Annotated in this window: 57 protein-coding genes, 1 pseudogene and 1 riboswitch (1 of these 59 only partly in view); of the genes and pseudogenes, 25 read left to right on the plus strand and 33 right to left on the minus strand. The window is 72.6% G+C overall.

Annotated features, from left to right (window positions below):
• Positions 1–261: hypothetical protein (locus tag D5H75_RS42435; RefSeq protein ID WP_202638940.1), on the plus strand; the 261-nt coding region annotated here is incomplete at its 5' end.
• A gap of 141 nt (positions 262–402) precedes the next feature.
• Positions 403–1,023, plus strand: a complete 621-nt coding sequence (locus D5H75_RS38635; protein ID WP_119931594.1) for a DUF4291 domain-containing protein — start codon at positions 403–405, stop codon at positions 1,021–1,023.
• 173 nt (positions 1,024–1,196) lie between these two features.
• Here D5H75_RS38635 and D5H75_RS42440 read toward each other — a convergent pair whose 3' ends face one another.
• Positions 1,197–1,712, minus strand: coding sequence for a zinc-binding dehydrogenase (locus tag D5H75_RS42440; RefSeq protein ID WP_202638941.1), 516 nt, complete (start codon positions 1,710–1,712; stop codon positions 1,197–1,199).
• A gap of 173 nt (positions 1,713–1,885) precedes the next feature.
• Positions 1,886–2,083 (minus strand): annotated as a pseudogene (locus tag D5H75_RS44725) (hypothetical protein); the annotation flags it as partial.
• Between D5H75_RS44725 and D5H75_RS38645 the strand changes: the two are divergent.
• A complete protein-coding gene (locus D5H75_RS38645) occupies positions 2,025–2,669 on the plus strand; it encodes a TetR/AcrR family transcriptional regulator (RefSeq protein ID WP_119931656.1) in 645 nt (214 codons plus the stop codon). The pseudogene D5H75_RS44725 and the gene D5H75_RS38645 overlap by 59 nt on opposite strands.
• Before the next feature lie 126 nt (positions 2,670–2,795).
• Here D5H75_RS38645 and D5H75_RS38650 read toward each other — a convergent pair whose 3' ends face one another.
• The 4 genes from D5H75_RS38650 to D5H75_RS38665 form a co-directional block, all read right to left on the minus strand.
• Positions 2,796–2,996: a hypothetical protein gene (locus D5H75_RS38650; RefSeq protein WP_119931595.1), complete on the minus strand. Its 201-nt coding sequence runs from the start codon at positions 2,994–2,996 to the stop codon at positions 2,796–2,798.
• A gap of 341 nt (positions 2,997–3,337) precedes the next feature.
• Positions 3,338–4,576 carry a cytochrome P450 gene (locus D5H75_RS38655; protein WP_119931596.1) on the minus strand — a complete coding sequence of 413 codons (1,239 nt, stop codon included), beginning with the start codon at positions 4,574–4,576 and terminating at the stop codon, positions 3,338–3,340.
• A gap of 48 nt (positions 4,577–4,624) precedes the next feature.
• On the minus strand, positions 4,625–6,028 hold the full coding sequence (locus tag D5H75_RS38660) for an aldehyde dehydrogenase family protein (RefSeq protein WP_242454761.1): 1,404 nt from the start codon (positions 6,026–6,028) through the stop codon (positions 4,625–4,627).
• A 243-nt stretch (positions 6,029–6,271) separates the two neighbouring features.
• Positions 6,272–7,366: an NAD(P)-dependent alcohol dehydrogenase gene (locus tag D5H75_RS38665; RefSeq protein ID WP_242454768.1), complete on the minus strand. Its 1,095-nt coding sequence runs from the start codon at positions 7,364–7,366 to the stop codon at positions 6,272–6,274.
• A 532-nt stretch (positions 7,367–7,898) separates the two neighbouring features.
• On the opposite strand from D5H75_RS38665, the gene D5H75_RS38670 reads away from it, so the two are divergent.
• Positions 7,899–8,108: a hypothetical protein gene (locus tag D5H75_RS38670; RefSeq protein ID WP_147425441.1), complete on the plus strand. Its 210-nt coding sequence runs from the start codon at positions 7,899–7,901 to the stop codon at positions 8,106–8,108.
• Between the two features lie 9 nt (positions 8,109–8,117).
• On the opposite strand, the gene D5H75_RS38675 is transcribed toward D5H75_RS38670, so the two are convergent.
• Together D5H75_RS38675 and D5H75_RS38680 are read right to left on the minus strand one after the other, a co-directional pair.
• Positions 8,118–8,321: a DUF397 domain-containing protein gene (locus D5H75_RS38675; RefSeq protein WP_119931599.1), complete on the minus strand. Its 204-nt coding sequence runs from the start codon at positions 8,319–8,321 to the stop codon at positions 8,118–8,120.
• 7 nt (positions 8,322–8,328) lie between these two features.
• Positions 8,329–9,177, minus strand: a complete 849-nt coding sequence (locus D5H75_RS38680; protein ID WP_119931600.1) for a helix-turn-helix domain-containing protein — start codon at positions 9,175–9,177, stop codon at positions 8,329–8,331.
• Between the two features lie 198 nt (positions 9,178–9,375).
• Between D5H75_RS38680 and D5H75_RS38685 the strand changes: the two genes are divergently transcribed.
• From D5H75_RS38685 to D5H75_RS38695, 3 genes are all read left to right on the plus strand, one after another.
• A complete protein-coding gene (locus tag D5H75_RS38685; RefSeq protein ID WP_119931601.1) occupies positions 9,376–9,837 on the plus strand; it encodes an ATP-binding protein in 462 nt (153 codons plus the stop codon).
• Positions 9,838–9,867: 30 nt separating this feature from the next.
• On the plus strand, positions 9,868–10,113 hold the full coding sequence (locus D5H75_RS38690) for a hypothetical protein (RefSeq protein ID WP_119931602.1): 246 nt from the start codon (positions 9,868–9,870) through the stop codon (positions 10,111–10,113).
• Between the two features lie 92 nt (positions 10,114–10,205).
• Entirely contained in the window at positions 10,206–13,103 is a 2,898-nt protein-coding gene (locus tag D5H75_RS38695; RefSeq protein ID WP_119931603.1) for a DEAD/DEAH box helicase, read from the plus strand.
• 114 nt (positions 13,104–13,217) lie between these two features.
• On the opposite strand, the gene D5H75_RS38700 is transcribed toward D5H75_RS38695, so the two are convergent.
• From D5H75_RS38700 to D5H75_RS38715, 4 genes are all read right to left on the minus strand, one after another.
• Complete coding sequence (locus tag D5H75_RS38700; protein ID WP_119931604.1) at positions 13,218–13,457, minus strand: hypothetical protein; 240 nt, start codon at positions 13,455–13,457, stop codon at positions 13,218–13,220.
• Between the two features lie 280 nt (positions 13,458–13,737).
• The gene (locus D5H75_RS38705) at positions 13,738–14,547 is read right to left on the minus strand and encodes a DUF6551 family protein (protein WP_119931605.1); all 810 of its coding nucleotides are present in this window, start codon (positions 14,545–14,547) and stop codon (positions 13,738–13,740) included.
• Positions 14,548–15,260: 713 nt separating this feature from the next.
• A complete protein-coding gene (locus tag D5H75_RS38710) occupies positions 15,261–15,635 on the minus strand; it encodes a GNAT family N-acetyltransferase (RefSeq protein WP_119931606.1) in 375 nt (124 codons plus the stop codon).
• A 104-nt stretch (positions 15,636–15,739) separates the two neighbouring features.
• Positions 15,740–16,609, minus strand: a complete 870-nt coding sequence (locus D5H75_RS38715; RefSeq protein ID WP_119931607.1) for a Gfo/Idh/MocA family protein — start codon at positions 16,607–16,609, stop codon at positions 15,740–15,742.
• Between the two features lie 246 nt (positions 16,610–16,855).
• Between D5H75_RS38715 and D5H75_RS38720 the strand changes: the two genes are divergently transcribed.
• A complete protein-coding gene (locus D5H75_RS38720) occupies positions 16,856–17,296 on the plus strand; it encodes a GNAT family N-acetyltransferase (RefSeq protein WP_119931608.1) in 441 nt (146 codons plus the stop codon).
• A gap of 15 nt (positions 17,297–17,311) precedes the next feature.
• Here D5H75_RS38720 and D5H75_RS38725 read toward each other — a convergent pair whose 3' ends face one another.
• Both D5H75_RS38725 and D5H75_RS38730 read right to left on the minus strand, forming a co-directional pair.
• Positions 17,312–17,632: a DMT family transporter gene (locus tag D5H75_RS38725; protein WP_119931609.1), complete on the minus strand. Its 321-nt coding sequence runs from the start codon at positions 17,630–17,632 to the stop codon at positions 17,312–17,314.
• A complete protein-coding gene (locus tag D5H75_RS38730; protein WP_242454762.1) occupies positions 17,629–18,474 on the minus strand; it encodes an FMN-dependent NADH-azoreductase in 846 nt (281 codons plus the stop codon). Before D5H75_RS38730 ends, D5H75_RS38725 begins: the two co-directional genes overlap by 4 nt.
• A gap of 68 nt (positions 18,475–18,542) precedes the next feature.
• Here D5H75_RS38730 and D5H75_RS38735 point away from each other — a divergent pair, with 68 nt between their 5' ends.
• Complete coding sequence (locus D5H75_RS38735) at positions 18,543–19,094, plus strand: TetR/AcrR family transcriptional regulator (protein WP_202638942.1); 552 nt, start codon at positions 18,543–18,545, stop codon at positions 19,092–19,094.
• Positions 19,095–19,325: 231 nt separating this feature from the next.
• On the opposite strand, the gene D5H75_RS38740 is transcribed toward D5H75_RS38735, so the two are convergent.
• On the minus strand, positions 19,326–20,204 hold the full coding sequence (locus D5H75_RS38740; RefSeq protein ID WP_119931610.1) for a VOC family protein: 879 nt from the start codon (positions 20,202–20,204) through the stop codon (positions 19,326–19,328).
• Positions 20,197–20,724, minus strand: a complete 528-nt coding sequence (locus D5H75_RS38745) for an RNA polymerase sigma factor (protein WP_202638943.1) — start codon at positions 20,722–20,724, stop codon at positions 20,197–20,199. The genes D5H75_RS38740 and D5H75_RS38745 overlap by 8 nt, the downstream gene beginning before the upstream one ends.
• Positions 20,725–20,831: 107 nt before the next feature.
• Here D5H75_RS38745 and D5H75_RS38750 point away from each other — a divergent pair, with 107 nt between their 5' ends.
• Positions 20,832–21,224, plus strand: a complete 393-nt coding sequence (locus D5H75_RS38750; RefSeq protein WP_119931612.1) for a hypothetical protein — start codon at positions 20,832–20,834, stop codon at positions 21,222–21,224.
• Positions 21,225–21,611: 387 nt separating this feature from the next.
• Positions 21,612–22,232 carry a TetR family transcriptional regulator gene (locus tag D5H75_RS38755; RefSeq protein WP_119931613.1) on the plus strand — a complete coding sequence of 207 codons (621 nt, stop codon included), beginning with the start codon at positions 21,612–21,614 and terminating at the stop codon, positions 22,230–22,232.
• 9 nt (positions 22,233–22,241) lie between these two features.
• Here D5H75_RS38755 and D5H75_RS38760 read toward each other — a convergent pair whose 3' ends face one another.
• Positions 22,242–23,159 (minus strand): phosphotransferase family protein, encoded by a 918-nt coding sequence (locus tag D5H75_RS38760; protein WP_119931614.1) that lies wholly within the window; start codon positions 23,157–23,159, stop codon positions 22,242–22,244.
• On the minus strand, positions 23,156–24,349 hold the full coding sequence (locus D5H75_RS38765) for an acyl-CoA dehydrogenase family protein (protein ID WP_119931615.1): 1,194 nt from the start codon (positions 24,347–24,349) through the stop codon (positions 23,156–23,158). The genes D5H75_RS38760 and D5H75_RS38765 overlap by 4 nt, the downstream gene beginning before the upstream one ends.
• 49 nt (positions 24,350–24,398) lie before the next feature.
• Here D5H75_RS38765 and D5H75_RS38770 point away from each other — a divergent pair, with 49 nt between their 5' ends.
• Positions 24,399–24,770, plus strand: coding sequence for a DUF6285 domain-containing protein (locus D5H75_RS38770; protein ID WP_119931616.1), 372 nt, complete (start codon positions 24,399–24,401; stop codon positions 24,768–24,770).
• 41 nt (positions 24,771–24,811) lie between these two features.
• Here the strand turns inward: D5H75_RS38770 and mctP are convergent, their stop codons facing one another.
• From mctP to D5H75_RS38795, 5 genes are all read right to left on the minus strand, one after another.
• Positions 24,812–26,422 (minus strand): monocarboxylate uptake permease MctP, encoded by a 1,611-nt coding sequence (gene mctP / locus D5H75_RS38775; RefSeq protein ID WP_119931617.1) that lies wholly within the window; start codon positions 26,420–26,422, stop codon positions 24,812–24,814.
• The gene (locus tag D5H75_RS38780) at positions 26,419–26,646 is read right to left on the minus strand and encodes a DUF3311 domain-containing protein (protein WP_119931618.1); all 228 of its coding nucleotides are present in this window, start codon (positions 26,644–26,646) and stop codon (positions 26,419–26,421) included. Before D5H75_RS38780 ends, mctP begins: the two co-directional genes overlap by 4 nt.
• Before the next feature lie 313 nt (positions 26,647–26,959).
• Positions 26,960–28,114, minus strand: a complete 1,155-nt coding sequence (locus tag D5H75_RS44545) for a C40 family peptidase (protein ID WP_119931619.1) — start codon at positions 28,112–28,114, stop codon at positions 26,960–26,962.
• Between the two features lie 8 nt (positions 28,115–28,122).
• A riboswitch (cyclic di-AMP (ydaO/yuaA leader) is annotated at positions 28,123–28,253 on the minus strand.
• Positions 28,254–28,386: 133 nt separating this feature from the next.
• Entirely contained in the window at positions 28,387–29,034 is a 648-nt protein-coding gene (locus tag D5H75_RS38790) for a carboxymuconolactone decarboxylase family protein (protein ID WP_119931620.1), read from the minus strand.
• A gap of 146 nt (positions 29,035–29,180) precedes the next feature.
• Positions 29,181–29,738 carry a VOC family protein gene (locus D5H75_RS38795; protein WP_119931621.1) on the minus strand — a complete coding sequence of 186 codons (558 nt, stop codon included), beginning with the start codon at positions 29,736–29,738 and terminating at the stop codon, positions 29,181–29,183.
• A 259-nt stretch (positions 29,739–29,997) separates the two neighbouring features.
• Between D5H75_RS38795 and D5H75_RS38800 the strand changes: the two genes are divergently transcribed.
• The 4 genes from D5H75_RS38800 to D5H75_RS38815 all read left to right on the plus strand — a co-directional run bounded on the left by D5H75_RS38800 (position 29,998) and on the right by D5H75_RS38815 (position 35,055).
• Positions 29,998–32,175, plus strand: coding sequence for an anthranilate synthase component I (locus tag D5H75_RS38800; protein WP_119931660.1), 2,178 nt, complete (start codon positions 29,998–30,000; stop codon positions 32,173–32,175).
• An 82-nt stretch (positions 32,176–32,257) separates the two neighbouring features.
• Complete coding sequence (locus tag D5H75_RS43835) at positions 32,258–32,401, plus strand: GPGG-motif small membrane protein (RefSeq protein ID WP_242454763.1); 144 nt, start codon at positions 32,258–32,260, stop codon at positions 32,399–32,401.
• 276 nt (positions 32,402–32,677) lie between these two features.
• The gene (locus D5H75_RS38810) at positions 32,678–33,919 is read left to right on the plus strand and encodes an amidohydrolase family protein (RefSeq protein WP_119931623.1); all 1,242 of its coding nucleotides are present in this window, start codon (positions 32,678–32,680) and stop codon (positions 33,917–33,919) included.
• Positions 33,920–34,020: 101 nt separating this feature from the next.
• Positions 34,021–35,055 carry a cation diffusion facilitator family transporter gene (locus tag D5H75_RS38815; protein ID WP_119931624.1) on the plus strand — a complete coding sequence of 345 codons (1,035 nt, stop codon included), beginning with the start codon at positions 34,021–34,023 and terminating at the stop codon, positions 35,053–35,055.
• A 180-nt stretch (positions 35,056–35,235) separates the two neighbouring features.
• Here D5H75_RS38815 and D5H75_RS38820 read toward each other — a convergent pair whose 3' ends face one another.
• Complete coding sequence (locus D5H75_RS38820) at positions 35,236–36,315, minus strand: WD40/YVTN/BNR-like repeat-containing protein (protein WP_119931625.1); 1,080 nt, start codon at positions 36,313–36,315, stop codon at positions 35,236–35,238.
• A 222-nt stretch (positions 36,316–36,537) separates the two neighbouring features.
• On the opposite strand from D5H75_RS38820, the gene D5H75_RS38830 reads away from it, so the two are divergent.
• Positions 36,538–37,605: an esterase/lipase family protein gene (locus D5H75_RS38830; protein ID WP_202638945.1), complete on the plus strand. Its 1,068-nt coding sequence runs from the start codon at positions 36,538–36,540 to the stop codon at positions 37,603–37,605.
• Between the two features lie 105 nt (positions 37,606–37,710).
• Here the strand turns inward: D5H75_RS38830 and D5H75_RS38835 are convergent, their stop codons facing one another.
• Complete coding sequence (locus D5H75_RS38835; RefSeq protein ID WP_242454764.1) at positions 37,711–38,856, minus strand: globin domain-containing protein; 1,146 nt, start codon at positions 38,854–38,856, stop codon at positions 37,711–37,713.
• Between the two features lie 339 nt (positions 38,857–39,195).
• On the opposite strand from D5H75_RS38835, the gene D5H75_RS38840 reads away from it, so the two are divergent.
• The 3 genes from D5H75_RS38840 (at position 39,196) to D5H75_RS38850 (ending at position 41,792) form a co-directional block, all read left to right on the plus strand.
• Positions 39,196–39,894 carry a gamma-glutamyl-gamma-aminobutyrate hydrolase family protein gene (locus D5H75_RS38840; protein WP_119931629.1) on the plus strand — a complete coding sequence of 233 codons (699 nt, stop codon included), beginning with the start codon at positions 39,196–39,198 and terminating at the stop codon, positions 39,892–39,894.
• A gap of 105 nt (positions 39,895–39,999) precedes the next feature.
• A complete protein-coding gene (locus tag D5H75_RS38845; protein ID WP_119931661.1) occupies positions 40,000–40,950 on the plus strand; it encodes an alpha/beta hydrolase in 951 nt (316 codons plus the stop codon).
• 41 nt (positions 40,951–40,991) lie between these two features.
• The gene (locus D5H75_RS38850; protein ID WP_119931630.1) at positions 40,992–41,792 is read left to right on the plus strand and encodes an enoyl-CoA hydratase/isomerase family protein; all 801 of its coding nucleotides are present in this window, start codon (positions 40,992–40,994) and stop codon (positions 41,790–41,792) included.
• 71 nt (positions 41,793–41,863) lie between these two features.
• On the opposite strand, the gene D5H75_RS38855 is transcribed toward D5H75_RS38850, so the two are convergent.
• From D5H75_RS38855 to D5H75_RS38875, 5 genes are all read right to left on the minus strand, one after another.
• Positions 41,864–42,328, minus strand: coding sequence for an SRPBCC family protein (locus D5H75_RS38855; RefSeq protein ID WP_119931631.1), 465 nt, complete (start codon positions 42,326–42,328; stop codon positions 41,864–41,866).
• Positions 42,329–42,540: 212 nt separating this feature from the next.
• On the minus strand, positions 42,541–43,722 hold the full coding sequence (locus tag D5H75_RS38860; protein ID WP_119931632.1) for an acyl-CoA dehydrogenase family protein: 1,182 nt from the start codon (positions 43,720–43,722) through the stop codon (positions 42,541–42,543).
• Positions 43,723–43,766: 44 nt separating this feature from the next.
• Complete coding sequence (locus D5H75_RS38865; RefSeq protein ID WP_119931633.1) at positions 43,767–44,234, minus strand: S26 family signal peptidase; 468 nt, start codon at positions 44,232–44,234, stop codon at positions 43,767–43,769.
• The gene (locus D5H75_RS38870; protein WP_119931634.1) at positions 44,231–44,782 is read right to left on the minus strand and encodes a TlpA family protein disulfide reductase; all 552 of its coding nucleotides are present in this window, start codon (positions 44,780–44,782) and stop codon (positions 44,231–44,233) included. The genes D5H75_RS38865 and D5H75_RS38870 overlap by 4 nt, the downstream gene beginning before the upstream one ends.
• Before the next feature lie 102 nt (positions 44,783–44,884).
• Positions 44,885–45,070: a hypothetical protein gene (locus tag D5H75_RS38875; RefSeq protein WP_119931635.1), complete on the minus strand. Its 186-nt coding sequence runs from the start codon at positions 45,068–45,070 to the stop codon at positions 44,885–44,887.
• 250 nt (positions 45,071–45,320) lie between these two features.
• Between D5H75_RS38875 and D5H75_RS38880 the strand changes: the two genes are divergently transcribed.
• Positions 45,321–45,932: a GNAT family N-acetyltransferase gene (locus D5H75_RS38880; protein ID WP_119931662.1), complete on the plus strand. Its 612-nt coding sequence runs from the start codon at positions 45,321–45,323 to the stop codon at positions 45,930–45,932.
• 135 nt (positions 45,933–46,067) lie between these two features.
• Here the strand turns inward: D5H75_RS38880 and D5H75_RS38885 are convergent, their stop codons facing one another.
• Complete coding sequence (locus D5H75_RS38885) at positions 46,068–46,655, minus strand: class I SAM-dependent methyltransferase (protein WP_119931636.1); 588 nt, start codon at positions 46,653–46,655, stop codon at positions 46,068–46,070.
• A 129-nt stretch (positions 46,656–46,784) separates the two neighbouring features.
• Between D5H75_RS38885 and D5H75_RS43840 the strand changes: the two genes are divergently transcribed.
• Genes D5H75_RS43840 through D5H75_RS38900 form a run of 3 tightly spaced genes read left to right on the plus strand, consistent with a single transcriptional unit; the run spans position 46,785 to position 50,640 of the window.
• Positions 46,785–48,608 carry a sensor histidine kinase gene (locus D5H75_RS43840; protein ID WP_242454765.1) on the plus strand — a complete coding sequence of 608 codons (1,824 nt, stop codon included), beginning with the start codon at positions 46,785–46,787 and terminating at the stop codon, positions 48,606–48,608.
• Positions 48,605–49,990, plus strand: coding sequence for a sensor histidine kinase (locus tag D5H75_RS38895; protein WP_147425442.1), 1,386 nt, complete (start codon positions 48,605–48,607; stop codon positions 49,988–49,990). Before D5H75_RS43840 ends, D5H75_RS38895 begins: the two co-directional genes overlap by 4 nt.
• The gene (locus tag D5H75_RS38900; RefSeq protein WP_202638946.1) at positions 49,975–50,640 is read left to right on the plus strand and encodes a response regulator; all 666 of its coding nucleotides are present in this window, start codon (positions 49,975–49,977) and stop codon (positions 50,638–50,640) included. The genes D5H75_RS38895 and D5H75_RS38900 overlap by 16 nt, the downstream gene beginning before the upstream one ends.
• A gap of 1,657 nt (positions 50,641–52,297) precedes the next feature.
• Here the strand turns inward: D5H75_RS38900 and D5H75_RS38905 are convergent.
• Together D5H75_RS38905 and D5H75_RS38910 are read right to left on the minus strand one after the other, a co-directional pair.
• Positions 52,298–52,888, minus strand: a complete 591-nt coding sequence (locus D5H75_RS38905; RefSeq protein WP_119931638.1) for a TetR/AcrR family transcriptional regulator — start codon at positions 52,886–52,888, stop codon at positions 52,298–52,300.
• A gap of 317 nt (positions 52,889–53,205) precedes the next feature.
• Positions 53,206–54,429, minus strand: a complete 1,224-nt coding sequence (locus tag D5H75_RS38910) for a methyltransferase (RefSeq protein ID WP_119931639.1) — start codon at positions 54,427–54,429, stop codon at positions 53,206–53,208.
• A gap of 152 nt (positions 54,430–54,581) precedes the next feature.
• On the opposite strand from D5H75_RS38910, the gene D5H75_RS38915 reads away from it, so the two are divergent.
• Positions 54,582–55,233 carry the 5' portion of a type III polyketide synthase gene (locus D5H75_RS38915; protein WP_119931664.1) on the plus strand. 407 nt of this gene lie beyond the right edge of the window, so 652 of the gene's 1,059 nt are visible here — the first part of the coding sequence; it begins with the start codon at positions 54,582–54,584; its stop codon lies beyond the right edge, outside the window.

The following is a 55,233-nucleotide window of genomic DNA, read 5'->3' on the forward strand; positions in this document are numbered from 1 at the left end:
CAGATCGTCGGCTTCGGCGACCCCGCCAAGATCGCCACCAGCAAGACCGTCGCCGCCAAGGCCAAGGACAAGGCCCAGGACAAGACCCAGGACAAGGCCAAGGTCGAGGACAAGAAGACCAGCTCCGGCACCGCCGCGGCCCAGCCCGCGCAGGACGTGCCGGTGGCCGTCCCCGCGGCCATGGGCGGCACCGCCCTCATCGGCGGCCTGGTCATCGCCACCACCGCCAAGAAGCTCCACAACCTGTTCAAGCGCTCCTGACCAGCGGCCCCTGACCGCTCACAGGAGCAGCCCGGCCGGTAGAGCAGGCCAAGACCCCACCCCCACCACCCGGGGGTGGGGTCTTCGCATGCCCGGATAATTCGGTTGCCCCGGTGGCGGCCCCGCCGTGATCGTGAGCGGATGAGCACGCCGTACCGCCAGATCCGCGCCGCCTACACCGAGGAGGTCGTGACCGTCTACCAGGCCTACGAGCCGCGGATCGCGGACGCCGCCCTGGCCGCGGGGCGCTTCGTCCCGCCGTTCAAGCGCGAGCGCATGACCTGGATCAAGCCGTCGTTCCTGTGGATGATGTACCGCTGCGGCTGGGCCGGGAAGCCCGGTCAGGAACGCGTCCTGGCGATCGACATCACCCGCGAGGGCCTGAGCTGGGCGTTGTCGCACGCCTGTCTGAGCCACTACGACCCCCGGGTCCACTCCGGCCAGGCGGCCTGGCGCGCCCGCCTGCGCGAGAGCCCGGTCCGCGTCCAGTGGGACCCCGAGCGCGACGTCCACCTGCGCCCCCTGCCGTACCGCTCCATCCAGATCGGCCTGTCCGGCGAGGCCGTCCACCGCTACGTGGGCGAGTGGACGACCGGCATCCGCGACGTGACGGACACGGCTCACGCCGTACGGCGGGCCGTGCGCGACGGAGACGCCGCCGCGATCGCCGCCCTGCTCCCCGCCGAACGCCCCTACCCCCACCCGCCCGGCCTCCCGGAGATCTTCGGCCCCGATACGGCCGCACCGTCGCCGCCCGCCTGACCGCCGCCGCCCGGGTGGCCGCCGTCCAGCCGGTCGGCGGCCGTACGGCGAAGCCGCCGCGGCCGTCGAGGCCCACCTCGTGCAGGCCGTCGAAGCCGTCGGCGAGCCGGGGCCGGCGCAGGCGCTCGGCGGAGGCGGACGGCAAGGGGGCGCGAGGGAGGGTGGTGGGGCGGTCAGCGGAGGTCGAGGAGGAGGCGGCCGAGGTTGGTGCGGGTCTCGATCTGGGTCAGCGCTGTGGCGAGGCCGGCCGGAGGGAAGATGGTCCAGGCGGGACGGAGGTCGCCGGCGGCGAGCAGGCGCCAGAGCTCGGCGCGGCGCTCGGCGATGAGGTCGGGCCGGGTGCGGGCCACGGCGCCCACGGAGAAGCCGATCACGCTCTTGAGACCCCCGAGGAGGGTCCCCGCGTCCACGGTGCCGCCGCCGGCGCTGAAGGCGACCAGGCGGCCGCCGGGGGCCAGGGCGTCCACGCCCCACTGGACCAGGTCGCCGCCCACGCCGTCGAGCACGACGTCGACGGGCTCGCCGGAGTACGGCTCCGCGTAGGTCACCACCTCGTCCGCGCCCAGGCCGTACAGGAACTCCGCCTTGGCCGCGGAGCCGGCGGCGGCGACCACGCGCGTGGCGCCGAACGCGCGGGCGAGCTGCACGGCGAGGTGGCCGCTGCCGCTGGCCGCGCCCGTGACCAGCACGGACTCCCCGGCTTCGAGGCGGCCGGCGCGGAGGGCCGACGACGCGACCAGGCCCCGCGCACGACGGTCAGCGCGTCCTCGGCCGACACGCCCGCGGGCACCGGGGTGATCAGCGCGGGCACGGCGAGCACCTGTTCGGCGAACAGATCCTCGACGATCCCGGCCACACGGTCGCCGGTCCGGTAACCCTCCACGCCGGGGCCGACGGCCACGACGTGCCCGGCCATCTCGCCGCCCGGCCGCGTGGCGGCGGCCGTGCCGGCGCGCACCATCCTGGGATCGTCCTCCTCGCCTGACCTCGGGAGCGCCCCGATGACCGACGGAACACCCCGCCTGCGCGACCTCAACAAGCTCCGCACCCGCCAGGGCATCTCCGATGTCGCGACGCGGCTCTTCCTGGAACGGGGGTACGACAGGGTCACGATCGCCGAGATCGCGGCGGCGGCCGGCGTGGCCAAGCAGACGGTGACCAATCACTTCCCCCGCAAGGAAGACCTCGTGCTGGACATCCACGAGGAGTTCGTCGCCGCCCCCGCGCGCGCGGTGGCGGACCGCGCGGCGGGCGAATCCGCGCTGACGGCGTTGCGGTCGGAGTTCTTCGCGCTCCTGGACGCCCGGTCCCCGCTGCTGGGCTTCTCCGGCCCGGAGTTCGCCGCCCTCCTCTTGAGCGGGCCGGCCCTCCGCGCCCGCCTCCGCGAACTCCACGACGACCGCGAGCGGTCCCTCGCCGCCGCCCTCGCCCGCGAAACCGGCGCCCCCGGCGGCGACCCGGGCCCCCGGCTGGCCGCCGCCCACCTGCTCACCCCGCACCGCGTGCTCTTCTACGACGTACTGCACGGCCTGAGCCGCGGCGAGGACGCGGAGACGGTCGCCGCCCGCGTCGCCGAGGCCGCCGGCGCCGCCTTCGCCCTCCTGGAGCCCGCCTTCGCCGCCTACGCCCGCCGCCCCTCGCCCTGAGCCCCGCCGTACGGCACGGCCCCGCGACCGCGCACGCTCGTGCGAAAGGCCGCACCCGGTCGGCCGGGCGCGGCCTTCGCCGTACCTTCCCCCGGGGCTCTCCCGCGGGATCAGCGCGATCGCGGGTCAGCAGCCGCGGGAGTAGTACTCACAGGTGGTCGTGCTGGTGTTGTCGGGCCATGTGCAGTAGCGCCACCTGTACCGCCACCCGGAGCCCGTGGGGACACACTTGCAGGTGTTGCCCCAGGTGCAGACGGCGGCCTCCGCCCGAATCGCGGGAATCAGCAGGCCGAGCAGCCTGTCCGCGAGGATTTCGACGAGACGCATGGGTCGAACTTCCCTTCTCGTGAGCCGGGGAAACGTTCGCCCGCCCGAGACCACGGCGGTCAGCGCACAGTAGATTCCGGCCGGGAACACCGTCAATATCGCGGGTCGCCTCAGCGGTGTCCGGATGCGGACACGACGCCGCCCTCCCGCCCGTACGGCGCGCGCCGAGGCGGCGGGCTCCGCCGTACGGCGGGAGCGGGCGGGGAGCGGAGGAGCCGGGGGCGCGGGCGAAGGCGTGTTCGGGGCCGGACACGCTCAGGACGCCGCAGGCGCCGCCGGTGGAGACCACGGGGAGGTGTTCGCCGGCGGGGGAGCGCTGGACGCCCGCCGTGCCGCGGGGGTCAGCGCATCTTGTAGCGGATGGGGAGGTGCTTGAGGCCGCCGACGAAGGTCGTCTCGATCCACTGGGGGTCGCCGGCGGGCTCGATCTCGCGGAGGCGGGGGAGGAGCTCGGTGAAGAGGGCGCGGGCCTCCATGCGGGCCAGCGCGGCCCCCAGGCAGTAGTGGGCGCCGAAGCCGAAGGCCAGGTGCCGGTTGGGGGTGCGGCCCACGTCGAACGTGAAGGGGTCGGTGAAGACCTCCTCGTCGCGGTTGGCGGAGGGGTAGGCCAGCAGGACCGAGTCCCCCCGCGCGATGCGGACCCCGCGCAGCTCGTAGTCGGCGGTCGCCGTGCGCATGAACTCCTTGACCGGCGTGACCCAGCGGATCATCTCGTCCACCGCGAGCGGCATCAGGCCGAGGTCGGCGCGGAGCCGTTCGAGCTGGTCGGGGTACGTCATGAGGGCGTGCAGGCCGCCGGCGATCGTGGAGCTGGTGGTGTCGTGGCCCGCGGTGGCGATGATCGTGTAGTACGACGCGGTGTCGAAGTCGTTGAGCGGCTCGCCGTCCACCACCGCGTTGGCGATCGCGGAGGCCAGGTCGTCGGTGGGGTTCGCGCGGCGGGACCCGGTCAGGTCCTTGAAGTACGCGAAGAAGTCCATGAGCACCGTGAGCTGCTCCTCGGCCGTCTCCCCGCGCCGCCGCTCCGGGTCCTGGCCGCCGAACAGTTCCTGCGTGAGCTGGAGCATGCGCGGGAAGTCGCTCTCCGGCAGCCCCAGCAGCGACATGATCACGTACAGCGGGTAGTGCGCGGCGATGTCGGCCGCGAAGTCGCACGCCCCGCCGTACTCCAGCATCAGGTCCACGTAGCGGCGGGCGAGCACCCCGATCCGCTCCTCCATGCGGCGCATCGCCGCCGGCCGGAACCAGTCGGCGGCGATCGCCCGCTGCAGCCGGTGGTCGGGGTCGTCCATGTGCACCAGCGTGCGCAGCGCCATCCCGGACGCGGCGATCTGCTCCTCGGTGGCCTGCGGCATCAGCAGCGTGCGCGGCGCGTTGAGGAACAGGTCGTGCCGCCGCTCGATCTCCAGCACGTCGGCGTGCTTGGTGATCGCCCAGAACGGCCGGTACCCGGGCCCGTCCACCCGGTGCACCGGGTCCTCGCGGCGCAGCAGGGCGCACGCGGCGTGGAAGCGCTCGTCGTCGGCGTACGCGGTGGGGTCGACGAGCGCCAGGCCCGCCTCACGAACGGATGCGGCCATCGGACTTCCCTTCGCCGGGGGTCATCTCCTCAAGATCATCTCACCGGGTCACCTCGCCCTGTGAACCACCTGGATCTCGGTGAAGCCCAGCAGCCCCCACGTGCCGTTCTCGACGCCGACGCCGCTGTGCTTGAACCCGCCGAACGGCTGCCCCGGGTGCAGCGCCAGGTGCGTGTTGGCCCAGGCCGTACCGCACTCCAGCTCCGCGGCGACCTCGGCCGCGCGGTCGGCGTCGGCGCTCCAGACCGAGCCGGACAGCCCGAAGTGGGTCGCGTTCGCCCGCTCCAGCGCCTCGTCCAGGGTCCGGTAGCCGATCACCGGCAGCGCGGGCCCGAACTGCTCCTCGTCCACGATCCGCATCCCGTCCCGGGCTCCGGCCAGGATCGTGGGCTCGAAGAAGTACCCGGGCCCGTCCATCGCCCTGCCGCCGGTCACGGCCCGTGCCCCGTTCCCGAGCGCGTCGGCGACCAGCTCGCTCACCCGTTCGAACTGCGGCTTGTTGTTGATCGGCCCGTACTGCACGCCCTCGGTCATCCCGTCGCCGACCTTGGCCTCCCGCGCCCTGGCCGCCAGCGCCTCCACGACCTCGTCGTACATCCGCTCCGGGGCGTAGACCCGCTTGATCGCCGAGCAGACCTGCCCGTTGTTCTGGAACGCCGCCGCGAACAGCTTGTCCGCCACCGCCCCGGGGTCCACGTCGTCGAGCAGGATCGCCGGGTCGTTGCCACCCAGCTCCAGCGTGACGCGCTTCAGGTCCGGCGCGGCGCTCTGGGCGACCTTCTTCCCCGTCGCGACCGACCCGGTGAAGCTGATCTTCCGGGGCACCGGGTGCGACGTCATCCACGCGCCCAGTTCGTCGCCGCCGCTGATCACGTTGAGCACCCCGGCCGGGAGGACGTCCTTCAGCAGCGTGCCCATGGCCAGGGACGACAGCGGAGTGTACGGCGAGGGCTTGAGCACCATCGTGTTCCCCGCCAGCAGCGCCGGCGCGATCTTCCAGGCCGCCAGCATGACCGGGTAGTTCCACGGCGTGATCGCCGCCACGACGCCGAGCGGGCGCCGCCGCACCTCCACCCGCGCCTGGTCGTCGTCCCGGATCACCTCGGTGGGGATCTCCAGGTCGGCGAAGTACTTCAGCCAGTAGCCGGCCCCGACGATCTCGAAGGTCGCCTCGCCGATCGGCTTGCCCTGCTCCATCGTCAGCGTCGGCGCCAGCTCCCCGGCCTTGGCCATCAGCAGGTCGCCGGCCTCGTGCAGCGCCTTGCGCCGCCCGGCCTCGTCCTTGCGCCAGTCGCGCCAGGCCCCGGCGGCGGCCTTCATGGCGGCGTCGAGCTGCTCGCGCGAGCAGTCCGGCGCCTGCGCGTGCACCTGCCCGGTCGCCGGGTTCACGACCCCGAACTCCCGGTCGGCGGCCACGCTCTCGCCCCCGATGGTCATCGTCTGCTCGGCCACGGCTTCCTCCTGATCTGTGTACGGCTGACGCGGCGTCCGGCCCGCGCGACGGGGCCGCGGCGGTTCCTTCACGCTGTGCTTCCGTGGTGCGGCTGGTTCGGTCGTACGGCGGGCTTCGGGCTTCGGGGTTACGCGGTGTCGGCTTCGGGGTTTCCGGTACGGCGTCGGCTTCCGGTTTTCCGGTACGGCGTCTGCTTCGGGCTTGGCCGTACGGCGGGCGCGGTGCCGTACGGCGTGGGCGGGTCAGGATCCGGGCAGCAGCACGGGCTTGATCACGTCGCCGGAGTGCGACGCCGCCTCGGCCGCGTTGATCTCGCTGAGCGGGTAGGTCGTCACGAGCCGGTCGAACGGCATCCGCCCCTGCCGCCACAACTCGATGAGCCGGGGGATGAACACGCGGGGAACGGCGTTCCCCTCGAAGATCCCCATCACCGTCCGTCCGAGGGCCAGCACATTGGGATCGAGCACGATGTCTCCTTGCCCCAACGCCACGAGTCCGCAAACCCCCGTCGGCCGCAGCGAGCCCACCGCGGTCGCGATCACCCCCGGCACCCCGGTCGTGTCGAAGGAGTAGTGGGCCCCGCCCCCGGTGACCGCGGTCACCTGCGCCTGCAGCTCGGGGTCCCGTCCGTCGAACGTGTGGGTGGCCCCGAGTTCCCGCGCCAGCTCCAGCCGCTTCTCGTGCAGGTCGACGGCGATGATCGTCGCGGCCCCCGCCACCCTGGCCGCCATCACGGCCGACAGCCCCACCGCCCCGGCCCCGAACACGGCGATGCTCGACCCCGCGGCCACCTTGAGCGCGACCAGGACGGACCCCGCCCCGGTCTGCACCCCGCACCCGAGCGGCGCCATCGTCTCCAGCCGCAGATCCTTGGGGATCACGACCGCGTTCCGCGCCTCCACCAGGGAGTGCGAGGCGAACGACGACTGCCCGAACCACCGGCTGAGCACGGCCTTCCCGCTCTCGTCGGTGACGCGGGTCCGCCCGTCCAGTTCCAGCCCCGTCAGGTTCCGCAGCAGGAACTCGTCGCAGTACGGCGCGCTCCCGGCCAGGCAGTTCCCGCACCGCCCGCACGAGTCGTACGAGAGCACGACGTGATCGCCCTCCTGAACCCCCGTGACCCCGGGCCCCACGGCCTCGACGACCCCGGCCCCCTCATGCCCCAGGATCACCGGCTTGGCCACGAGGTCCCCCGGCACCCGCCCCAGCATGTCGGTATGGCACATCCCGGCCCCCGCGATCCGGACGAGCACCTCCCCGGCCCCCGGCTCCTCCATCTCCACCCGCTCGACGGAGTACGGCGCGGCGACGTCCCGCAGAACAGCGGCCTCGACCACCAAGAAGACCCCCCTAGAAAAGGCGACCCATCTGGCCGCCGACACTAGAACCAGATTCGGTACCCGTCAACGAACCCGGCCGTCCCTTCCAGCCTGACCCCCAAACCCCCTGGAAGGAAAGACGTACGGCCAGCCGCAAGCGCACTCAAGCCTCAAGGCGCAGGCGCACCTAACGCCCCGGAGGAACAAACGCGCCCAAAAGGACAAGGTGACGCGACGTGCCGAGGGAACAACCGCCGACGCCGAACAGGCGGCAGGGGTGACAACAAGGGCTTCGCGTGAGAGCGCTTCGCGCGTTCAAGCTCAGACTCCGCCTATTGGGGCTGCGCCCCGGCGAGGGGCTGCCGCCCCTCGCGCTCCCCGCAAGCCTCGGGTCTGGGGCGACCGAAGGGCGGCGCCTACGGGAAGCGCACGAAGGTGGGAAATGCACGTGCAGATGCACGTGCACTGGATCATAATGGAGCCCAGGCGGCAGCAGCCCAAGACAGCGTTGAGGTCAGCGAGCACCGGTTCGCGCGATGGAGGCGTGCCCATGAGCGTGCACAGCTCAGACGGACATAGTGAACGTCGTCGCCGGAGAACGAGACAGCGGTTCGCGGTCATCGTCGCCGCCGGAGCCCTGGTGACGGTCGTCGTGGCCCTGGAGCCCGACTGGGCCATCCCGATAGGTGCCGGCGTGGCGGTGGCCGCCCTCCTCCGAGACGTTCTCTTCGCCGGGCGCCGCCGCCCGGACGACCCCTGAGTTCAGCCCTTACCCCGAAGAACTGGACCCTTCGCCCCGCAAGGTCACCAAGAAGTCCCTCCACTCCCCGACTCCGAACATCAGCCGGGGTCCCTCCGGATCCTTGGAGTCCCGCACGGCGATACGGCCGCCGATCCGGGCGATCTCGACGCAATCGTTGTTGCTGCCGACGCTGCGGGAACTCTTGCGCCAGCGCTCGCGGCTCTCGTCCATCCGTCCCTCACAGTCCGTCGATCAGTCCTTCCAGGTGACCGATCGACTCTTCGGTGCTCAGCGCCATTGCCAAGAGGCGGTCGAACATCACCCTATAACGGTCGATTTCGGAAGGCTGCTCCAAATAGAGGCTGTCGGTGGCGGTCTCCAGATACACCACCGGCCTATCGAGTTCCCCAGGGAAGTCCAGCAGCACGAACTGACCGGCCAGTCCGGGATGCGGCCCCGCGCCCATCGGCAGGACGAGCACCGTGACGTGTTCCAGCTCGCGCGTCTCGATGAGCCGCCGCAACTGCCCCCGCCATACGTCGGGACCGCCGACCGGCCGGGCCAGGGCGGCTTCATCGATCACCGCCCATATCCGGGGCGCGTCGTCGCGTGCGAGGATCTTCTGCCGTTCGATCCGAGCCTCGACCCGACGCTCCACCTCGTGCGGGTCGTCGACCATGCTCGACAGCACCATCTCCCTGGCGTACTCCCGCGTCTGCAAGAGCCCGGGAACGATGAGCGGCTGGAACGTGCGGATCTCCGAAGCCTCGCTCTCCAGCCCGATGAAGGAACCCGTCAGGACGTCCTTGTAGGCGGACCACCATCCGCGCTTCCTGGCATCTCGCGCCAGAGCCACCAGTGCCTCGCGGACCCTCTCGTCCCGCATGCCGTAGACGTCGCAGAGCAGCCGCACGTCATGCACGCTCGGACGCTTCGCCAGACCGGCCTCCAGCCGGGACAGCTTCCCGCGAGACCATTCGAGCTGTTGTGCGACCTGCTCCATCGTGAGCTTCCGCGCCTCGCGCATCCGCTTCAGCTCATCCGCCAGCCGCCGGAGACGAACGGTGGGGCTATAGCTGTCCGCCATCGGGTGCCTCCTCTTCGTCACCGACGTGATCGTAGACGCGGCCGCCGCCCGACGTCGCCTCTCCACCAAACATAGAACTTGCGAGTTAGGCCATTCCTGTCATTGGCGTTGCGAGAAGCGTGGAGGAGCTGCACCATGAGTTGGTCGCGGTAAGTGAGCGGCCGACAACAATAGGTCATTTAGGGCGAAGGAGACGCCATGGACGCGTTCCAGCTCCTGCAGGGCAACCTCGTAGCGCGCACAGCAGAGGTCGACCCGGAAGAGGTGGCCGGCGTCCTCATCCGACAGTTCCCCGCCCTGGAGCGCGAGGTGACCAATGCCAGGGCCTTCATCAGCGGCCTCCTCGGCCAGGCCCACCCCCACCACGACGACGCGGTTCTCCTCACCAGCGAGATCGCCACCAACGCCATCCGCTACGCGAGACCAGACGCCACATCCTTCTCGATCTCCGCCCAGACCACGGAGACCAGCACCCTCATAGCCATCACGGACGCAGGCGGCACCACGATCCCCCTGATTTGCAAACCCGCAGACCAAGACCCAGGCGGCCGCGGCCTGTTCATGCTCGACACCCTCGCCACCACCTGGGGCTTCATCCGCACGCCCACGAGCACCGGCATCTGGTTCACTCTCAAAATCTCAAGTGAGGCAGAGGCTTGAGTTCAAGAGGTAGCCGAAAGCAGTACAAAGATGATCATTCCGGACGAAACTGCCAGACGCTTCACATACACCTTCAGCGATACCGCGATGGCTTACGAGATAGCCCCGAAGCTCGCGTGCGACGAGATAGATGCCCTCGCCGAGCTCCTGATGGCCATGAATTCCCCGGGCATCGCCCAGTTCTGGATCGACTGCCACGCATCCGCTGACGATGTCGGCGATACCCACTTCATAGGCCCGAAGGAAGCGCCAAGCTCCTACGAAGGTCCTAGTTGACCGAGGGAATGACTGGTCCTTGTCAGACTTAAGGACTACTCTGACCGGCGATCAAGAGCAAGTGATCTCTTGCGCGACGAACGGGGTGGCCGGTGGAGGACGTACCAATCCTGGGTCTCTATGACTCGCTGCTCACCAGGGAGTTGGAGCGAAGGGCAGCCTCATGGCGGGCGTCGGGCCATCTGGTTCAGATCTCCGAGATCGACAAGGAAGAGATCGCACACATCCTCGGCCGCTTTGTCGGCGAGGCGGCAGCACGGGCGTTCTCCCTACAGAAGACCCCTGAAGAGCAAGTGGGACTCGCCAACGACGTGCTGCGTATGTTGGTTGACTCAAGCGACCTGCTGCGCCAACTCGCCGACGCCAACGAGGTCGCGGAGGGGCCGAGCAGACTGCTGTCGATCGCGCAGGGTGGTCCCGGCGCCTCCGCCCCAGTCAGGCCAGCGACGTCGCTGTCCGAAGCAGCGCTCCTCACGAACGCCCGCGAGGATCCCAATCTCGCACATGAGCTCGCGGCCGAGCTCGTGAGCGCGGATCGTGTGGATCTGCTGTGCGCCTTTGTGAAGTGGTCAGGGCTGCGCGTACTTGAACGGTCCCTGGACGAGCTGCGACGCCGCGGCGTTCCGTTCCGCGTCATCACCACGACCTACATGGGCGCGACGGAGCGGCGTGCGCTGGACCGGCTCGTCCGAGACTTCGGCGCCGAAGTGCGCATCAGTTACGAGCAGAACTCCACCCGCCTGCACGCTAAGGCGTGGTTACTGCGACGCCGTACCGGGTTCGACACGGCCTACGTTGGCAGCTCCAACTTGTCGCGGGCCGCGCTTCTCGATGGACTCGAGTGGAATGTGCGCTTGTCGTCCGTCACTACTCCACGACTGCTCGACAAGTTCGAGGGGACCTTCGACTCGTACTGGAACCAGCCCCGCTTCGAGCCGTACGACCCGGACACCGATGTCGATCGGCTCGACGAGGCGCTGTCGCGATCCAAGGCCGGCGACAGACTCTTCGATATCCCGGCTCTCGTGCCGCATCCATTCCCCCATCAGCGGGAGATGCTCGAAGACCTCGACGTTCAGCGCACCGTGCACGATCGGCACCGCAACCTTCTGGTGGCCGCGACTGGAACAGGCAAGACGGTCGTTGCCGCTTTCGACTACCGCAACCTTCAGCAGAGGCTTGGCCGCCAACCGTCGCTGCTGTTCGTCGCACACCGACGCGAGATCCTGTCGCAGGCGCTACGCACCTATCGGCAGGTCCTTAGCGTGCCCGACTTCGGCGAGCTCCATGTCGGCGAGGACCGCTCACGGCACTGGCGGCATGTGTTCGCCTCTGTCCAGTCGCTCGCATCTATGGGCATCGAGACCTTTGACCCCGAGCACTTCGACATCGTGGTCATTGACGAGTTCCACCACGCGGCCGCGCCAACCTACCGCCGCATTATCGACCACCTTCGCCCGAAGGAGTTGCTTGGCCTGACGGCCACTCCCGAACGGGCGGACGGTACGTGGGTTCAGGACGAGTTCTTCGACAAGCGCATCGCCTCCGAGCTCCGACTGTGGGATGCGCTCGACGCGGACCTGCTCTGCCCCTTCCACTACTTCGGCATCAACGACGAGACTGATCTCACCCGGGTCAGGTGGTCACGCGGCTCTTACGACAGCGCCGAACTCGACAACGTGTTGACCGGCGACACAGCGCGCGCAAGGTTGATCGTTAATGCTTTGCGCGACAAGGTGAGCAACCTCTCCGACGTTCGCGGCCTGGGTTTCTGCGTCTCCGTACGGCATGCACGCTTCATGGCGGAGTACTTCAGCGAGGCGGGGCTTCCCTCGCGGGCTGTAGATGGAACCACGGACGACACCGTGCGGCGGGAAGCCCTCGCCGGCCTTCGCAGCGGCGAGGTGAAGTTCCTCTTCGCGGTGGACCTGTTCAACGAGGGCCTGGACGTCCCCGACGTCAACACCTTGCTCCTGCTCCGTCCTACCGAGAGTGCAACGATCTTCCTCCAGCAACTCGGGCGCGGGCTCCGCCGTACCCCTGACAAGGACGTGCTGACCGTCCTGGACTTCGTCGGCCAGCACCGCAAGGAGTACCGCTTCGCCAACCGATTCAAGGCCCTCACCGGCATCCCGACAGGCCGCTTGCCGAACCACGTCACCAACGACTTTCCACTCCTGCCGTCGGGCTGTCAGATCGTTCTGGACCGGGTCACAAAGGAACGGCTGCTGAGCGACCTCAAGACCCACATCAGCCCCCGGATGGATATCCTCGCCCGCGAAGTCCGCGAGCATGGCCAAACCTCGCTCATCACCTACCTGGATGAGTACGGCCGAGAGATCGGCGACATCTACCGCAACAACAACTCCTGGACCAAGCTGCTGCGCCAATGCGGCACCGTGTCAGGCGAACCCTCTCCCTTGGAACAGGAACTCGGTCGCCGCATCCGCGCCCTTCTCCATGTGGACGACCGGCAACGCGCCGAGGCGTACGCGCGCCTTCTGGACCCCCACGGCCCGCGCTACGCTGACCTGTCGCCTACGGATCAGACCTTCGCCCGCATGCTGTTCTTCTCCTTCTGGCGAACCGGCGGCGACTTCGCGTCGTACGACGAAGCATTGGCCGCCCTACGCGGCGAACCCGCGATACGCGAGGAGATCGCCCAGGTCTTGAAGTACGGCGTAGAGCGCCCGCGCCATATAGCCAAGCCCCTGCCGGAGCCGCTCGCCCAGATCCCCTTGGCAGTCAACGCCCGCTACTCGGCCGACGAAATCCTCGCCGCGGTGGATTGGGCCCAGTTGGGCGGCCGAGTCCCCGCCAACATGCGCGAAGGCGTCGCGTGGAGCCCGTCCACCAACTGCGACATCCTCCTCGTAACCCTCCACAAAAACGAGACGGAGAACGAGTACCGCCACCCTGAGCCCTACGTCTTCCACGGCACCGCCCACTACGTAGAACACCGCGGCGACCGCCCCATGGCCATCACCTGAAAACTAGACAGCGAGATGCCCGAAGACCTCTACCGCCGCGCCGCCATCGCTTCGTAGCTCATCTGTAGCCGAATTGTGGCTTACGCTTCTGGCTTCTTTTAATGAATTGGAAGTTCAGATTGTGACATCAGGAAAGGCTTCCTTAATGATTCGGACAAGCTCCTCTGCGCGCTCCTTGTCGAGCTGAATGGTCTGACTCACCTTTTTGTCGGAACGGCGGCTGTCGGAGCCGTAGGTGCTGAGCTGTAGCAGCTTGCCGTTGGAGGTGAGCACGCTCTGGTATCCGCATTCAACTTCGGTAGGGTGCGGGCGAGCGTCCTGAGTGGTGCGGTGGAACTCTCTGATCCTAGCCATCTGCTTATTATGCCATAGGGGAGTGCTGATAAGGAAGATGGGGAGAGTTGGTGCAAGAGTCGGACAGCAAGAAGTGGGCCTGTCGCGTAATCCCTAACCCAGCTGCGCGTAGATGCGCGGCCCTCACTAAGCAGCCTAAATCAATCTCACAGCAGGAATATGCCGGCAAAGTATGTAGCTAAGAGTAGCCGCGAGAGCTTATGGAGCTCTAGGCGTGTTGGCTCCCAGCTCATGTGGTGCTGGGCACCATATTTGGCTAGCCACGCCGGCGAGGGAGTGATTAGTCGATGCGGTTAGCGGCCGTTCGCCCCTTATTCCAGCTCTCCTTTACCATTTGGTAACATTGGCTCTCGCGCGAGCCGGTGCCGCTGTTGTTGTAGCCCCCGTTCGAGGCTCTAGTTAGAGCTTCAGAGCGCCATCGCGCAGCCAGTCCCCGCTTGAGCATTCGCTTTGCGAGATCATCATCATCGATCTGAGATCCGTGACGTCCGAGAAACATCGCGACACCGCCGAGGATCACTCCGTCCCAGGACTCCTTGTCTCTGCCCCAGGCTGTCTGAACCACCTTTAGGGTTCGATCCAGGATCTCCGGGCCGTACTGCTTGGTGATGCGGAGAACGGCCGAGACTGCACCCACGCTATTCCTTGAGCTGGAACCGAGGCCCAGGTCATGGCCTTTGAGTACTCGATCGACACTCACGCAGAGAACGTCCCCTGCGGTCAAACCAACCCGGTACTCATCCAGTGTGCTGACCTTCGCCGACTCTCTGTTCTTGATGAGGAAGAGCGTTGCCTCCTGCTGCTGGGTGAGGCCGTAGTGAATCTCAGCCGTGATCGTGTGTAAGCCCCGGATCCTGCATGCCTCAGTCCGGTGCATGCCGTCCACTACGTACCGGCTACCGTCGGCCCGCTCGGAGACCACGATCGAGCCGAGTGCCTCGACGATTAAGCCGTCGGCGATGCTCTTAGCGCGCTTCGGGTTGAGACCGCGCTGTGCGTCCTCGTCGATCTTTAGTGAGTCAAGTTCAACCTCCACGCCGTATTCGACACGGTGATCTGGAAGAACGTACTGGAAACGGGACTTGGCCATTGTATGAGACCTCCCTCTCTATGGCTGGTTGGAGCGCTGCTTCCGTGGTTCATGACATGTGTCAAAGCGGAGGAAACCGCTTCAGAAACTCCTTCGCTACCTCCTCGCTTCCTGTTGTGCAGGTCCGGTAAGACTTTCCGTTTCGTTCCTCCAATCGAAACAGGGGGTCGGATTGCTGGGGATGGGTGTCAACGGATCGATGCTGTCTTCCCTGAGCAAGCGCGGTATTGATCAAGGCTGATAGCACCACCACTGCGCCTGCGACACCCCATACGATCAGGTTGTACTTCCACTCCGTGGCGAGGTTGATGAGAGCTCCTGCTGCTGCGGCCACGACTGTGCTGCAGAAGGTCCAAGTTTTGAGGCTCATTGCGGGTGACCTGCCAGGAAGTTCCTCGGTGAGCAGGCCATCCCGTGTCCGCCCTCAACACCTCCAGGCCTGTGCCACATACGGTAGCGATGGTCTCAGTTGCCTACAACTGGAACTTAGGTCTCAAACATCCTGAGAAGTGCTGCTCTTGTGGATATGCCCAGGCTGGCGGCTTGTCGGCCGGGTGATGCTGATATAGTCACAAAGAGGTAACGGCGAGGTTTTGGTAGACGCGAATTCTTGGTTCGTGGGGAGCGGCTGAAGATGAGACGCGCCGCGGGACAACATGAATGGTCGTTGGTGGTAGGTCGTACGGCAGGAGTCACCCCCACGAGGTGAGCTGTTAGCCAAGCGACGGGTGCCAGTGGTAGTGGGCGTCGGGGAGACCTTCTTCGTTGGCCTTGGCGTCTCGGAGTTCTACCAGGGTGAAGCCTTGGCGTTCGTAGAAGTGGACGGCTCGGGCGTTCGCCTGGAAGACGTGGAGGTTGAGGCCCTTGGGGCTGGCCTGCTTCGCCTTCGACAGGAGGGCGGTGCCCAGGCCCTGGGACTGGGTGTGGGGGGCCACGTAGAGGTGGGCCAGCCAGTCGTCCTTGAGGGCGGCGAACGCCTGGGGGATGTTGTTGGGGGTGGCCAGGTAGACCTCGTGGGTGGGGAGCATCACCTGGGACACCCAGTACCTGGTCTCGTCCTCCGAGTAGAGGGCGGGCAGGTAAGGCATCTGGGCGCGGGCCGCCAGGAAGATGTCGGCGATGTGGGTGGCGTCGGACTGGGTGGCCCGGCGGATGGGGATGGGATTCTGGGATGACAGGGGTCGGCCTTCCGTCAGGGCGATAGCTGGGACTCCGCCTGGGTGATCAGTTCCTGGAGATGGAGGCCGTGGGCGGCGTCGAGGGGGTGGCCGCCGCCCCGCCTCACCGTCGCGGCGAATTCGGTGACCATGTTGGAGAACGTCTCGGGGGCCGGGGCGTCGGTGAAGGTGGCGTTGCCCTCTTCGCCGTAGACGGCCACCGAGACCGGGGGCAGGTCGCCCCGCGCGGTCATGCAGAGGGAGATCTCGCTGGACGCGCCCGTCTCGTGGTTCAGGAGGAGGCCGCACCAGGCCAGCGGGTCGCCGTGGGCCTGGACCGACACCACCCGGCCGAGGGCGGCCTCCATGAGGTCGATCATGTGGGGGCCGAGGTCCAGGATGGCGCCCCGCTCCAGCCGCCACGGGGTGGCGAAGGGACCGCCCAGCAGGCCGTTGGCGATGAAGGAGGCGTGGCCGCCGAACGGGCGGAGCCCGGCCGCGCGGTCGAGGAAGGCCCGGGTCGCGTCGGCGTAGCGCCAGCTCAGGACCATCTGGGACGGGACGCCGGCGGTCGCGATCGCGTCGGCCAGGCGGCGGGCCGATTCCAGGTCGGCGGCCAGCGGCTTCTCCAGGAGGAGCGCCTTGCCGGCCTTGGCCGCCTGGAAGGCGAGGTCGGCCTGGACCGCGGGCGGCACGGCGAACGCGACCGCCTCGCAGTTGTCGAACAGGTCCTCGACGCGCTCGTACACCGGGGCGCCGAGGCGGGCGGCCGCCTCCGGGCGGCGGGCCCAGACGCCGGCCAGGCGCGTGTCCGGCGAGGCCGCCAGCGTGGGGGCGTGGACCATCTCGGCCCACGGGCCCGCGCCCACCAGCCCTACCGAGACCGGCGCTCCCTGTCGTTCCATGCTGCTACCTCGCAAATCTCCACAAAGTCCCTGGAAAGCCTATCGGTTGGCGATCCATCCCCGACGATCTTGCCGTACGGCGGCGCCCGGACGGCCAAGTGGTCGTGTCCTCCGGGGCGGAAGTGGCCATGGGGGAGGGGCCACTCCGGCCCTAGCGTCGGTGGTCCGCCGCGCCGGGCCCCGGGCGGCGGACGACCGGCCGGGCGGGCCGGGCCGAAGTGGCGTGTGCGAGACGGGAGTGCCGGTGTGATCAGTGTGGGCGGCCTGGAGGCGGAGGACCGGGCGGAGTGGGAGAGGCTCTTCCGGGGCTACATCGACTTCTACGAGCGCAGCGAGCCGGACGAGATGTACGACGCGGCGTGGCGGGCGTTCCGGGAGGGCACGCGGCTGCACGCGCTGGGGGCCCGGGTGGACGGGCGGCTCGCCGGGATCACCCACTACCTGTTCCACGGGAGCACGTCGGCGCCGGAGACCGAGGTCTGCTACCTCCAGGACCTGTTCACGGCGCCCGAGGCGCGGGGGAGAGGGGTCGCCCGGGCGCTGATCACGGCGGTGACGGAGCGGGCGCGGGAGCGGGGATGCTCCCGCGTCTACTGGAACACCCACGAGTCGAACGCGACCGCGCGGATCCTGTACGACAAGGTGGCCGACTACCGGGGGTTCATCCGCTACCAGATCGAGCTGTGACCGGACCCCGGGTCCTCACCCGGGGCTGGTGACGCGGGCCAGCACGATCCCGCCGACGATCAGCGCCAGCGCGGCGGCCCGGCCGACGGTCATCGGGTCGTCGTTCAGCACCACGCCCAGGCCGATCGCGCCCACCGCGCCGATGCCGGTGAACACCGCGTACGCCGTCCCGACCGGCAGCGTCTGCATCGACTTGGACAGCAGCCACACGGCGACCGTCGCCAGGACGAAGCAGATCACGGTCGGGATCGGGCGGGTGAACCCCTGCGTCGGCTTGATGCTCTGCGACCAGGCCACCTCCACCAGCCCGGCCAGGATCAGCAGCACCCAGCTCATCGCCCCGCCCCCGCTTCCCGCGCGCCCGCCGCGTCCGCGGTGCCGCCCGCCGAGCCGTTCGCGTCCGCGGTGCCGCCCGCCGGGCCGTTCGCGTCCGCCGTACGGCTCACGCCTGGGCTGACCCCGGCGGAGTCCGCGGACCCGGCCGGCGCCGTACGGCGGGCCAGGGCGGCTCCCAGCTCGCGGGCGCGGGCCAGGGCCGCGGCGCGGGAGCGCTCGTGTTCCGGCAGGCGGCGGGCGAGGGCCGGGTCGAGGAGGGCGTTCGTGAGCTCGGTGTGGACGAACTCCACGTCCTCCACGTCGAAGTGGCCCTCGAAGAAGGCGCGCAGGTAGCGCTCCTCGTGGTCGTACGGCTCGCGCGGCGTGCCCGGGCCGTACGCGCCGCCCCGGGCGCCGGCGACGACGAACGCGCGGCCGCGCAGGGACATCTTCGGGAACGTGACGTGGTCGATCCAGGACTTCAGGGTGGACGGGATCGAGAAGTTGTACATCGGGGTGCCGATGACGATCCCGTCGGCGGCGGCCAGCTCGGCGAGCAGCGGCTCGGCGATCGCCCAGGCCGCGGCCTGTTCCGGCGTGCGCACCGCCTCCCCGTATCGGGATATGTCGGTGATGTTGTGTTCGAGCGTGTAATAGACCAGCTCGGTGAACGCCTCGCCCATGTGCGGAACGGGGTCGGCCGCCAGGTCGCGGTACACGTACTCGCCCCCCGGCGTCGCCGCGCGCCAGGCGGCGGCGACCTCGGCGGACAGGGCGCGGGAGAACGACGTACGGCGGGCCGAGGCGTCGAGATGGAGCAGGCGGGCCATCGGGAGGACCTCCACGGACAGGTAAGCGGACACGGTGTCCACTTGGCGACGGGCTCACCATAGACCCGAAGCGGACAGCGTGTCCAGTTATGCTGTCCGGCATGGAGAGAGCCGACGCCGCCCGCAACCGGGCCCGCATCCTGGCCGCCGCCGCGGAGCTGTTCGCGGCCAAGGGCGCGCCCAACGTCACGATGGACGAGATCGCCAAGGCGGCGGGCGTCGGCCGGGGCACGCTCTACCGGCGCTATCCCGACCGCGCCTCGATCGCGACCGCCCTCCTCGACGAGCACGAACGCGACCTGCAGGCCCGCCTGCTCGGCGGGGACCCGCCCCTCGGCCCCGGCGCGCCGCCGGCCGAGCGCCTGGCCGCGTTCTACGCCGCGATGGTCGATCTCCTGGAGGCCCACGCCCACCTGCTGCTGGGCATCGAGACCGGCGCGCCCCGCTTCACCACCGGCGCGTACGGCTTCTGGCGCGTCCACGTCCGCGCCCTCCTGGCCGAGGCCGCCCTCCCCGACCCGGACGCCGCCATCGACCTGCTCCTGGCCCCCCTCGCCCCCGAGGTCTACATCCACCAGCGCACCGACCGCGCCCTGACCCCCGACCGCGTCAAGGCCGCCCTGACCCACCTGGCCCGCACCCTCCTGTCCTGACCCCGCCGCGAAGCCGCCGCCCCGCGACGGGAGCCCGGGTACGGCGGGGCACGAGGCCGGACGGGGGAGCCGGCCATGCCGGGAGCGCGGGTACGACGGGGCGGGGGAGCCGGCCGCGCCGCGAGCGCGCGCACGGCGGAACACCCGGCCCGGACCGGGAGCGGCGTCGAGGCGGGAGCACAGGAACGGCGGGGCGCGCGGCCGGACCGGGCGCCCCGCCGTGCACCGGTCCTACGTGAGCTGGCCCAGGTAGAAGCGCATGCCCTGGTCGTCCTCGCATTCGGCGAGGAACCCGTACGGTCGCGGCTGGGGCTCGCCCGCCGTGCCGCCGCCGCCGCGGACCCGCGCCACCGCCGCCGCCACGTCCGCGACGGCGTACATCGGGATCACGGCCGCCTTCGGCGCCGCCCCCTGGAGCCCGGTCATCGGGCGCAGCTCGGCGCCCCGGCGGAGCACGTTCCACCCCTCGGGCACGCTGCCCGGCGTGAACTCCCAGCCCAGCACGTCCCCCCAGAACGCGCGGGCGCGCGCCGCGTCAGGCACCTCGATCGTGACGTACGCCAGGTCCCCCGGGCGCGGGCTCTCCGTCGCCCGGCCGTGCCCCGCGTCCTCGTACAGCGCGAACCGCAGCCCCTGGTCGTCCTCGCAGTCGGCCACCAGGCCGTACGGCTTGCTCGCGGGCTCCTCGGCGCGCCCCCCGGCCGCGCGGACCCGCCGGACGGCGGCGCGCACGTCGTCCACCTGGAAGACGAGGAACAGCGTGCGCCCCTCGTCCGCCCACAGCCCGTGGGCGGGCGTGACGTCCAGGACCCGCCGGCCCTCCTCGTCATAGCGCCAGCCGAGCACGTTCGCGTAGAAGGCGGCCGCCCGCCGGGTGTCGGGGACCGCGAGATCCGCGAATCCGACATCGCCCTGGCGCAGCACGGTCACGGTGCTCATGTCGTCTCCTTCGTAGATGTCGGATTCATCCGTCCGGTCGCCGCCGTCCGGCCGTACGGCGGGGCGGTCCAGGACGGCGCGCCAGAGGCGGTCGCGGAGCCGTTCGGCGAACAGCGGGTCCGGCTCGACCGGCTCGTACGGCGCCCGCAGGGACTCGAAGGGGTCAGCCACCGCCCTCCTCCTTTCCCGCGTACGCCTTCCGGAACGCCGCCCGGGCCCGCACGAGCAGCGCCTCGGTGGCGTGGACGGTGCGGCCCAGCAGCGCGGCGACCTCGGGGACGGGGAGCCCGTCGAGGTAGCGCAGGGTCAGTGCCGCCCGGTGGTGCGCCCCCAGCTCGGCGAGGGCCTGCCGCGCGGCGAGCGCGTCGGGGAACCCGCCCCACGGGTCGTCCACCTCGGCCCGCCCGTCGTAGGCCCGCCGCAGCCCCCGCTCCTCCCGGCCGGCCCGCCGCCAGTGGTCGGCGAGCTTGTGCCGCGCCACCCCCACCAGCCAGGCGACCCCGATCTCGGGAGGCGGCGCGCGGCGCACCGCCTCCACCGCCGCGAGGAAGGTCTCCGCCGTCAGGTCCTCGGCGAGCGCCCGCTGCCCGCACCGGGACAGCAGGTACCCGTACACCTCGGGCAGCGCCGCGTCGTACAGCTCCAGCAGCGCCGTCCCGGGGTCGGACTCCACTCCCGCCGGCCGTTCCACACCCCTACATCGCCCGAACCCCCCGCCCTCCGACGGGTGCGCTCCGATTTTTTTCGCGCGGGCCGCGGGAGTGCCCTCCCGCCCGGTCGCCGGATAGGGTGCGCCGCGTGCCGAGAACCAGCCCCGGCGGCGAGATCCCCGACAGCCGCGTCGCCTCCGTGCTCCGCTTCCTCACCGAGATCACCGCCTGGGTGGCCGCCCCCTGGGCGCTGGCGCCGTACTCCCCCTGGCTGGCCGCCCTCTCCGTGGTGGTCCTCATAGCCCTCCCCACGATCTTCGCGACCCCCGGCGACAAGGCCCACGTGATAGTCCCCGTCCCCGGCCCGGTGACGATCGCCCTGGTCATCCTCCACCAAGCGGTGGCGGCGGCCGCCTCCTGGGCCGCCTGGCCCCCCGTGGCGGCCACCGCGGCCACGGCCGTGGCCCTCGCCACCACCTGCACCGAACTCCCCCGCTGGCGAGCCCTCCTGAAGGCCCCCTCCGCCCGCACCCCTTCCTGACGCCCTGCGCCCGGCGCAGCCGGACCAGCACGCCGTACGGCGATGCGCGAAGGCCCGGCGATCCCCGCCGCCTCCCCTGACCCCGTGATCCCGCCCAGGGGCATGGGCGCGCTCACCTCGCCGCGAGGGACGCACGCCCCCCGAGGAGCGCCGTGATCTTGCGATCGCGCACGCCCTGTGGTTCCTGCCGGCGTCTCGTTTCCCGGGCTCACGATCGCGAGATCACGGCGAGGGCGGGCCACGGCGAGGGCGGGGGGCGGTGGGTGGGGTGGGTGTGGGGGAGGCGTGTGGGGCGGGGGCGGGCGGTTGGGCGCGGGGTGGGGGCGTGTCGTCGCGGGGGTGGATGGGGAAGGGGGCCGGGGCCGTTTGCCGTGCAATCATGGGGGCGTGCGGACGGAGGGGTTCGACGGTGGCGGGCGGCGGGATCCGGAACGCCGCCGGGCGCTGCTGGACGCCGCCGACCGGGTGATCCGGCGGGAGGGGCCGGAGGCCTCCATGGCCGCGATCGCCGCGGAGGCGGGGATCACCAAGCCCATCCTCTACCGGCACTTCGGGGACAAGGGCGGGTTGTTCCAGGCGCTGGCCGACCGGCACATCCGCGCGCTGGTGGACTCGGTGCGCGAGGAGTTCCGGCGGCCCGGGGTCGGGCTGCGGCAGCGGGCCCGGGGGACGATCGGGGCCTACTTCGACGCGGTGTCGGCGAACCTGAACCTGTACCGGTTCCTGGTGCACCGGGTGACCGCCGAGGACAGCCGCATGCAGCGGCACGTGGGGTCGGTGGCGCGCGGCGTCGGGGAGGAGCTCGCCGGGGTGCTGCTCAGCACCGGGGTGATCACGGACCAGGTGCGGGCCCAGGTGCTCGGGCACGCCTACGTCGGGATGGTGCAGGCGGCGGGGGACTGGTGGCTCGACCACCAGGAGGTGGACCGCCGCGAGGTCGTGGAGGGCCTGGTGGACGTGATCGTGGCCGCGATCCGGGGCTCCTCCGAGGCGTCCATGAGCGCCTGACCGCCCGCCCTACCCGAGCAGCTCCAGCAGGTCCCACTCGTTCTCGCAGACGCGGCGGCCGAGGGCGGCCAGTTCCACCGAGTCCTCACCGCCGCGCACGTGGCGGAGCGTCTGCATCACGCAGATGATCCCCCACTTGAGCACGCCGAACGCCTCCCACCAGCGCAGCGCCGCCGGGTCCACCGGGTCCCCGCCGGCCTTCTCGTAGGAGGCCACCAGCCGGTCGTACGTCCCGAACCCGCCGACCGGCAGCGGCGAGCCGAACCGCCAGGCCCGCACGCACAGCCAGCCCAGGTCCTCCACCGGGTCGCCCAGGTGCGCCAGCTCCCAGTCGAGCACCGCGCGCACCCCCTCCGGCCCGACGATCAGGTTCCCGTTCCGGAAGTCCCCGTGCACGACGGCCGTACGGCGGGCGGGCGGGCGCGTGCGCGCCAGCCGTACGAACGCCCACTCGAACACCGGGTGCGGCTCCCCGCAGGCGTCGAGCACCGAGCGCCAGAACTCCAGCGGGTCGGGGGCCTCGGTGAGCACGGCGGGCGGGGGCATGCGGTGGATCGCGGCCAGGATCCGCCCGCACTGGTCCGCCAGGTTCGGCCGCGCGCCGGCGTACCGAGGGTCGCGCAGGATGCGCCGGGGGATCGTCTCGCCCTCGACGTGCTCCATGAGGATGAAGTCGTCCCCGGCGGCCACGATCGCCGGCACCGGGACGCCGGCCGCGAGCGCCGCGCGCATGAGCCCGGCCTCGACGGCGAGCCCGGCCCCGGCGTCCACCGTCATCCCGGGCGAGCCGCGCCGCAGGATCAGCGGCCGCCCGTCCGCCGTCAGCGACCACATCTCCCGCGAGGCCCCGCCCGACAGCCGCCGCACCCCGCCGACCGCCGTGCCCGCCCCCAGCACCCGCCTGACCAGCTCCTCCGGCTCCGTCATCGCAGGCCGAAGTCCCAGGTGCGGCCGTCGGCGTACTCCCGCAGGAGCCGCCGCGCGACGGTGTGGACGTGCACCTCGTCGGGCCCGTCGTAGACGCGGCCCGCGCGGGCGTGCCGGTACATGTGCCCCAGCGGGGTGTCGTCGGTCAGGCCCTCGGCCCCGAAGACCTGGATCGCGCGGTCGATCACGTTGTGCAGCATCCGCGCCCCCACCACCTTGATCACCCCGATCTCGACCCGGGCCTGGTCCCCGGTGTCGATCCGGTGCGCGGCCTGGAGGGTGAGCAGCCGGGCGGCCTGGATCTCGGCGAACGACTCGAAGACGTGCTGCTGCATGAGCTGCTTGCGGGCCAGCGGCTCCCCGAACGCGGTCCGGTCGTGCAGCCGCGCGCACATCAGGTCGAACGCCCGCTGCGCCTGCCCGAGCCAGCGCATGCAGTGGAAGATCCGGCCGGGCCCGAGCCGCTCCTGCGCGATCACGAACCCGTGGCCGCGCGGCCCGAGGAGGTTCTCCGCCGGCACGCGGACGTCGTCGTACACGACCTCGCAGTGCCCGCCGTCGAGCCCGAGGACGGGCGTCTCGCGCACGATGCGGTAGCCGGGGGTGTCGGTGGGCACGAGGATCATCGAGAAGGCCCGGTGGGCGGGCACGTCCTCGGGCTCGGTCCGGACCATGACCGTGGTGTACGCCGCGCGGTTGGCGAGCGTCGTGAACCACTTCCGCCCGGTGATCACCCATTCGTCCCCGTCGAGGACCGCGCGCGTGCGGAGCTGCGTCGGGTCCGAGGACGACACGCCGGGCTCGGTCATCGCGAAGCTGGGCCAGATGTCGCCGCGCACCAGCGGCTCCAGGAACCGCAGCCGCTGCTCCTCCCCGGCGTGCCGGTGCAGCATCAGGGAGTCCTGCAGCGTGAACGTGCCCAGCGCGAGCTGCCCGAACTCGCTGCGGCCCTGCACCTCGTTGACGTACACGTAGTCCAGGAACGGCAGGCCGCCGCCGCCCAGCTCCTTCGGATGCCCGAGGGCCCACAGCCCCTCCTGCTTGGCGTCGCGCTGCAGTTCCCGCAGCAGCGCGTCCGCCTCGTCCCCGCCCGCGCGGAGCGCGGCCTCCGCGGGCTCGACCCGCTCCACCATGAACGCGTGCACCGCGTCCCGCACCGGCCGGACGCCTTCCGGCACCTCGAAGCTCATGGCAGCATCGTTCCCGCACACTCGTTGCCGGGTCAATAAGGGATCACTGATGCCCGAACCGCACGCCCGTCCCGCGACGGGCCCCCACGACATCCCGTCCGCGCCGGAGCTGGTCGCGGCGGTGCGGACGTTCCTGGAGCGCGACGTGGTGCCCGCCGCCGAGGGCCGCGTCCGCTTCCACGCCCGCGTCGCCGCCAACGTCCTGTCCATGGTCGAGCGCGAGCTGCGGCACGGCGGGCCCGACGCGGAGGCCCACGCCGTACGGCTGGCCGCCCTCGGCGCGGCGGACGACGCGGACCTGGCGCGGGCGATCCGCGAGGGGCGCCTGAACGACGGCGACCCCGAGCTCGTGCGCCTGCTCAGGGAGAGCGTGCGCGACAAGCTCAGGGTCGCGAACCCCGCATACCTCGGGGAGTCCTGACGCGCCGCCGTACGGGGCGGCGCGCCGGGGATCGGGCCGGATCAGTGGGCGGCGCTCAGGTCCAGCTCCTTGACCTTGGGGTCGCCCTCGTCGGCGAAGTAGTCCGCGCGCTTGGTGGCGTCCACGCCGTCCGCGACCTTGGCGGCGCGGGAGATCAGCGTGACGATCGCGGCGACGAGGAGGTTGACGGCCAGCGCCAGGATGCCGGCGTACAGCGTCATCTTGGTGTCGAAGCCCAGCTTCTCCAGCGGGAACGCCGAGCCGCCGAAGTGCGCCTTGCCGGAGGCCGGGTTCGGGATCTGGTAGAGCAGCCACATGCCCGCGGCCATGCCCGCCGCCCATCCGGCGATGAGACCGGCGCGGTGGAACCAGCGGGTGTAGAGGCCGAGGGCCACCGCCGGGAGCGTCTGCAGGATGATGACGCCGCCGATGAGCTGCAGGTCGATCGAGAACTGCGGGTCGAGCAGCAGGATGCACAGCACCGCGCCGACCTTGACGACCAGCGAGATCAGCTTGCTGACCTTGGCCTCGTCGGCGGGGGAGGCGTCCTTGCGGAGGTACTCCTTGTAGATGTTGCGCGTGAACAGGTTCGCCGCGGCGATCGACATGATCGCGGCGGGGACCAGCGCGCCGATGCCGACGGCGGCGTAGGCCACCCCCGCGAACCAGTCGGGGAACATCTGGTCGAAGAGCTGCGGCACGACGGTGTTGGCGTCGGGCTTGCCGTTCTCGCCCACGATGGGCTTGATCCCGGCGGAGATCGCCATGAAGCCGAGCAGCGCGATCAGGCCCAGCAGGAAGCTGTAGGCCGGGAGCGCGGACATGTTCCGCTTGATCACGTCGCGGTTCTTGGACGCGAGCACGCCGGTGAGGCTGTGCGGGTAGAGGAACAGCGCCAGCGCCGACCCGAACGCCAGGGTGATGTACTGGAGCTGGTTGTTCATGTTGAGCAGCGTGCCGTCGCCCGTGTTGGGGGACGCCTTGAACTTCGCCTCGGCCGCCTCGAAGATCGAGCCCCAGCCGCCCAGCTTGGCGGGGATGTAGATGACCGCCGCCAGGATCACGATGTAGATCAGCGTGTCCTTGACGAAGGCGATCAGCGCCGGCGCGCGCAGCCCCGACTGGTAGGTGTACGCCGCCAGGATGGCGAACGCGATGATGATCGGCAGGTGGCCGGTCACGCCCATCGTCTTCAGGACGGCCTCGATGCCGACGAGCTGGAGCGCGATGTACGGCATGGTCGCCACGATGCCGGTGATCGCGATGACCAGCGCCAGCGTGGGGGAGCCGAACCGGGCCCGCACGAAGTCGGCGGGGGTGACGAACCCGTGCACGTGCGACACCGACCACATGCGGATCAGCACGAGGAACACCATCGGGTAGATCACGATGGTGTACGGCACGGCGTAGAAGCCGAGCGCGCCGGCGCCGAAGACCAGCGCGGGCACGGCGACGAAGGTGTAGGCGGTGTACAGGTCGCCGCCGACGAGGAACCAGGTGATCCAGGAGCCGAAGTTGCGGCCGCCCAGGCCCCACTCGTCCAGGTGCTCCATGGTCGAGGGGCGGCGCCAGCGGGCCGCGACGAAGCCGACGGCGCTGACCAGGACGAACAGCGCGCCGAAGACGATCAGTTCGGTGATGTGCTCGCTCACTCGGCGCTCCGCTTCCGCTTGGTCATCTGGTAGACCACGCTGGTGCAGATGACGCCGAGCACGATGAAGGCGAGCTGGAGCCAGTAGAAGGCCGGGAAACCCAGCAGGCGCGGCTCATCGAAGTTGAACAGGAACGTCAGCAGGGGGATCACGATCGGCGGGATCAGCAGCCAGTTCCACGGGCTGCGATCCCCGGCCCGTTCCTCCGGCGGGGTGTCCGACATGCTCTGCGACCCTTCTCGTATCTCACAATGCGGACACCCCAATGGGTTCGGGGTGTCCCAATTCCCTGTAGTGACGCCGCAGCATAGTGTCGATCACGGCGACGTCAACAGGGGTGGGAAGGTCACAAGTAGAACAAGCGCCCGTTACCCGCTTCCCGACATGTGAGACGAGGCGGCCCCGGCGTCCCGCGGTCCGTCAGGTCCGCGTTCCGCCGGGGCCGCCTCGCGCACGGCGCGCCGCTCCGTCTCGGGGGCGGCGCGCCGCTCCGTCTCCGGTACGGCGTGCGGCCGGTCCTCGTGCGGGGCCGGCCGGTCAGTCCTCGCCGCGGCGGTCGAGGCGTGCCCGCCGTACCCGCGCGGAGGCGGCCACGAGCAGCAGGCACAGCAGGATCGCCACGATGCCCGCCGGGTTGACCGGCCAGCCCGCGGGGATCTCCTCGCGGGCGGCGACCGGGCTGGCCGCCGGGGTGGAGACCGGGCGCGTCTTCAGCACGGCCGAGTCGGCGCAGGTCTGGATCGTCGCGGGGGTCTTGGACGCGGCGGTCACCGCCTTGGCGGCCTTGACCTTGGGCGCCTGCTGCCGGTCCTCCTCCATCACCCGGAAGGCGCGCTCGGAGTACGGGCGGGGGTGGTCCCGCACGCCCATGCCCGGGCCCCACTTGGTGATCTCGTACTTGACGTGGATCTTCCACGTGCCGGTCGGCTCGACGATCCGCGGGCCGGGGTTCCAGGAGCCCCCGACCAGGTCGGCGAAGGTCATGCCGTCCATGTCGAGCATCGTGCCGTCGGAGGAGGGCGCGCCGGGGCCGAGGTCGCCGATGAAGAACTTGGCCTTCTTGCCCTTGTAGTAGACGTAGCCCTCGGTGCCCTGCGGCCAGCTCGGGCTGGCGAACAGGCCCTTCTGCATGGGCTTGCCGGAGTACGGCGCGCCCGTGTCGCCGTTGATCCCGGACCCGTCGTCCCAGAAGTAGGTGGCGTCGGTGGTGCCGGTGAGCAGGGGCTTGGCGGTGGTGGCGGCCTTGACCTCGCGCGGCAGGCCGTACCCGGCCACCTGGCTCTGGTCGCGGACCATCCGCTGGACGGCGACGCCGTTCACGTCGCCCTCGATGGTGTGGATCTTGCCGTTCTCGACCTTCTCCACGATGCCGACCTGGTCGATGGCCCCGGGCTTCTTCAGGCTCAGGAACGCGACCGCGCCCGGCTCGGGCTTGGTCGACCAGGCGTCATAGCTCTTGAACCAGGCGGCCTGCGAGGGGGCGTGGGCGAACTGGCCGACGTACTTCTCGGCGCCGGCCCGGTCCGCGGCCCAGGCCACGAAGCTGCCGCACCAGGGCTGCGCCTGCTGGGCGGGTTCCTTGGAGATCTGCGCGGCGTACCAGTCGCCGTACTTCGTGCGGCCGTCGCCGCCTTCCTTCTGACCGACCTCGTTCTGGGCGGCCTTGAGCAGCCGGGAGGCGATGGGATCCAAAGAGTGGCTCTTTCTCCTTGCCCGCCTACCGGGTTAGCTGACGGGTTCGGGCCAGGAGACGCCCTACCGCCGGCGTGCGGCGGATTCACCCCAGGGAGCGTTGGGTCCCCGGCTCCGCGCGACGCCGGCCCGGTGATGTCCGGGCCGTCCCTTGGGCGGCGCGCGAGATTCGGCGGCCGATCGGGCGCCCTCCGGGTGAGAGCTGATTACCGATCGGTAACGGGCAGCCTAGTAAATAGGTGACAAAAATGCCCAATCCTGGACATAAAGATCTACCTTCGGGCCTCGCCGGCGACCTCGTCGGCGATGTCGCGCGTGCCGTACCCCTCGGGCGCGGGCACCTCCACGACGGGCTCCGGCCGGTCGTCGAACTCCAGCCGCAGCGCCCGGGACATCGTGGCGTGCATCTCGTAGAGGCAGACGATGTAGGTCAGCTCCAGGATCCGCTCGTCCGCCAGGTGCCGCCGCAGGACGTCGAAGACCTCGTCGGCCACCCGGCCGCCGTCGAGCACGAGCGCGTCGGTGTAGGCGAGCACCGCCCGCTCCAGCTCGTCGTAGTGCTCCGACACCTGCCAGGACGGGATCGCCGCGATCTTCTCCTCCGGCACGCCCAGCGCCCGCATCTGCTTGCAGTGCTGCGAGAACACGAACTGGCTGCCCCGCGCCCACCCGGCCCGGGTCTGCCCCAGCTCGCGCAGCACCGGGTCCAGCTTCGACTCCCGGTAGAGCTGGAACCCCTTCACGCAGTGCCTGAAGATCACCGGATCCAGCGCGAAGACCGTCCACCACGTGCCGGGGCTCCCGGTCGCCGTGCCCGGCTCGGCCGCCGGATCGCGGTCCTCGCCGAAGAGGCGGTCATAGAAGAAGCGGACGAGGTCGTCGGTCACCTCGGCACGGCTGACCTGGCGCAGGCGGGGCATGACGGCGTCCTTTCGGGCGAGCGGCGAGAGGGGCTTGCCGGAGCCGGACCGGCCGGCGGGGGCGTACGGCCGCGCGGCGGGGTGGTCGTTCGTCCGGCGGGGGGGCGTCCGGCGGGGTGCGGCCGGCGGGGGTGCGGCCGGTGGGGTCAGACGGTGCGGTCGGCGGCGGTCCTGGGCTCGTGCCGCACGTCGGAGGGCAGGCCCAGCTCACGCTGCCAGCAGGCGAACTCGATCAGGATGCCGTCGGGGTCCTTGAAGTAGATCGACCGCACGAACACCCCGTCGTGGACCTCGGGGGCCACCCCGAACTCGCTGTCGTCGTGGTTGAGCAGCACGCCCACGTCCACGCCCTTGGCGATCAGCCGGTCGCGGTACTCCTCGATCCTCTCCGGGGGCACGTCGAAGGCGATGTGGTTCATGGAGCCCACCGCCGACAGCAGCTCGCCCCGGTCGGGCAGGCCCTTGGGCGCGGAAACCCCGGGCACCGGCTCGGGCGCGTCGGGGAACCAGAAGAACGCCAGCGCGTTCCCGCCGCCGCAGTCGAAGAAGAAGTGCTGGCCCCAGCCCATCGGCAGCTCGATCGTCTTGATCAGCGGCATGCCGAGCACGCCCGAGTAGAAGTCCACGGTGCGCTTCATGTCGGAGCAGACCAGGGCGAGGTGGTTGACCCCCCGCAGCTCGAACTCCTCGTTCGTACGGCCCACGGCGGCCTCCTCCCCGCGGGCGTCGGCGCGCCCGGCGGTAACCGGTCACTTATCCCTCCACAATAGGGCCTCGCGGCCCGCGCGTCCCCCTGCCGTATCCCGCCGGGGCTGGTACCATCGGCGCATGCGATCCCGAAACGCCATGTGGTGGCGCCGCTAGCAGGCGGCGCGGGATTCGCACACCCCAAGGCAAATCGAGCAGCCGCCCCCGCCGGGCGGCTTTTTCGTTGTCCACCGGGGGCCACGAGGCGGAGTGAGCGTGGACACAGCGGAATTCCAGTCGGCGGAGTACCTGACCGCGGGCGGCGTGCATGTGACGCGGCGGGTCGCCGCGGTCTCGGAGCAGGAACTCGAGGACGTGATCACCGCGGTGGGGACCCGCCGCGGCGGCGTCCTGTCCTCGGGCATGGAGTATCCCGGCCGGTACAGCCGCTGGCACCTCGGCTATGTGGACCCCTGCCTGGAGGTGGTCGCCCGGGGCCGGCGCATCGAGGCCCGCGCGCTCAACGACCGCGGCCGGGTCGTGCTCCCGGTCGTCGCGAGCTGCCTGCTCGCCGTGGGCAAGCCGACCGGCGAGCCGACGGCCGACCGGGTCGAGGTGCACGTCCCCGAGAGCGAGGAGATCCTCCCCGAGGAGCTGCGCAGCCGCCGCGCCACCGTCTTCTCGGCGTTGCGCGAGGTCGTCGCCGCCTTCAAGGGCGAGGACCCGCACCTGGGCCTGTACGGCGCGTTCGGCTACGACCTGGCCCTCCAGTTCGAGCCGCTCAAGCTCGCCAAGGAGCGCCCGGGCGACCAGCGCGACCTGGTGCTCCACCTGCCCGACCGGGTGCTGGTCATCGACCGCAAGCGCGAGACCAGCCTGGAGTTCCTCTACGAGTTCGCCGTGGACGGGGTGTCCACCGCCGGTCTGCCGCGCGAGGGGGAGACCGCCCCGCCCCGGCCGGCCAGGGAGATCCCGCCCGCGCCCGTCCCCGGGACGTACGCCCAGATGGTGCGCGACGCCAAGGAGCGGTTCGTGCGCGGCGACCTGTTCGAGACCACGCCCAGCCAGGTCTTCCACGCCTCCTGCGAGTCGCCCTCGGACTTCTTCCGCCACCTGCGGCTCACCAACCCCGCCCCGTTCGAGTTCATCTTCAACCTCGGCGACGGCGAGCACCTGGTCGGCGCGTCCCCCGAGATGTACGTCCGGGTGTCGGGGGACCGGGTGGAGACCTGCCCCATCGCCGGGACGATCGCGCGCGGCGCCAACCCGGTCGAGGACGCCGAGAACATCCGCACCATCCTCAGCTCCGTCAAGGAGGAGTCGGAGCTGACGATGTGCACCGACGTGGACCGCAACGACAAGTCGCGCATCTGCGTCCCCGGCAGCGTCAAGGTCATCGGCCGCCGCCAGATCGAGATGTACTCCCGCCTCATCCACACCGTGGACCACATCGAGGGCCGCCTGCGGCCGGAGTTCGACGCGCTCGACGCGTTCCTCACCCACATGTGGGCGGTCACCGTCACCGGCGCGCCCAAGACCTGGGCCATGCAGTTCATCGAGGACCACGAGCCGGACCCCCGCCGCTGGTACGGCGGGGCCGTCGGCTACGTCGGCTTCGACGGCTCCATGAACACCGGCCTGACCCTGCGCACCGCCCAGATCCGCGACGGCGTGGCCTCGGTCCGCGCCGGGGCGACGCTGCTGTACGACTCCGACCCCGAGGCCGAGGAGCGCGAGACCGAGCTCAAGGCCAGCGCCCTGCTCGGCGCCCTGGCCGCGGCCACCTCCCGGCCCGCGGCCGCCGCGGAGGCCGTGCCGGACGGGCCCGCCGCGGGGGAGCGGCCGGGCAGCGGGCTGACCGTGCTGCTCGTGGACCACGAGGACTCCTTCGTCAACACGCTCGCCGACTACTTCCGCCAGCAGGACGCCTCGGTGACCACGCTGCGGCACGGGTTCCCGCTCGCGATGCTCGACGAGATCGCGCCCGATCTGGTGGTCCTGTCGCCCGGCCCCGGCTGGCCGTCCGACTTCGGCACCACGGCGCTGCTCGACGCGGTGTACGCCAGGGGGCTGCCGGTCTTCGGGGTGTGCCTCGGGCTCCAGGCGATGGTCGAGCACGCCGGTGGCGAGCTGTCGCTGCTGGGCGAGCCCGAGCACGGCAAGCGCGGGCGCGTGGGCGTGCTGGAGCCCGGCGAGCTGCTGGCCGGGCTGCCCGCGGAGTTCACCGCGGCGCGGTACCACTCGCTGCACGCCAGGACGGAGGGCGTGCGCGGGTTCGCCGTCACCGCCACGACCCCGGACGGCGCGGTCATGGCGATCGAGGACCCCGGCAACCGGCGGTTCGCGGTGCAGTTCCACCCCGAGTCGATCCTGTCCACCGAGGGTGGCGCGGGCGCGCGGATCATCGCCAACGTGCTGCGCGCGTGCCGTCCCGAGGCCGTGCGCGGAAACTGAAAACGCCCCGTTCACGTGCGGATATGGCGGCGGTAAACCCCCGGCGATGATTAGTCGCCATTTCGTCGGGGAAACCGCCGCCATGGGTACTTTGCTATTTATCATCGCGGCGATCCTCGTGATCGCCGGGGTCGTGTCCCTTCTCCGCGGACAGCTCCTCTGGGGCATCGTCCTCATCGTCGTCGGCCTGCTGGTCGGCCCGGGCGGCTACAGCATCTTCGGGTAGCGCCCCATCACCGGCCGGAGCGGCCGTACGGCCGCTGAGCTTCGGCCGAGTCTCCGGCACGGGGTCCGCCGGAGGCCCGGCCGAGGGAGCGGGCGGGGGTGAGCGGACGTCTCTCCGGGCGTTCTGACCCACATTCGTGGCCCGGGTCCGCGAAACCCCCGCCCCGCTCCCGCCCCAACTACCGGGCACGGAACCCCGCCCCGCCGTACAGTCCTACAGACGGGGGCGCGGGGGACCGCGCGCCCGACGCGGATCACGTGGACACGGGGCGGGAGAATGGTTTCGGACGCCGGCACTGACATCGGACGAGAGGACCCCCTCACGGGCGAGCCGCCGCGGGGCCCCGCCACCGGGGCGCCGGGCGAGGAGCTCGCCGGCCTGCGGCTGCCCGACGCGGTGCGCGAGGCGCTGCTCGGGCCGCTCATCGACCACCACTGCCACGGCGTGCGCAGGGACGACCTCGGGCGGGCCCGTTTCGAACTGCTCGTGACCGAGGCCGGCACCCCCGCGCCGCCCGGCACCACCCACTTCGACACCCCGGCGGGCGCGGCGCTGCGGCGCTGGTGCGCCCCGGTGCTCGGGCTCGAACCCCACGCGCAGCCCGCCGTCTACCTGTCCCGGCGCGCCGAACTGGGCGCCGAGGAGGTCAACCGGCGGCTGCTGCGCCGGGCCGGCATCCGCACGTTCCTCGTGGACACCGGCATCGGCTCGGGGCCGGAGTACCTCGGCCCCGACGAGATGGGGCTGCTCGGCGGGGGCACCGCCCGCGAGATCGTCCGCCTGGAGCGGGTCGAGCGGGACGTGGCCGCGGACGTGGCCTCGGCGGTGCACTACGCCTCGCGGCTGTCGGAGGAGCTGGACCGGCGCGCGGAGGGCGCGGTCGCGCTCAAGACGATCATCGCCTACCGGTGCGGCCTGGACTTCGACCCCGAGCCCCCCTCCCGCGGGGAGCTCCTCGCGGCGGCGGCGCGGCGCGTGGCCGACCCCAAGGCGCGGCTCTCGGACCCGGTGCTGCTGCGGAACCTCCTCTGGACCGGCGTGGACGTCGCCCGCGAGCGCGGGCTGCCGCTGCAGTTCCACACCGGGTACGGCGACGCCGACCTCGACCTGGACCGCTGCGACCCGGCCCGGATGAGCGGCTTCCTGCGCCGCGCCCAGCCGAGCGGCGTCCCGATCGTGCTGCTGCACTGCTACCCGTTCCACCGTTCGGCTGCCTACCTGGCGGCGGTGTTCCCCCAGGTGTACGCCGACCTCGGGCTGTCCCTGACGTACACCGCGGCCGGTTCGGCGGCGGTGGTGGCCGAGACCCTGGAGCTGGTGCCCTGGCACAAGCTGCTGTTCAGCTCCGACTGCTACGGCCTTGCGGAGTTCGCCCACCTGGGCGCGCTGTACTACCGCCGGGGCCTGGGCCGGGCCCTGGAATCGCGCCTGGCGGAGGGGGAACTGAGCGTCGCCGACGCCGCCCGCGTCGCGCACATCACCGGCTCGGGCAACGCCCGCCGCCTCTACCGCCTGTAGTCCCGCCCCGCGCGAGAGTGCTTCGTGCGGGGGTTTCGCAGCTACCGCCGAGGGCTTTCTGCCTGGTCGCCGCGATGATCCTTTTTTGCCATCCTCTGGGCATGGACGTACGCGGACTCCTGCGCGGCCTCCGGCGCGGGCACGGCCACGGGCATGAGCACGGCCACGGGCATGGGCACGGCCACGGGCATGGGCACGGGCATGGGCACGGGCACAGGGCGATGGAGAGCAGCCGCGCGGGCATGCGGGCCCTGTGGATCTCGCTGGGGCTGCTGGCGGTGACGGCGGCCGCCCAGGCGGGGGTGGTCGTGCTGTCCGGCTCGGTGGCGCTGCTGGGGGACACCGTGCACAACGCGGCGGACGCCCTCACGGCGCTGCCGCTGGCGGCGGCGTTCCTGCTCGGCCGGCGGCCCGCGACCGCGCGGTACACCTACGGGTACGGCCGGGCCGAGGACCTGGCCGGGCTGGTGATCGTGCTGGCGATCGCGGGGTCGGCGCTGTTCACGGCCTATCAGGCGGTGGACCGGCTGCTGAACCCCGAGCCCGTCGGGCACCTGGGGGCGGTCGCGGCGGCGGCGCTCGCCGGGTGCGCGGGGAACGAGGCCGTCGCCCGGTACCGGATCCGGGTCGGCCGCCGCATCGGGTCGGCGGCGCTCGTCGCCGACGGGCTGCACGCGCGGGTGGACGCGCTCACCTCGCTCGCCGTCCTCGCCGGGGCCGCCGGGGTCGCGCTCGGGTTCCCCGCCGCCGACCCGATCGCGGGCCTGGCGATCACCGTCGCGATCCTGCACGCCCTGCGCGGCGCGGCCCGCGAGGTCCTGGACCGGCTCATGGACGCCGTGGACCCCGCCCTCGTGAGCACCGCCGCCGAGACGCTGCGCGCCACCCCCGGCGTCCTGGACCTGCGCACGGTACGGCTCCGCTGGGTCGGCCACCGGCTCCGCGCCGAGTGCGAGCTGGTCGTCGCCCCGGACTCGACGCTGGTCGAGGCCCACGAGATCGCGCACACCGCCGAGCGCGCCCTGGCCGCCGCGATCCCCCACCTCACGGCCGCCACCGTCCACACCGACCCGCTGCACGCCCACCACGCGGACCACTCCGCCGGCCACGCCGCGGACCGCTCGGCCGCCGCCTGACAGCCCCCTCTTGGGGCGAGGAGGACGCGGAGCCGGGGGCCCCGGCCGGCGCGGGGCCCGACCCGCACGCGAAGCGCCCGGCTCCGCTCCCGGAACCGGGCGCCGCTCGTTTCCACGCCCATGCCGTACGGCGAGGCGGGGCCGTACGGCGGGCGCGAGGCGGGGCCGTACGACGGGAGGTCAGAGGGTGACGGCGCGGACGGTGAGCACATCGGGGAGGTGGCGGGCCACGGTCGTCCAGGTCTCGCCGTCGTCGCGGGAGGCGTAGACCTGGCCGTCGCGGGTGCCGAAGAACACCGACGAGCCCTCGGCGCACATGGCGTCGCGCAGGATCGAGGAGTAGGTCGGCTCGTCGGGCAGGCCGGCCGACAGGGGGCGCCAGGAGCCTCCGGCGTCGTCGGAGCGGTACACCCGGTAGCGGTGGCCCACGGGGGTGCGGTCCATGTCGCCGTGCAGCGGGATCACGTAGACGGTGTCCGGCCGCTCGGGGTGCACGACGATCGGGAAGCCGAAGTCCGAGGGCAGCGAGTCGCCGATGGAGGTCCAGCTCGCGCCGTGGTCGTCGCTGCGGTAGACGCCCCAGTGGTGCTGTAGGAACAGCCGCTCGGGCCGGGAGGGGTGCCGGGCGACCTTGTGCACGCACTGGCCGAACTCGGGGTACTGCTGCCCCTCGGGCATGAACGGCGCGCGGATGCCCCGGTTGGCGGCCTCCCAGGACTGGCCGCCGTCCGAGCTGCGGTAGAACCCGCCGGTGGAGACCGCGATCGCGATCGACTTGGGGTCGGAGGGGTGGGGGAGCACGGTGTGCATGCAGAGCCCGCCGCCGCCCGGCTGCCACTGGGCCCGGTGCGGGTGGTCCCACAGCCCGCGCACCAGCGAGTAGGTCCGGCCGCCGTCCTCGGAGCGGAACAGCGCGCCCGGCTCGGCGCCCGCGTAGACCACGTCGGGCTCGGTGGGGGAGACCTGGAGCTGCCAGACCCGCTCCAGCGTCGTGCCGGTGTCCTCGGGGAACGCGACGGGCGGCCGCTCGGCCTCGCCCCAGGTCCCGCCCAGGTCGTCGGACCACATCACCGACGGGCCGAAGTGGCCGTACTCGATCGCGGCGAGCAGCCGGGCGGGGGAGCGGCGCGTGTCGAAGGCGACGGCGTGGACCGCGATCGTGGAGAACTTCACCTCCCCCACCTCGAACGGCCCTCCGTCGCGGGAACGTGCGAGGAACAGGCCCTTGCGGGTGCCGATCGCGAGGATCATGTCGCTCATGGGTCCACTTCCTTCATACGGGAAAGGTGGGAGGCCGAGCGGTCTCATCGTGGCACGATCCGCCCCCGGGCGGACGAACTCCGGTGATTCCGGCGTCACTCCCCGTGCCGCCAGGCGAGGTCACGTGTGCGTCACAGGGCGGGCGGCGCGGCAAAGAGGGAGATCAACCCCGGTGTAGGGTGTTGCGCGGAAATCTCACGATCATCGGGTGGAGGTCGGCGGATGCGGGCAGTCGTGCGTGGACTCATCGGCGCGCAGGCGGTGGTGACCCTCGCGGGCGCCGCGCTGGGAGCGGGTGCCGCCCCGGCCGCCGCGGACCCGTCCGCCGCCGCGGGCGCCGCCCTCGCCGGGTCCGTCGCCCGTTCCGTGACGGCTCCCGCCGCCTCCGCGGCGCCCGGCCGTACGGCCTCGGCCGAGGTGAGGTCGCGGGCCGGCGGCAGGACGAGCCGTCCGGCGGCCAAGCGCAAGCCCGAGAAGCCGAAGACGCCCAAGCCGGCCAAGCCCCCGGCGCGCGGCGACGGCCAGGACGACGCGGTCTACCTCGTGCACGGCCTGGACACGGGCGCGAACACCGACTGCCGGGCCTCCCACGGCGAGATGCGGGAGCTGCTGCGGGAGTACGGCTGGAGCGGGCCGATCCAGACCGTCGCCTACTACAAGGGCGACCGCCGCTGCGACCTCGCGGTGCCCGGCCGGTCGAAGTTCGACGCGAACACCTCGATCGCGACCCTGGGCAAGGCGCTGGCGAACCTCGTCTACGACAAGCACTCCCGGCACGGCCGCGCGGTGGACCTCGTCGGCACCTCCATGGGCGGCCTGATCGTGCGCGCCGCCCTGACCGGGGTGCAGCGCAAGGAGAAGGGCTTCCCGCCCTACCTGTACGTCGAGGACGCGGTCACGCTGGGCACCCCGCACAACGGCGGCTACTCCGGCTCGTGCCACGACAAGCTCCAGTGCCACCAGATGCGCAAGGCCGACGGCGGCAAGCTGGCCCGCTGGCTGTCGACGCGGCCGCAGTCGCCGGGCTTCCGCACCGACTGGACCGTGATCGGTTCCGAGGCCGACCAGACGGTCCCCGGCTCGTACGCCGTGGCGCTGCCCGCCCCGCACAAGATCCTCTACCACGAGTCCGGGGGCATCGGCCACAACGGGCTGTGGCAGCGCTGGTTCGGCACGTTCCCCGCCACGATCTGGAACTCCGCCCAGGGCTCCGCGCCGCGCTACACCGACGAGGCCCGCCAGCCGGTGCACGCGGTGTCGTACGCCCTGAAGTACCAGTCGGCCTGGTAGCCGCCCCCGTACGGCGGGGCCGGGCGCCGTCACGGGGAGCCGCGTCAGAGGGGCCGGCTCAGGGGGAGCCGCGTCACGAGGGGCCGCTCACGGGGCTTCGCGCAGTCAAGGGGCCCCGCGCACGGCGTCCCGGTGGATGCGGGTGAGCGGCACGCCCGCCCGCTGGAGCCGCTGGGTGGTCGCGTCCACCATGGCCGGCGGCCCGCACACGAAGACCTCGTGCGAGGCCCAGGAGTGGAACCGCTCCACCACCTCGGGCAGCTTCCCGCGCACCCCGTCGTACTCCGGATCGTCGGAGACCACCGGCAGGACGCGCAGCCACGGGTGCCGCGCCTCCAGCCGGGCCAGGTCCGCCAGGTCGTACAGCTCCTCGGCGCGCCGCGCCCCGAACAGCAGGTGCACCTCGCGGCGCCGGCCCGCGGCGACGATCTGCTCGACCAGGGCCTTGATCGGCGCCAGCCCGGTCCCCCCGGCGACGCACAGCACGTCGCGTGAGGCGTCCTGCGGCAGCGTCATCGTGCCCACGGGCGGCCCGAGCAGGAGCGTGTCGCCGATGCGGGTGTGCCGGACCAGGCTGCCGCTGACCCAGCCTCCCGGCACCGCGCGCACGTGCAGCCGCAGCGTGCCGTCCTCGCGCGGCGCGTTGGCGATCGAGAACGGCCGCCAGACCCGGGGCCAGCGCGCGGTCTGCACGCTGACGTACTGCCCTGGCCGGTACGCCATCGGCTGGTCGGGCCGCAGCGTGATCACCGCGATGTCGGGCGTGCGGAGCTCGTGGTCGATCACCTCGGCGAGCCACCAGGGCGGGGACTGCCCGGCGTCCTCCTCGGCCGCCCGCGACATGAGGCCGGACGCGGCGGCGTAGGCGGCGGTCCAGGCCGCCTCGATCTCCTCGTCCCACTCCTCGGCGAACTTGCGCACCGTGGCCAGCAGCGCGTCGCCGATCGCCGCGTAGTGCTCGGCGGAGACGCCGTACTTGCGGTGGTCCCGGCCGAGCTGCTCCAGGTATCCGGCGAGCCCGTCGGGGCTGTCGAGGCTCCAGACGATTCTGGTGAGGGAGCCGAAGAGGCGGTCCCGCTGCGTGTCCATCGAGGGGGGGAACATTCCCCGCAGATGAGGATTCTTCGCGAAGAGCCGTCCGTAGAAGTACGCGGTGGCCTTGTCGGCCACCCGCTCCACGGCGGCGAAACTCTCCTTGACGAGACGTGGATTCAACGTCATGTGCCAGCGCCACCCTAGGTTGCCCGTCACCTCCAGATATTCCGGGTACGAGCGCCGGTGGCCCCGGCTCGACCGACCGCTCGAAAATCAGTCTTACATCCCGACTCGGACGTCACAACCGATTTCGAGCAAGCTCCAGCAATTCCATTCAGAGTCTTTTTAGTTGATCAAATCGTTCACTTAGCTGCATTTGCAACAATGTGCAGTAATGAACGCAGAGTGCATGAATGACCACGGATTGAAACCGGTTGGAGGCCCAAGATCACGAAGTAACGCCACTGATACCCGGTTTCCTGACATACCCGAAAGGGGGTGCGCCATGATTGGGATGGCCTCGGACGGGAGGCCGTCGAGCACGATGGAGTACGCATGCCCCGACCGCTGATCGGCGTCACGACGTATCTGGAGGCCGCCCGCTGGGGAACCTGGGTACGGGAGGCGGCGTTGTCGCCCCTCGCCTACCCCCGGGCCATCGAGAAGGCGGGCGGCGTGCCCGTCCTGGTGCCGCCGCTGTCCCCCCAGGCCATCGAGTCGTACGTCAGCGGCCTGGACGGCCTCGTCCTCGCCGGCGGCGTCGAGCTCGACCCCTCGCTGTACGGCGAGACGCGCGACGAGCGCGCCGAGGAGCCACAGCCGCACCGCGACCGGTTCGAGCTGGCCCTCGCCCGCGCCGCCGTCCAGGCCGACCTGCCGGTGCTCGGGATCTCCCGGGGCATGCACGTGATCAACGTGGCGCAGGGCGGCACGCTGACCCCGTGGCTGCCCGCCGCGGTCGGCCACGAACGCCACGCCGGCGGCGGGACGGCGGGGGCGCCGCACCGGATCCAGATCAGCGTGAGCAGCAAGCTCGGCAAGGCCGTCGGCGACACGCTGGAGGTCGGCGTCAACCACGTGCAGGCGGTCCGCCGCCTGGGCACCGGCCTGCTCGCGGTCGCCTGGGCCGAGGACCAGATCGTCGAGGCGATCGAGCTCCAGGGCCACTCCTTCTGCGTCGGCGTCCAGTGGCACCCCGAGCGCGGCGAGGACACGCGCCTCTTCGAGGCCCTCGTCGAGGCCGCCAGGCCCTGACCGCCCGCCGGGCCCCGGGCCGTACGGCGGGCACGGGGAGGTTGCGGGCGCGCGCGGCCGTACGACAGTCTGATCTCCAGGAGCCGGAGATCGGGTGGGGTGGTCATGGCGTTGCATCCGCAGGCCCGCGCCTTCCTGGAGATGACCGCGGCGGCGCCGCCGGTGCCCAGGAACGCCGCCGGGATCGCCCGGATGCGGGCCATCGACCGGCTGGCCGAGCGGCGCGGCCCGGCGATCGAACTGCCCCGGGTGTCCGACACGCTCGCGGGCGGGGTGCCGGTGCGGGTGTACCGGCCCGAGGCCGGTGACCAACCGCTGCCCTGCGTGGCGTACTTCCACGGCGGCGGCTGGGTGCTGGGCAGCGTGGCGCAGTCCGACCCGCTCTGCCGCGACCTGGCCGTCCGCGCCGGGGCGGTCGTGGTGTCGGCGGACTACCGGCTCGCGCCCGAGCACGTCTTCCCCGCCGCCGCCGAGGACGCGTGCGCGGTGCTGGACGCGCTGTTCGCCGACCCCGCGGCGTACACCGCCGATCCGGGCGCGATCGCGGTCTGCGGCGACAGCGCCGGCGGGAACCTGGCGGCCGTCGCCGCCGCGCACGCGCGCGACGCCGGGCTGCCGCTGGCGCACCAGGTCCTCGTCTACCCGATCACCGACGTGGGCATGGCCACGGCGAGCTACCGCGAGTACGCCGCCGGGTACGGCCTGGAGGCCGACGGGATGGCCTGGTTCACCCGCCTGTACGCCGGCGGCGCCGACCCCGCCGACCCCCGGCTGTCGCCGCTGCGCTCGCCGGACCTGCGCGGCCTGGCCCCGGCCACCGTGATCACCGCCGAGTGCGACGTGCTGCGCGACGAGGGCGAGGCGTACGCCGCGGCGCTGGCCGCCGCCGGGGTGCCGGTGGACACGCGGCGCTTCGACGGCATGCTCCACGGCTTCTTCGCCCTGCCCGACCTGTTCGACGCCGCGTCCGCCGCCCGCGACTACGCGGTGGACCGCCTGCGGGCGGCGTTCGGCGAGAGCGGCGTGGCCGGGGCGGTCCCCGCGGGGACCGACTGACCCTCCCGGGGCGCCCGGGGCGAGACGACAGGAGTGAGCGGTTGAGCGAGTACGGCGCGTACGAGCGGCTGAAGGTGGACTGGGCCGCCGACGGGGTGCTGCGGATCGTGATCAGCGAGCCGCGGCGGCTGAACGCGGTGGACATGACCGGGCACCGGGAACTCGCCGAGATCTGGCGCGACGTGGACCGCGACCCGGCCGTGCGCTCGGTGCTGATCCGCGGCGAGGGCACGGCGTTCTCGGCGGGCGGCGACCTGTCCATGATCGAGGAGATGATGGGCGACCACGCGACCCGCATGCGGATCTTCGCGGAGGCGCGCGACATCGTCTACAACGTCATCAACTGCGCCAAGCCCGTCGTCTCCGCGATCCAGGGCCCGGCCGTGGGCGCGGGCCTGGCGGTCGCGCTGCTCGCCGACGTCTCCGTGGCCGGCCGCACCGCCAAGATCATCGACGGGCACACCCGGCTCGGCGTCGCGGCCGGAGACCACGCCGCGATCGTCTGGCCGCTGCTGTGCGGCCTGGCCAAGGCCAAGTACCACCTGCTGCTGTGCGAGCCGGTGACCGGCGAGCAGGCCGAGCGGATGGGCCTGGTCAGCCTGTGCGTGGACGACGGCGAGGTGCACGAGACCGCCCTGGACGTCGCCGTACGGCTGGCGCGCGGCTCGGCCGAGGCGATCCGGCTGACGAAGTACGCCCTGAACAACTGGCTGCGGCTGGCCGGCCCGTCCTTCGACGCCTCGCTGGCGATGGAGTTCCTCGGCTTCACCGGCCCCGACGTGGCCGAGGGCGTCCGCGCCGTCCGCGAGAAGCGCCCGCCGTCCTTCCCCGCCGGGATGTAGGCGCGGGGACACGGGCGCGGGGACGCGGGGGCGGGGACACGGGCGCGGGGACGCGGGGGCGGCGGCCCGGGTCAGCGGGCGTCCCGGTCCTCCGGATCCCCCGGGCCCGGGTAGCGCTTGCGCAGCTCGCGCAGGCCGACGCCGAAGACGCCGCGAGAGAAGATCTTCTGCATCTTGAGGGCGTCGGCCGGGGCGGCCTCGAACGTGGCGCGCCACTCGACGAAGGCCTCCTCGGTCTCGGTGACCGGGGCGACGCGCAGCGTGGCGTGGAAGTCCCGCACCGGGAACGGGCTCTCCACGAAGTCGTACGCCTGCACCCGCTCCTCGTCGTCGAGCTCGGCGAGCCGTTCCAGGAACACGCTCCCGTCCGGGCCCACCAGGCGGCGCACGCAGCCGGGCTTGGCCGGGTCCCCCGACTCGATCGCGCAGGTCTCGATCGCCGGATGCCACTCGGCGAAGTTGCCGAAGTCGCGGAGGTAGCGCCACACCTCGTCGGCGGTCGCGGGGAGGACGCTGCTGGCGTACGAGGTGGGCATGTCGGCTCCTAGCGGGGGGCTCCGGGCCCGGCCTGGTCGAAGGGGCCCGACCCGCACCATGCTGCGCCGTCCGCGCCGGTCAGGCAAGCGCCTCGGCGTTCTCCACCCGATCTCCGCCCGGTTCTCCGCGCGACCCCCGCCCGTCCCCCGGCCGGTACGGCGGGGCGCCGCCGTACCGGTGGGAGGGGCGGGGACCGGGAGCCCGCCGGAGGCTAGAAGCCGCGCGGGAGGCCGAGGACCTGGGTGGCGAGGTAGTTGAGCAGGAGCTCCTCGGTGACGGGGGCGACCTTGCCGATGCGGGCGTCGGTGAGGAGACGGGCGACGGGGTACTCCAGGGAGTACGCCATGCCGCCGTGGACCTGGAAGGCCTGGTCGGCGGCCTCCCACGCGGCCTGCGCGGCGGTGAGCTTGCCGATGTTGGCCTCGGTGCCGCAGGGCTCCCGGTTGTCGAAGAGCCAGGCCGCCTTGTAGAGCATCAGCCGGGCCAGCTCGATCTTGGCCTTGACCTGCGCGAGCGGGAACGCCACGGCCTGGTTCGCGCCGATCGGGCGGCCGAAGACGACCCGCTCGCGCGCGTAGTCGCAGGCGACCCTGAGCGCGACCTCGGCCCCGCCGACCGAGCTGGCCCCGAGCAGGATCCGCTCGGGGTTGAGGATGTCCCACAGCACGGCCGCGCCCTGGTCGACCCGGCCGACGACGCGGTCGGCGGGCACGCGCACGTCGTCCAGGAAGACCATGTTCGACGGGGTGGTGTTCGCGCCCATCTTGGGGATCGCCTGGTACGACAGGGTCCCGGCGGCGACGGCCTCGGGCACGTTGACCAGGAAGACGGTCAGCCCGTTCGTGCGCGGCCTGGCCTCGGCGGCCGGGATCGTGCGGGTCACCAGCAGCATCCACTCGGCGCGCTGGACGCCGGTGATCCAGATCTTCTGGCCCTTGATCAGGAAGTCGTCGCCGTCGCGCCGGGCCGAGGTGGAGATCGCCAGCGCGTTCGACCCCGCGTCCGGCTCGGTCAGCGCGAAGCACGTCTCCATGGTCCCGGCCGCCAGCCTGGGCAGGATCTCCCGCCGCTGCCACTCGCTGCCGTGCCGGGTCAGCGTGAGCGCCCCGAACCCCGGTGTCAGCACGTAGGTGAACGCCGACCCGCCCGCGGACCCGCCTGCGGAGAGCGTCTCGGTGGCCACGGTCAGCTCCAGCAGGCCCTGGCCGCCCCCGCCGTACTCCTCGGGGACCGCGAGCCCGAGCCACCCGCCCTTGGCGAGCTCCTCCCACACCTCCTCCGGCCAGCGCTTCTCGGCCTCGCACCGCTGCCAGTAGTCCATGTCGTAGCGCGCGCAGATCTCCCCGATCCCGTCACGCACCGCCCGAGCACTCTCGGGAAGGCTGAAGTCCATGCGGCCAGACTAGAACCAAATTCGGTTTCTTTGAAAGGGCTCGCTTACCGCCGCTCGCCCGCCTTCCGCAGCTCCCGCACGACGACCCCGCGGACCTGGGCGTACGGCAGGCAGCCGTAGTGCCGGGAGTCGTGGGAGCGGCTCGCGTTGTCACCGAGGACCGCCAGATGCGCGGGCGGAACCAGGGCTCCGGAGGGCGCGGGCCCCGGCTGCCCGGGGGAGGCCGGGACGCCCGGCGGCAGCCGGTCCCCGGGCACGGCGGCCACCCGCTTCACCGCCCAGGCGCGGTCGCGCGGCACGAGGGCGGCGACCTCCGGCGGCGGCCGTTCGGCGAAGACCACGACCTGGCCCCGCCGTACCGACGACGGGCGGACCCGGCGGACGAGCGCGACGTCGCCCGGCCTGAGGGCGGGCGACATGCTCTCGCCGTCCACGGTCACCACGGCGTACCGGCGGCGGGCCCAGGCCAGGGCGGCCGCGAGCGCGAGGAGGAGCGGGAGCGCGAGGATCACGCCGGGGCCGGCGCGGGCAGGCGGGCGAAGTCCACGTCCACGAGCGTGACCCGGCCCTCGGACACCGCGCAGAACGCCGGGAAGCCGCGCACGTGGAAGGCGTCGGCCACGGGGGTGCCGCGGGTCTCGACGACGACCCGGGCGACCGGGCTCAGCGCCTCGACCAGGTCGGCGGGGTCGGTCACCTGGCCGTCGATCACCACGAGGACGCGGCGGCGGTCCTGCCCGCGCGCCCAGGCGGCGATCGCGGGGACCTTCTCCCGGCAGGTCGCGCACTCGGGCGCCAGGAAGATCGCGATCGTCCGGTCGGGCAGCAGTTCGCGCGTCACCGTCTCGCCGTCGGTGGTCGCGGCGGAGAAGGCGCCGACCTCGTCACCGGGGTAGGGGAGGTCCTTGACGGCGGCGGACGGCGGCAGCCCGCTCATCCGCGTGAGGTCCTGGAGCATCGTGGTGTGCTCGCGGATCCGGCGCACGAGGCCGACCGTCAGCAGCAGGTTGAGCACGCACAGGAGCGAGAAGAAGATCACCACGGAGGTCAGCAGCGCCACGTTCCTCGCCTTCCTCGAAAGCGGCGGCCGGCGGGCCGCCGGGGGCGGCTGCGCCACCGGCGGGGCCGATGGCGCAGGCGGTCGTTCCGGTCGGCGGGGCGGTCAGCAGCTCTGGCTGGTGGTGTAGCAGGGGGTGCACCAGGACCCGTGCTCGGGGTCGTACCGGCGGACGCCGACCCTGCGGTTGTAGCAGCAGGTCTGCCAGCCGCCGCAGACGGCGCTCGCCGTCATCTTGGGGGCCACGCGCTGGAGCAGGCGATCTCCGATGCGGGTGATGGCGTGAATCATTTCTTCTCCCTCTGTCCGGCTCGCCGGATCTCGGCGAGGTCCGCTGAGACGAGGTGATCGCTGCCCGGAAGATCGCACGCGGATCAGGCCAGGTCAATATCGAAGAATCAGATGGTTGTGCCTGGGGTGATCGAGCCTGGTGTGAACTCGCCACGTGGCCGGCCGGAGGCTCCGGGTCGCCGCTTCGGCGCGGCGCCGCGCCGGGGCCGCGGCTGTGGGAGCGCTCCCACATAGGCCAGAATGCGTGATCATGACAGTCATCGTGCGGCCCTACCGCGAGTCCGACCGGGCCGATCTCTACGACATCTGCGTGCGCACCGCCCACCAGGGGGGAGACTCGCGGCACCTCTACCCCGACCCGGACCTCATGCCGAGCATCTTCGCCGCGCCGTACGTCCGCTTCGAGCCCGAGCTGGCGTTCGTGGCCGACGACGGGACGCGGGCGGTGGGGTACATCGTGGGCACGGCGGACACGGCGCGGTTCGTGCGCGCGTTCCGGGAGGAGTGGCTGCCGGAACTGGCCACGCGGTACCCCGCGCCGGTCGCGCCGCCCGCCACGCCCACCGAGGAGATGGTCGCGCTGATGCACGACCCGGAGCGGATGATCCTCCCCGAGCTCGCGGACTACCCCGCCCACCTGCACATCGACCTGCTGCCCGGCCACCAGGGCGCGGGGCACGGCCGCAGGCTGATGACCGCGTTCCTGGGCGCGCTCGCGGGCCAGGGCGTTCCCGCGGTCCACCTCGGCATGGTCACCGCCAACACCGGGGCGCGCGCCTTCTACGACCGGCTCGGCTTCCACGAGATCCCCGTCCCGGACCCCGGCCCCCTCACCTACCTCGGGCGCTCCACGGCCCCGTGACCCCCGGCCCGGCGGACGCCGCGCCCGCCGTACGGCACCAGCCGGGCCGTACGGCCGGCGCGGGCGGCTCAGCGGGCGCGGGCCGGTCGGCGGAGCGGTCGGTCGGCGGGGCGGGCGGCTCAGCGGGCGGGCCGGTCAGCGGGGGCGGCGCGCGTGGTAGACGAACGCCGGGGGGAGGTTGCGCCAGACGGTGCGGCTCAGGACCACTTCCTCGAAGGACTCCTGGAGGAGGCGGCGGAAGCGGCGGGCCGGCGGGAGCGCGCGGGCGTGGATGTAGGCGAAGGTGGTGAAGGCGCCGCCGGGGGCCATCGCGGCGGTCACGGCGGCGAGGATGTCGCGCTGCAGGGAACCGGAGAAGGCGGCCCAGGGCAGCCCGCTGATCACCGCGTCGGCCGCCGGGAGCCCGCGCTCGGCGAGGATCCCCGGCAGCCGGGCGGCGTCGTCCACCACCACGTCCACGTCCGGGAAGCGCCGGGCCAGCGGCACGGCCAGCGCCGGGTTGAGCTCGACGGCCAGGTGGTGCCCGCGCCCGCCGAGGCGGCGCTGGATGTCGCGGGTGAACGGGCCGGTCCCCGGCCCCAGCTCCACGATCACCGGGTCGCCGGACTCGGGCACCGGCGCGTTCACGGCGGTGGCCAGGCGGCGAGAGCTCGGCGCGAAGGCCCCGGTGACGGCGGGTGCGCGGACGAACTGGCGGAGGAACAGGGCGTTGTCGTTCACCATGATTCCGACGCTAGGGGCGGGGGCGGGGCGGCAAGATCCGCCGGGCGGCCCGGATTCCGGCCAGAAGGAGGAGGCGGCCCACCCGTTGGCAGGAGGGGGGCGCGGCCGGGCCGCCCATAGGGTGATCGCATGAGAGGGCGGAACTGGCGGAACTGGCGGAACGACGGGTTCGACGTGCTCTGCGCCGCCGCCGGCGTCCTGGCCGCGCTCACCTCCTACGGCTGCTCCGCCTGCCGGGGGAACCCGGCGCTGGAGTCCGCCGAACTGGTGGCCGACGTGCTCGTGGGGCTGTCGCTGGGCCTGATGCGCCGCCGGCCGGTGGCGGTGTTCGGGTTCCAGTTCGCGGTCGCCGTCGTCATGGCGTCGGGCGCGGCCGGGCCGGCGTCCGGGAACGTGCCGTTCACGCTCCTGGCCGCGCTCGGCGGCGTCGGTTTCCGCGGCGGGGCGGTCCTGATCACCGTCGCCTACACGCTGGCCGTCGTCCTCGACGTCGCCAACCGGTTGCTGTGGGCGAGGTTCGGGGTCGCCGGAGTCCCGCTGGAGGCCACGGCCATCCTGCTCACCGCCGCCGCGCCCGTCGCGTTCGGCCGTTACCTCGGGGCGCTCAAGGAGGGCCTGCGCGCCGCCGAGTCCCGCGCCCGCCACGCCGAGGCGCGCCGCGTCGCCGAGACCCGCGCCGCCCGCCTGGCCGAACGCGCCCGCATCGCCCGCGACCTGCACGACAGCGTCGCCCACCACGTCGGCGCCATCGTCCTGCGCGCCGGGGCCGCCGGCTACGCCCGGGCGGCCGCCCGCGCCGCCGCCGTACCGCCCGCGACCGGCCCAGCCGAGGACCACGTCGGGCGGCATCCGGGAACCGCCGCGTTCCCCGCCGCCTTCGGCCACGCCGGCGCGAGCGCCACCGGTCCCCGCGACGTCCGCTCCACCGGCCGCAGCGGCCGCAGCGGCCACAGCGGCCACAGCGGCCACGGCGGCCACAGCGGCCACAGCGGCGACTGCGGCGACCGCGGTGACTCCGGCGAGCGCGGTAGGGCCGGCGCGGGGACGGGGCCGGCCCTGGCGGCCGAGGCCGAGAGCGGGACCGGGGACGGGGCCGGAGCCGGGACCGGGTCCACCGCGTCGCCGGTCCCCGAGCCGGGGCGGCCGGGCGCGGACGGAGCGGGCTCAGGCCGTACCCTCGGCGAGCCCGGCGCGGCCGGGCCGCGCGCACCGGCTGAGGCGGGGGCCACTGGGCCCGCGATTCCCTGGCCGGTGGTTCCCGGGCCGAGGACGGCGGGGACGGGCTCGGGTCGTGGCACCGGTCGGGACTCCGGTACGGTCGGCTCCGGCCCCGGTCTCGCAGGTGACGCGGGGCGCGAGGTCCCGCCGGCTCCCGGGCCGGGACCCGGAGCGGCCGGACCGACCGGAGCGGGCGGACCGGGCGGAGCGGCGGCCGGGGTGGGCGAGGACGACGTGCTGGGGGAGATCCGGGAGATGGGCGTGCGGGCGCTGGGTGATCTGCGGCGGCTGCTGGCCGTGCTCAGGGACCCGGAGGCGGCGGAGGACCCGCTGCCGGTGGCGGACCCCGAGGGGCTGGTGGCGGAGGCCGTCAAGGCGCTGAGCGCCGCGGGGCTGGACGTGGACCTGGAGGTGGACCCGGAGGTCGCGGCGGTGCCCGTGGAGGTGCGGGCCGAGGCCGCCCGCGTCGTGCGGGAGGGGCTGACCAACGCGCTCAAGCACGCGGGCCCCGGGACCGCCGTGGAGGTCCGCGTCTTCGTGGCGGAGGGGGAGCTGTGCGCCGAGGTGCGCAACGGCGCCCCCGCTCGGCCGCCGGAGCCGTTCCCCGCGTCCGGGTACGGCCTGGCCGGGGCCCGCGAACGGGTGGAGCGGCTGGCCGGGCACGTGTCGGCGGGGCCCACGCCGGACGGCGGCTGGCTGCTGGCCGTACGCCTCCCGGAGAGGGGGGCGGCGTGAGACGGGCCCCATGGGAACCGGGCGCGCTGCGCCCACTGCTGCTCGACGTGCTGCTGGGCGGGGCGGCGATGGGCTTCGCCGTGCTGACCACCTGGAACGGGTGGAACATCGGCACCCTGCCGGTCTGGGGGAGCGGCCTGGCCGTGTACGCCTCGGGCTTCTCGATGGCGTTCGTGCGGCACGTGCCCTTGATCGTGGCGATTTTCAACGGGGCGCTGCTCGTCTTCATGGACGCGTTCTCGCCCTACGCGGCCAACGCGGTGCAGGGCCTGTTCGCCGTGGCGCTGGGCGTGCTCGCGATGGAGGCGAGCTGGCCGATGATCGCCGTGGCGTACGCCCTGGGGTGCGTGGCCTCGGCCGTGAACGTGATAGACGGCCCGTTCAGCGAGGTCGTCACCCACTGGCGCGCGCTGACGCTGCTGGCGGTCGTGGCCGCGCCCCTCGCGATCGGCCGCTACGTCGGCGGCCTGCGGGTCTCCGCCGAGATCGAGCGCGCCCGCGCGCAGGCCGCGATCGAGCGGCGGGAGGCCGAGACCCGGGCGGCCCGGCTGGCCGAGCGCACGCGGGTGGCCCGCGACCTGCACGACATCGTCGCCCACCACGTCAGCGCGATGGTGTTGCGGGCGAGCGCGGCGCAGTTCGCGGGGGCGAGCGGCCCGGCCTCGGCGGCGCTGGCCGACATCCGCCGCACGGGCACCAAGGTGCTGGACGACCTGCGCGGGCTGCTCGCCGTCCTGCGCGACCCCGACGCCGTGGACGAGGCGCTGCCGGTGGCCGACCCCGAGGGCACGATCGAGGACGCCGTGTCCCGGCTGGAGGCCGCGGGCGTGCGGGTCGCCGTCGACGTCGACCCCGCCGTCGCGGCGGCCCCCTCCGTCATCCGCGCCTCCGGGGCGTTCATCATCCGCGAGGGCCTGACCAACGTGCTCAAACACGCCGGTCCCGGCACCGCCGTACGGCTCACGCTGCGCCCCGAGCCGGGCGCGATACGGCTGAGCGTGGAGAACGACGCCCCGGCGGGCGACCCTCCGGCGCTACCGTCGCCGGGGTACGGCCTCGGCGGCGTGCGCGAGCGCGTGGACCTGCTCGGCGGCGACATGACCGCCGGGCCCACGCCGGCGGGCGGCTGGCTGCTCACCGCCCGCCTGCCGTACGGCTCCCGCGACGGCTCCCCGGGTGAGCCCGACGACGGCTCCCAGGGGGAAGCGGGTGAGGGCCCTCCGGCCGGTCCCGGCGACGCCACCCGGGGCGACCCGGGCGGGGGCCTCCGGATCTGCTCGCGCGACGGGGCCCGGGGCCCCGGCGGGCGCGGGGACGGGGCGCGGCGGGACGTGACGTGTGACGAGGAATCCGACGAGGGGGATCAGTGCCGGTCAGAGTAGTCATCGCGGACGACCAGCAGCTCGTGCGCGCGGGCGTGCGGATGCTGCTGGAGGCGGCCGGCGGCGTGGAGGTGTGCGGCGAGGCCGCCGACGGGGCCGAGGCCGCGCGGCTGGCCGTGGACCTGCGGCCCGACGTGGTGCTGATGGACATCCGCATGCCGCGCGTGGACGGCCTGGAGGCCACCCGCCGCATCCTGGCCGCCGACCCGGCCGCCCGGATCGTCATGCTGACCACCTTCGCCGAGGACGAGAACGTCTACGCCGCCCTGCGCGCGGGCGCGATCGGCTTCCTGGTCAAGGACGACGACCCGAGCCACATGGTGGACGCCGTACGGCGGGCCGCCCGCGGCGAGCCCCTGCTGGCCCCCTCGGTGCTGCGGCGCGTGGTGTCCCGCGCGCTGTCCGCCCACGACGCGATCGCCCCGCCCGCCGAGCTGACGCCGCGCGAGCGCGAGGTGCTCGCCCTGGTCGGCGCGGGCCTGTCCAACCACGAGATCGCGACGCGGCTGCACGTCGGCGTGACCACCGTCAAGACCCACGTCTCCACGGCGATGGACAAGCTGGGCCTGCGCAACCGCGTCCAGGCCGCCGTCATGGCCCATCGCCTCGGCCTCGTGGACGAGGAGTTCCGCCCCCGCTTCCCCGGCTGAGCCCCGGATTCCCCGGCTCACCACGGCCCCGGATACCTCGGCGGGCCGCCGTCCTGCTTTCTCGGCGGGCCGCCGTCCTGCTTTCCCGGGGCCGCCGTCCCGCTTTCCCGGTGGGCCGCCGCCCCGGGTTCCCGGCCTGCCGTCCCCCGGTTCCCCGGCACGCCGTCGCCCTCCGGGATCGCGCGTCCGTTGGAGCCCGCTTTCGGCGGTGTTCGCGCTTCTTCCTGCGGAGATATCGGGACCTTCCGGTTCTCTGAAGTTGTGACGGTGTTCGCCGGGGTACGTACCGAGCTGATCGTTTACCCGACCGGGGGGTGGGGCGTGCGGAGTGTGATGCCTCTCGCCGGCGTGGCCGCGGCGTTCGCCGTCACGCAGCTCGTCTTCGTCGGCCCCGGGTTCGGGTGGGGCTGGGACGAGACCGTCTACCTGAGCCAGGTCACCCCGCACGTCCCCGACCTGCACTTCAGCGCGCCCCGCGCGCGCGGCGTCACCTGGCTGGCCTGGCCCGCCGCGCACTTCACGCCCGACGAGGCGCCGGTCCGCCTGTGGATGACGGCGGTGTCGGCGGCGGGCCTGGTGGTGGCGTACCTGCCCTGGCTGCGCCTGGTCGGGTCCGCGGTGACCGCGCTCGCCGCGCTGCTGCTGGCCGGGCTCTGGGTCGTCCAGTTCTACGGCGCGGCGGTCATGCCCAACCTGCCCCTGGCGTACGCCTGCGTGGCGGCGGCCGGCTGCTTCCTGCTCGCCGTCACCCGCGACTCGCGGCCCGCCCTGCTCGGGCTCGGCGTCAGCGTCGCCGTGGCCGCGCTCATCCGCCCCGGCGACTCGTTGTGGCTGGCCGCGCCCCTGGTGCTGGCCGCGCTGGCCGTACGGCGGTGGCGGCGGCCCGGGGTGGTGGCCGTGGTCGCGGGCGCGGTCGCGGCGGGCTGGGCGCCGTGGGTGATCGAGGCGTACACCGGCTACGGGGGGCTGCTCACCCGGCTGCGGCGGGCCAGCGAGATCCAGGGGCACCTGCGGCCGACCGTCGGCTTCTGGTACCAGTTCAAGGCGCTCAACGGCCCCGCCCTGTGCCGTCCCTGCGGCCGGCCGCCCACTTACCCGATCCTGAGCCTGTGGATCTTCGCGCTGCCGGTCGCCGTGCTGGGCGGCCTGTGGTCGGTCCGCCGCCGCGAGGAGTTCCGGCTGTACGCCACGGCCGCCGCATGCGGGGTCGCGGTGGCCGTGCCGTACCTGGCGCTCGTGGACTACGCCGCGCCGAGGTTCCTGATCCCGGCGTACGCGCTGCTCGCGCTGCCGGTGGCGCGGTGCCTGCTGTGGCTGGCGGGCCTGCGGCCGCGGCCGGTGTTCGCCGGGCTGGTCGCGGCCGGGCTGCTGGCGCACCTGGTGGTCCAGCACGTCGTGCTCCAGCGGCGCGTGGCGACGACCGGGGAGAGCCGGGTCGCGATGCACGAGGTCGCCGCGGCGCTCCAGGCGGCCGGGGTGCGGCAGCCGTGCCTGCTGGCGGGACCGGCGGCCGACCCGCCCCTGCCCTACTACGCGGGCTGCGGGAACGGGCCCGTCTCGCGCGCGTCCGCCTACGTCACGCGGGGCGGGAAGATCCCGAGGTCGGTCGCGGGCTGGCGGGAGCTGGAGATCGACGCGGGGCCGGGCGCGCCGTGGGTCATCCGGCTGCGGCCGGGTCTCGGTCAGCCAGCCCGAGATAGCGGAGGACGAGCCGGGCCAGGCTGTCCGCCACCTCCTGGTCGTCCCGGGTCGGCAGCAGGATGTGGCTCACCGTCAGCCGCACCACGCTCTCGGTGATCACGGCCAGCTCGTCCGCCGGGAGCTCGGGCCACTTGGCGCGGGCGTGCCGCACGATCCGCTGGTTCGCGGCCAGCAGCAGCGGCTCGGCGCGCGTCGTCAGCAGCGGCAGCAGGCCCTCGGACCCGTCGCCGGTCAGCACCGTGCGGGTGAGCGGGTCGGACGCCGCCTCCTCCAGCGTGAACAGCACCGCCGCGCGCACCGCGCCGTACAGGTCGTCATGGGCCGACAGCGCCTCGTCGATGCCGTCGAGGAACCGCTCGTTGTCCTTGAGCGCCAGCGCCTGGGCCAGCCCCCACTTGTCGCCGAACTCGTTGTAGACGGTCTGCCGGCTGACGCCCACCGCGTCCGCCACGTCCCGCATGCGCAGGTTCCGGTAGCCGCGCTCGATCAGCAGCGGCTCCGCGGCGGTCAGCAGTTCGTCGCGAAGTGTGCGGACGGGAGTTCCCATGAGGACACGATTACATCGCCGGACGCCCCCCGACAAACATCACGCGCCCGAAACCCCCGCCGCCCCCGCCCCCGGCCCGCGCCCCGCCCCGCCCCGCGAGCCCCTCGCCCAGCCCTTCACCCGGGCTCTCCACGCCCTCCTCTCCGGCTCTCCGCGCGGCGGCGCGGCGGCGCGGGATCGCGGGATCGCGGGATCGCGGCGGTCGTGGGGGGCGGGCTTCGCGCGGACGGCGCGGGGCGGGTTCATGGGCGGTGCGGCGCGGGGCGGGCTCGTGGCGGGCGGGCTGTGGGCGGGCGGGCCTTGTGCGAGCGGGGCGCCTATCCGGGTTTCGTGCCCGTGACCATGGACTCCGCGCCGGCCAGGGGTTCGGCGCGGATGTCCGTGAAGCCCGCGTCGGCCAGCAGGGCGCGGCACTCCGCGATGGTCCGGTCGGAGCCGCCCGGGGTCTCCAGCAGCATGGTGAGGCTCATCAGCAGGGCCTCCAGGCCGGCGCGGCGGTCGTCGTCCACGAACGCCTCGTGGACGATCACCGCGCCGCCGGGCGGGAGCGCGTCGCGGACCTTCCGGAGCAGGCGGCGGGCGGTCTGCCGGTCCCAGTCGTGCAGCACGTGCCCCAGGACGTACACGTCCGCCTCCGGCAGCGGGTCGGCGAAGAAGTCCCCGGCCGCGAACCGCGCCCGCCCGGCCACGTGCTCCTCGAACGCGTCCCGCACGCGCGGCAGGTCCATCCCGGTCGTCTCCAGGTGGGGGTGCCGCTCCGCCAGGAGCCGCGGCAGCGCCCCCTCGGCGCAGCCGAGGTCCGCGACCCGGTGGTGCCGGTCCCACGGGAACCGCTCGGCGAGGGCCCGGATCGAGGGCCCGGACAAGGTGGTCATCGCCCGCAGGAAACCCCGCATGCGGCGTTCGTCCCGGTAGATCGCCGCGAACGGGTCCTCCCCGTGCCTCGCCTCGTTCTGCGGCAGCCCCGTGCGCAGCGCCTCGGTCAGCCGCCCCCAGATCCCGTACAGCCGCTCGCCCGCCATCTCCAGCAGCCCGCCGACGTACTCCTCCCGCCCCGGCACCAGGAACCTCTCCGCCCCGGCCGTGTTCGCGTACCAGGGCCCCTCCTCATCCGCGCCCCCCTCACCCTCGGCCTCACCCTCGGCCTCGGCCGCCCGCCCGGCCCCGCCGTACGGCTCCCGCCCCGTGTTCACGCCGGCGTACGGCTCCCGCCCGGCGCCGGCGTCGCCGTACGGCCTGAGCGGCGCTTGGGCGGGCGGTGCGCTCGGGGCGGGCGGCTCGGCGGGCGGTGCGCTCGGGGCGGGCGGCTCGGCGGGCGGGGCGGGGGGCCGGTCGTGGCGGTCGAGGAGGGTGAGGGCGACGAGGGCGTCGAGGAAATCGCGGGCGGCGCGCGGGTGCAGGCCGGTGCGGCGGCGGAGTTCGGCCAGGGGGAGGGGGCCGTCGGCGAGAGTCCCGAAGACGCCCAGTTCCACGGCGCTGAGCAGGGTCTTCGCGGCGCAGAAGCTCATCCCGAGGCGGACGATGTCCTCCGGTGTGGTCACTGCGGCGGTGTGCCCCGTCAGGGCGGCCGGTCACGCGGACGGGCGGCAAACAATCCCGGGGCGGGAGCGGGCGGAACCATTACCGGACGCGCGCACAGAAACCGGTCATCTCTGGGCATACGTCCCGAAGCACCGCGATATCGGGGGTGGGCATGACGCGAATCGTCGCCGCGCACGGCGCGCTGCCCGGGCACCGGTACGAGCAGGGCCGGATCACCGAGGCGCTGGCCGGCGAGATGCGGCTGAGCGCGGAGGAGCGGGAGTTCCTGGACGCCGTGCACGCCTCCAGCGGGGTGAGCTTCCGCCACCTGGCGCTCCCGGTCGAGGGCTACGCGGCGCTGACCGGCTTCGGGGCCTGCAACGACGTCTACATCGACGCGGCCGTCCCGCTCGGCGCGCGTGCGCTCGCCGGGGCCCTCGACCGGGCCGGGCTGACCGCGCGGGACGTGGACCTGCTGCTGTTCGCGTCGGTGACCGGCATCGCCGCGCCTTCGGTGGACGTGCGGATCGCGCAGGAGGCGGGGCTGCGCGCCGACGTCAAGCGCGTGCCCGTCTTCGGCCTCGGCTGCGTCGCCGGGGTCGCCGGGATCGCGCGGCTGCACGACTACCTGCGCTCCTGGCCGGGGCACGTCGCGGCGCTCCTGTCCGTCGAGCTGTGCTCGCTGACCCTCCAGCGTGACGACCTGTCCCCGGCCAACCTCGTGGCCAGCGCGTTGTTCGGGGACGGCGCGGCGGCGGTGGTCGCGGCCGGGGCCGGCCGGAGCCCCGGCGCGCCCGGCCCGTCCGTGGTCGCCACGCGCAGCC

This window comes from Bailinhaonella thermotolerans (assembly GCF_003594875.1).
Classification (GTDB): domain Bacteria; phylum Actinomycetota; class Actinomycetes; order Streptosporangiales; family Streptosporangiaceae; genus Bailinhaonella; species Bailinhaonella thermotolerans.

Excerpts from the sequence above, each read along its gene's own strand:
- D5H75_RS38680 (WP_119931600.1), bottom strand. The coding sequence starts at position 9,177 with ATGGCGGACAGCTATAGCCCCACCGTTCGTCTCCGGCGGCTGGCGGAT.
- D5H75_RS38635 (WP_119931594.1), top strand. The coding sequence starts at position 403 with ATGAGCACGCCGTACCGCCAGATCCGCGCCGCCTACACCGAGGAGGTC.
- D5H75_RS38790 (WP_119931620.1), bottom strand. The coding sequence starts at position 29,034 with ATGCCCCGCCTGCGCCAGGTCAGCCGTGCCGAGGTGACCGACGACCTC.
- D5H75_RS38880 (WP_119931662.1), top strand. The coding sequence starts at position 45,321 with ATGACAGTCATCGTGCGGCCCTACCGCGAGTCCGACCGGGCCGATCTC.
- D5H75_RS38840 (WP_119931629.1), top strand. The coding sequence starts at position 39,196 with ATGCCCCGACCGCTGATCGGCGTCACGACGTATCTGGAGGCCGCCCGC.
- D5H75_RS38735 (WP_202638942.1), top strand. The coding sequence starts at position 18,543 with ATGGAGAGAGCCGACGCCGCCCGCAACCGGGCCCGCATCCTGGCCGCC.
- D5H75_RS38820 (WP_119931625.1), bottom strand. The coding sequence starts at position 36,315 with ATGAGCGACATGATCCTCGCGATCGGCACCCGCAAGGGCCTGTTCCTC.
- D5H75_RS38875 (WP_119931635.1), bottom strand. The coding sequence starts at position 45,070 with ATGATTCACGCCATCACCCGCATCGGAGATCGCCTGCTCCAGCGCGTG.
- D5H75_RS38885 (WP_119931636.1), bottom strand. The coding sequence starts at position 46,655 with ATGGTGAACGACAACGCCCTGTTCCTCCGCCAGTTCGTCCGCGCACCC.
- D5H75_RS38845 (WP_119931661.1), top strand. The coding sequence starts at position 40,000 with ATGGCGTTGCATCCGCAGGCCCGCGCCTTCCTGGAGATGACCGCGGCG.
- D5H75_RS38675 (WP_119931599.1), bottom strand. The coding sequence starts at position 8,321 with ATGGACGAGAGCCGCGAGCGCTGGCGCAAGAGTTCCCGCAGCGTCGGC.
- D5H75_RS38670 (WP_147425441.1), top strand. The coding sequence starts at position 7,899 with ATGAGCGTGCACAGCTCAGACGGACATAGTGAACGTCGTCGCCGGAGA.
- D5H75_RS38655 (WP_119931596.1), bottom strand. The coding sequence starts at position 4,576 with ATGGCCGCATCCGTTCGTGAGGCGGGCCTGGCGCTCGTCGACCCCACC.
- D5H75_RS38690 (WP_119931602.1), top strand. The coding sequence starts at position 9,868 with ATGATCATTCCGGACGAAACTGCCAGACGCTTCACATACACCTTCAGC.
- D5H75_RS38710 (WP_119931606.1), bottom strand. The coding sequence starts at position 15,635 with ATGCCTTACCTGCCCGCCCTCTACTCGGAGGACGAGACCAGGTACTGG.
- D5H75_RS38715 (WP_119931607.1), bottom strand. The coding sequence starts at position 16,609 with ATGGAACGACAGGGAGCGCCGGTCTCGGTAGGGCTGGTGGGCGCGGGC.
- D5H75_RS38770 (WP_119931616.1), top strand. The coding sequence starts at position 24,399 with ATGCCCGAACCGCACGCCCGTCCCGCGACGGGCCCCCACGACATCCCG.
- D5H75_RS38645 (WP_119931656.1), top strand. The coding sequence starts at position 2,025 with ATGACCGACGGAACACCCCGCCTGCGCGACCTCAACAAGCTCCGCACC.
- D5H75_RS38860 (WP_119931632.1), bottom strand. The coding sequence starts at position 43,722 with ATGGACTTCAGCCTTCCCGAGAGTGCTCGGGCGGTGCGTGACGGGATC.
- D5H75_RS38810 (WP_119931623.1), top strand. The coding sequence starts at position 32,678 with ATGGTTTCGGACGCCGGCACTGACATCGGACGAGAGGACCCCCTCACG.
- D5H75_RS38905 (WP_119931638.1), bottom strand. The coding sequence starts at position 52,888 with ATGGGAACTCCCGTCCGCACACTTCGCGACGAACTGCTGACCGCCGCG.
- D5H75_RS38650 (WP_119931595.1), bottom strand. The coding sequence starts at position 2,996 with ATGCGTCTCGTCGAAATCCTCGCGGACAGGCTGCTCGGCCTGCTGATT.
- D5H75_RS38760 (WP_119931614.1), bottom strand. The coding sequence starts at position 23,159 with ATGACGGAGCCGGAGGAGCTGGTCAGGCGGGTGCTGGGGGCGGGCACG.
- D5H75_RS43840 (WP_242454765.1), top strand. The coding sequence starts at position 46,785 with ATGAGAGGGCGGAACTGGCGGAACTGGCGGAACGACGGGTTCGACGTG.
- D5H75_RS38855 (WP_119931631.1), bottom strand. The coding sequence starts at position 42,328 with ATGCCCACCTCGTACGCCAGCAGCGTCCTCCCCGCGACCGCCGACGAG.
- D5H75_RS38765 (WP_119931615.1), bottom strand. The coding sequence starts at position 24,349 with ATGAGCTTCGAGGTGCCGGAAGGCGTCCGGCCGGTGCGGGACGCGGTG.
- D5H75_RS38700 (WP_119931604.1), bottom strand. The coding sequence starts at position 13,457 with ATGGCTAGGATCAGAGAGTTCCACCGCACCACTCAGGACGCTCGCCCG.
- D5H75_RS43835 (WP_242454763.1), top strand. The coding sequence starts at position 32,258 with ATGGGTACTTTGCTATTTATCATCGCGGCGATCCTCGTGATCGCCGGG.
- D5H75_RS38725 (WP_119931609.1), bottom strand. The coding sequence starts at position 17,632 with ATGAGCTGGGTGCTGCTGATCCTGGCCGGGCTGGTGGAGGTGGCCTGG.
- D5H75_RS38705 (WP_119931605.1), bottom strand. The coding sequence starts at position 14,547 with ATGGCCAAGTCCCGTTTCCAGTACGTTCTTCCAGATCACCGTGTCGAA.
- D5H75_RS38815 (WP_119931624.1), top strand. The coding sequence starts at position 34,021 with ATGGACGTACGCGGACTCCTGCGCGGCCTCCGGCGCGGGCACGGCCAC.
- D5H75_RS38830 (WP_202638945.1), top strand. The coding sequence starts at position 36,538 with ATGCGGGCAGTCGTGCGTGGACTCATCGGCGCGCAGGCGGTGGTGACC.
- D5H75_RS38685 (WP_119931601.1), top strand. The coding sequence starts at position 9,376 with ATGGACGCGTTCCAGCTCCTGCAGGGCAACCTCGTAGCGCGCACAGCA.
- D5H75_RS38780 (WP_119931618.1), bottom strand. The coding sequence starts at position 26,646 with ATGTCGGACACCCCGCCGGAGGAACGGGCCGGGGATCGCAGCCCGTGG.